Below are 57,671 nucleotides of genomic sequence, written 5' to 3' on the forward strand. Positions count from 1 at the left end.
GCAAATGGCGGGTTGGTCGGGCGTCCGTGTTGGTCGCGGGCGGGCCCCGCGCAGGTTCTACGATCAGAGGATGCTGAACAGGCTTCCTGCGGACGAACGTCGTGCCCAACTCGTCGAGTCGGCGCTGGCCATCGCGGAGCAGCGCGGCGTCGCGTCGGTCACGGTGCGTGCCGTGGCGGAGGAGGCGGGCGTCTCGCTCGGTGTGGTGCACTACTGCTTCGAGAGCAAGGAGGAGCTCCTCGCGGCGATGGGTGAGAGCCTGATTCTGCAGCTCAGCGCGTCGATGCGACTGGCGTTCGGTCAGGTGCGGCACGCGCCGGACCTGCGCGGGATCGACGGTCTGCGCGAACTCCTCCACATCGGGATCAGCGGAATGTGGCCGATCATCGAGGCCACCCCGGACCGTCAATTGCTGACGTACGAGATCACCGCGCAGGCCCTGCGGCACCGCGCGTCCGGGAGTGAGCGTGCCGGCGACATCGCCGGTCAGCAGTATCGGACCATGGACGAGGAGGCGATCGAGTTCCTCGCCGAGTGCGCCCGCATCGCCGAAGTCGGCTGGGCCACCCCGGTCGAGGCGATCGCGCGGTTCGGTCTGGCCATCCTGGACGGGCTCGTGCTGCGGTGGCTCGTGGACCGCGACAGCGAGGCGATGATCGCGGCGCTGGACGACATGGTGCACGTGATCGCGTCGAAGGCGGTCGAGCGGGCCTGAGCAGGTCCGATGTCAATCTGGACAATCGTCCAACTCGGTGGTTGACTGGCGTCGCAGACCGATGGACAAGATTGGACGAACTGTGACGCCCACGCTCGACCGTCTCATCGCCTCGACAACCGAGGTCGACCCGCCGCTGGCCGCGCTGGATCTGACCACGCTGCGCGCCAACGCCGCCGACCTGGTGCTGCGCGCGGGCGGCACGCCCGTCCGCGTCGCCAGCAAATCCGTTCGCTGCCGCGCGGTACTCCAGGTCGCACTGGGGGAGAAGCTCACCGGGGCCGGCGGGTTCCGCGGGATCATGGCGTATTCACTGCGCGAGGCGATCTGGCTCGCCCGCCGCGGCGCGGACGACATCCTCATGGGCTACCCGACGGCCGACCGCGGGGCCATCGCCGAACTCGCAGCCGACCCCGAACTGCTGAACCGGATCACGTTGATGGTCGACAGCGACGACCACCTCGACTTCGTTCTCGCCGCGGCCGGCACCACCTTCCTCCGCGCCCGGCTGTGCATCGACGTGGACGCCTCGCTGCGGCTCGGCCCCCTCCACATCGGGGTCCGCCGTTCCCCGCTCCGCGAACCGTCCGCCGTCGCCGCCTTCGCGAAGCGCGCCGCGGGGCGGGGGTTCGCCGTCGTCGGCGTCATGTTCTACGAAGCGCAGATCGCGGGTCTGCCCGATTCCAGTCCACCGATCGGCTGGATGAAGCGGGCGTCCGCGAATGAACTCGCGACCCGTCGCGGTGCCGTGGTGAACGCCGTGCAGTCGGAGGTCGGGGTGCTCGAAATCGTCAACAGCGGGGGCACCGGCTCGCTCGAGGTGAGCTCCGCGGACCAGGTAGTGACGGAGGTGACGGCCGGTTCCGGCCTGTACGTCCCGACGCTCTTCGACAGGTACCGCGCGTTCCGTCCGCACCCGTCGCTGTACTTCGCCCTGTCGGCGGTCCGGCGTCCGACTCCCGGCATCGCGACGCTGTTCGGCGGCGGCTACATCGCCTCCGGTCCCGCCGGGGGCAGTCGCGTGCCCAAGCCGGTGTGGCCCCCGCGGCTGAAGCTACTGCGCAACGAGGGCGCCGGCGAGGTCCAGACCCCGGTGACCGGAAAGGCGGCAGCGGATCTCGCCATCGGCGACCGGGTGTGGTTCCGGCACGCGAAGGCCGGCGAGCTGTGCGAGCGGTTCACCGAGGTGCACCTCGTCGAGTCGGACGGCTCCCGCACCGTGGTGCCCACCTACCGCGGCGAAGGTCAGTGCTTCGGCTGACCGGTGAGCCGCATGAAGGCGCCCAGCTCGGTCAGACCTTCCGGGGTGCTCGGCATGTACTGCGTCAACGATTCCGACCGGATGATGATCGCCGCCCACTTGCCGCGGGACACCGCCACGTTCATCCTGTTCCGCGACAGCAGGAACGACATGCCGCGCGGCACGTCCTCGATCGCCGACGCGGTCATCGACACGATGGCAACGGCAGCCTCCCGCCCCTGGAACTTGTCGACCGTGCCCACCTCGACCTTGTCGAGACCGACCGCGGCCAGATCACGTTCGATCAACCCGACCTGCGCGTTGTACGGCGCCACCACCAGGATGTCGGACTCGTCGAGTGGGCGGGTGCCCTCGAACTCGCTGGGGTCGGTCCACCCGGAACCGAGCAGCTTCGTGATCCGGTTGACCACCTCCCGCGATTCCTCCGGGGATTGGGTGGCGTTGCCCTGGTGGTCGACGAAGACGGTGTGCACACCCGGCTCCAAGCCGTCGAGTCGCCGTGCGGCACTGGCAGATTCCTGCGAACGCAGCTTGCCATCGTAGGACAGCGTCGATACGGGTGCGCACAGTTCCGGGTGCATCCGCCACGTGCGTTCGAGGAAATAGCCCCGACTCGCGGGCAGAGCCCCGTGCCCCTCGGCGAGCCACCCGAGGGCCGACGCGTCCACCGGTTCCGGATGGGTGCCCTGGCTGACCTGCGGAAGTTGCTGGGGGTCGCCGAGAAGCAGGAGGTTGCGGGCCGCGCCGCCCACCGCGATGGTGTTGGCGAGAGCGAACTGCCCGGCCTCGTCGATGACCAGCAGATCGAGGCTGCCGGGCGGAACGCGGTCGGTGTTCGCGAAATCCCAGGCGGTCCCGCCGATCACGCAGCCCGTTTCCTCGGCCTGGTCGATGAAACCGGGGTAGTCGTTGGAGCTGATGTCGGTCCACGTCGCGGCGCGATGCCGCCCGTCCTTCTTCGCGACGAGCTCGGCGGGGAGCCCGGCCTTCACGACGCCGCCGAGCATGTTCTCGATCACCGAATGCGACTGGGCGACCACGCCGATCCGCCAGTGGTGCTGCTCGACGAGCGCCTTGATCACCCGGGCCCCGGTGTACGTCTTGCCGGTGCCGGGAGGCCCCTGCACCGCGACGTACGAGTCTTCGAGGTCGAGTAGTGCCGCGGTGATCGCGCCCGCGTAGTCCGTGCCGTCGACGGGCGGGAGCGGGTTCCCGCTCCGGGTGCGCGGGTCGGACCGCCGCAGAATGTCCACCGACGCGCACAGCGGAAGCTCCGGCAGCGGGGAGCACATGTCGTCCGCGGCCACCGCAATGGACGATTCGATGCGGTCGGTCGTGATCGGGGGACCGGGGGTGATCGCCGTCGGAAGTTGCACGTACTCCTCGCCGTTCAGGAGTTCCTCGACGATCACCACGTCGCGGCGCCTGCCGTCCTTCCCGACGTCGAGCACGTTGACCGTGCACGTTCCCCGCTGCTGCGGATTGTCGCCCGCGACCGCCTCGGGTGCGGGAGTGTCGTACAGCGCGTACATCGTGGTCTTGGGCCCCACCGTGCTCCCGGTCCCGAAACGGCCGGTGAGCTGCAGGCGCCGGCGCAGCTTGCGCTGCCGCGGACTGCTCTTGTGCCAGTTCTCCTCGACGACCGCGGACGACACCACCAGAACGTCCCGGATGTCCGACAGTTCGTCGTGCGGCACGACCAGCCGGTCGAAGTGCGCCCACCAGAACGGTTTCCGCTCGCGGCGGTGGTAGCCGACCGCAGCAGCCATGAGCGCGGCCGCCTGCTGGTCGTGCCCCCGATGCTCGCTCGGTCCGTGCCCGGCGAACTCGCGCAACGCCGCCTCCGCGGGGGTGCAGTCCTCGGTCACCGGGGTGGGCCCGTCGCCGGGCGGCCGGAGAGCCACGCCGTGCGTCTCCGCCTGCCCGATCAGCCAGTCGCGCAGCCGCAGCGTGGAATCGCAGTCGTACTCGTTGTAGTCGGCGATGCCCTGCAGCAGCGCGCGTGCCTCGTCCTCCCGGCCGTTGTCGCGGTGATCGCAGTAGTCGGCGTACGCGACCACCGACGCGGCGGCATTGGTGACGTCGCCGTCGCGCGGCTGCTCCGGCATGTACAGCGGTTCGAGTTTCTTGATGCTGTAGGACCGTTCACCGATGCGCAGGCACCCGCGCACCACCGGATACAGGTCGACGAGGACGTTGTCGCGCAGCAGGGTGTCGACGGTCTCCTCGCCGACGCCGTGCCGTCCCGCCAGCCGCAGCAGCGCCGACTTCTCGTACGCGGCGTAGTGGTAGATGTGCATGTTCGGGTACTGCTGACGGCGCGCGGTGACGTAGTCGAGGAAGTCGACGAGTGCCTGCCGCTCCTCGGCGCGGTCGTGTGCCCAGAACGGCCGGAACACGGCGGCGTCGGCGGGACCCTCGACCACACCGAAGAGGTATTCGAGACCCCAGTCCGTGGATCCGTTCTCGGCCCAGAGCGGGTCTCCCTCGAAGTCGAAGAAGATGTCGCCGTCGTCCGGTTCGGGTAGCCCGCCCAGAGCCTGCGGGGCGTACACCTGGAACTCGGGGGTCCCCGAGGACTCCTGCCGCAACTGCAGGGCCGCCTGCGCGCGCAGCGATTCGAGGGTGCGCTCGGAGAGGCCCTCGACGCTGCCCGCGTACGCGGCGAGGGCGTCGAGTGTGCCGATCCCGGCCGCGATCAGCCGGCTCCGCTGCGTCGTGCGCATTCCGGCCACCAGCAGGAGGTCGCGGTGCTGCTCCACCTCCGGGGTGCACGTGTCGCACCGGCCGCACGCCGTGTACCGGGGGTCGCCCCACTCCGCGAGCGACTGCTCGTCGCGGTGCTCGTCGAGAATTCGTTCGAGCGAGGACCGTCGCGCGGAGTACACGGGAACGATGTCGCCGAGCGAGTGCGCCGAGTCGCTGTCGTCGCCGAGCAGCAGGTGGACGTCGGGGGACGTCGGGATCCCGTTGTCGGCCAGCGCTTCCGCGTACGCGGCGAGCTGCAGCAGGGCCGACACTTTCGCGTGTCGTGACAGTTTGGTGTCGTAGACGGCATACGTGTCGCCGTCGCGGACGAGGAAATCGCAGAAACCCAGGAAGCGGCCGTCGAAGAACGTCCCCTGGTACACGACGTCGGCGCCGCCGCGGATCGCCTCCACGGTGGCCAGGTTCGCGTCGAACAGACCCCGCGCGGTGTATTCGGGACGGTCCATCGTGACCACCCCGTCGCCGTACTCGGCGCGGAACTGCTCGAGCCGGCGATGTTCGTGCGCATCGCCGAGGCTCGACGTCCGTCGCAGCATCGGATCGTCGTCGACGGATGGGGCGGCGGAACCGGCGCCGGCGAGCCCGAGCGTGGCGTCCAACCGGCGCAGCAACGCGAACTCGCAGGTGGCGGCCGCGGAGAGGTCGCTGGCGCTGTAGACGATGGTGTCGTCGAGGAGGAACACAGCTACGTCCCCAGTTCTGCCGGTGAGTTCACCCGGCCGATTGTGCCATCGGGGTGCGACAGGCCCAGAATGGCAGCCATGCCCTTCTTCGACGGCCACTCCGGACGAGTCCACTACCGGCACTGGAGCGCGGTGGGAGGACCCGTCGCCCAGTTGGTGTTTCTCCACGGCATGGGGCAGCACACGGGTCACTACCACCGGTTCGCGCGCGGACTGACGCCTGCCGGAATCGGGGTGTGGGGAATCGACCAGGCCGGTCACGGATTGTCCGAAGGCGACCATCCGGGATCGGTGGCGGACCTGGCGGAGGACGCCGCGCTTCTCACCGGCCTCGCCGGCAGGCACGCGCCGGATGTTCCGCTCGTGCTCATGGGGCATTCGCTCGGTGCCGCGGTCTCGATGGAACTTCTCGCGTCCGGTGACTCCGGTTTCCGGGGCGCGATTCTGTGCGGGACACCGAAGACCGCCGCCGTGCAGCAGACGGCGGACGCGCTCGGGTCACTCGGGATACCGCTGCTCGCGGTGCACGGCGTGGACGACCGCATCGCACCGATCGACCCCGTCCGGGACTGGGCGGCGGGGATCGCATGCCTCGAATTCCGGGAGTTCGACGACGCCGGCCACGACCTGCTTCACGAGAAGGTCCACACATCCGTGACCGCGGTGGTCCGCGACTTCATCCTCGGCGCTGCGCACCCGTGAGTGCGCGAGGAGTCTCTGCACTCCTCGAGCACTCACGGGCGGCGGAGCCGCCTACGCGTAGATGGCCTCGATGGCCGCGCCGTGCTCCTTGTGGATGACGTTCCGCTTGAGCTTCAGCGTGGGCGTGAGCTCACCGGTCTCCTGCGTGAAGTCGACCTCGAGGATGCGGTACTTCTTGATCCGCTCCGGGTTGGACACCTTCTTGTTGCCCTCGGCCACGGCCTCGTCGATCTCGGCGACCAGGTCGGGGTTCTTCACCAGTTCGGACACCAGGGTGTCGGCGGCCAGCCCGTGGCGTTCCTTCCAGCCCGGGAGGGTTTCGGAATCGAGGGTGATCAGCGCGCCGATGAACGGCTTGCCGTCGCCGACGACGAGGCACTGGCTGATCAGCGGGTGCGCGCGGAGCGCGTCCTCGAGGACCGCGGGCGCGACGTTCTTGCCGCCCGCGGTGACGATGATTTCCTTCTTACGGCCGGTGATCGAGATGTAGCCCTCTTCGTCGATCGAGCCGAGGTCGCCGGTGTGGAACCAGCCGTCCCGGATCGAATCCGCGGTGGCCTGCTCGTTGTGCCAGTACCCGCCGAAGACGACGGGACCCTTCAGGAGCAGTTCGCCGTCCTCGCCGATCTTCGCGGCGTGACCGTCGATCGGCTTGCCGACGGTGCCGACCTTCTGCGCGCGGGTGGTGTTCACGGAGATGGCGGCGCTCGTCTCCGTGAGGCCGTAGCCCTCGTACACGGGGACGCCGATGCCGCGGAAGAAGTGACCGAGGCGTGCACCGAGCGCGGCGCCACCGGAGACGGCGCGGTCGCACTCGCCGCCGAGGGCGGTGCGCAGCTTCGAGTAGACGAGCTTGTCGAACAGGGCGTGCTTGAGCTTGAGACCGAGCCCGGCGCCGCCGTTGTCCTGCGCCTCGCTGTACGCGATGGCGGTGGCGGACGCCTTCTCGAAGATGCTGCCCTTGCCGCCGTCGTACGCCTTCTGCTTGGCGGAGTTGTAGACCTTCTCGAACACGCGCGGCACCGACAGGATGAAGTGCGGCTTGAACGCGGCGAACTGGTCGAGCAGCGTGGTGAGGTCGGCGGTGTGCGCGACCGTGACCTTGGCGTCGAACGCACCGAAGGAGATGGCGCGAGCGAAGACGTGCGCGAGGGGCAGGAACATCAGGGTGCGCCTGCCGGCGTACATTGCGTCGCTGAGCGCCAGCTTCACGGCCGCGGACTCCGCGTAGAAGTTGGAGTGGGTCAACTGCACGCCCTTGGGGCGGCCCGTGGTGCCCGACGTGTAGATGAGGGTCGCGGGGGAGGACGCGCGCACCTGGTGACGACGCTCGTGCAACTGCTCGTCGGTGACGCCTTCGCCGCGCTTCGACAGCTCGTCGATCGCGCCGCCCTCGATCTGCAGGACCTCACGCAGGTCCGGCGCTGCGTCGGTGACGACCTTCAGCGCGTCGGCCTGCTTGGCATTCTCGACGACCAGCAGCGATGTGCCGGAGTCTTCGAGGATCCACTTCGCCTGATCGGGTGCGGACGTTTCGTAGATGGCGACGGTGCACCCGCCTGCCGTCCAGATCGCGTAGTCGATGACGACCCACTCGTACCGGGTCGCCGACAGGATCGCGACGCGGTCGCCGAGCTCGACGCCGGAAGCGATGAGGCCCTTCGCGACGGCGGACACCTGCTCCGCGAACTCGGCGGCGGTGACGTCTACCCACCCGCCGTTGCCGGGGCGCTTGAACGGAACGAACTTCGGGTCTTCCTCGGCATGACGGAAGACCGTGTCCGCCATGGAGGCGTCCTCCGGAATTGAGAACGACTGCGGTACCGAGAATTCACGCACTATGACCCCTCCACTGAAACGACATGACGGATGTGCATTCGATCACATTTGTCCCAGTTTCGCACCAGGGTCGATGTCCGTTATGTGTATTTCTTACCTGGACCAGCGGAGATAAGTGTAACTCGGCGTAAACTGATAACTCAGGCGGCCTCTTCGAGACGCCGCGAGTTCGCCGACAGCCAGCGCCGGATCGCATAGTTCAACTGGTCCGGATCGACACCGAGTTCGGTCGCCGTCGCCTCGAGGATCTCCTCGGCCAGGCCGTCGTCGGTGGCTTCCGAAATTCCGAGCGCGCCGCTGATGAACACGTCCGCCACCCGATTCGGCCGGACACCCGGGATCCCGGCGAGCATCAGGAAGTGCGCCCACGTGACGTCGCTGCTCTCCCCGCACACCTCGATCCACGCGTCGTGGATCTGCTCCAGGGCGGCTTCGTCCCGGGCGGCTTCGAGGAGGTCGTCGATGCTGTTGATCCGGAGCTGGTGTAGTCGCTCCGCCGCCAGCTGGATGTGACGCGCCTCGATCGGCACACCGGTCGCGGAGTACCGCCGTTTGTACGAGCCGACCTTGCCCGCCCACTGATCCGAGCTGCCCGCCTCCTCGAACGTGCGGAGAAGGTCGCGGGCGCCGTCGGTGAGGGGCTGATCGGGGTGCGCCCGCCGGTACGCCAGGTAGCGGTCGACGACGGCGACCTCGCTGTGCCCGGCGCTCGACTGCACCGATTCGATGATGCAGAGGGCGAGGCTGTGCCGGTAGGCATCGGAGGTGATCCAGCCGGACGGGTCGCCCAATCGGTCGCGGCAGGCGGTGACGACGGTTTCGACGGTATCGGCAGAGACGGTCACGAGATCCTCCAAAGGCAGTCTGTTCTGTGCTCTGTCCGGTGTATCGACAGGGCCTCCGGGAACGTTGCACTGGAGCTGAGGATTCCTCGAGAACCACCGTCAGTGGTGGGCCAGCAGGTCTGTGACCTCGGTGTCCGAGAGTTGATGGAAATCGTCGTACGCGTTGCCGACGCCGCCGAGATCGGCCGGAACGTACGGGCAGACCACCTCGTCGGCGGTCACGCGCAGACGTCCGACGGCCTCGGGCGCCGCCACCGGGACCGCGACGATCACGCGCGCCGCGCCCAGTTTCCTCACCGATTGGCAGGCCACCGCCGCGGTCGCGCCCGTGGCCATGCCGTCGTCGACGAGGACGGCCGTGCGGCCCTTCAGCGACGCTCGCGGCTTGCCGCCGCGCAGCACCCGCGCCCGCCGTTCGAGTTCGCGGCGCTCCTTCGCCTCGACCATGGCGAGTGCGGTCTTGCTGATCCGGGCGATGCGGAGGACGTCGTCGTTGATTACCCGGGATTCGCCCTCACCGATGGCACCCATGGCGAGTTCCGGCTGCCACGGGACACCCAGTTTGCGGACGAGGACCACGTCGAGGGGCGCCGACAGGGCGGCAGCGATTTCGAACGCGACGGGGACGCCGCCGCGCGGCAGACCGAGCACCACCAGATCGGTCCCGCGCAGGTGCTCCAGTGCGGCGGCCAGTCTGCGGCCGGCGTCGGCGCGACTGGTGTACAACATCGAACGCTCCGTGATCGGGGAGAACTGTTCGTCTCCGACGCTACTCCCGATCCCGCCGTTCAGATCTCGCTGACGGTGAATCGGCGCAGCGCGAGGGCGGGGTTTTTCTCCCGCACCTCGGTGATCCGTTCCGCGCTGACCTCCGCGACCGCGGTGCCCACCCGCTCACCGAGTGACGCGAGGGTCACGCCCATCGGATCGACGATCATGCTGTTCCCGGCCCCGGTGCGCGCGCTCTGGTCGGCGGCGACGACGTACACGGTGTTCTCGATGGCGCGCGCCCGCACGAGGGTGGACCAGTGGTCCTCCTTCAACGGCCCGGGCACCCACTGCGCGGGCAGCAGCAGCACGTCGGCGCCCGCGTCGACGATGCGGCGGGTGACCTCGGGGAACCGGAGGTCGTAGCAGGTCTGCATGCCGAACGTGAGGCCGTCGACGGCGAACGTCTCCGGGGCGCCGATCTCCCCGGCGCGGATGACGTCGGATTCCTTGTAGCCGAACGCGTCGTACAGGTGGAGTTTGCGGTAGGTGGCGACGATGTCGCCGCCCGGTCCGAGCGCGACGAGGGTGTTGGAGATGTGATCGTCCCCGGGCAACTGCTCGTTGACCCCGGCAATCAGGTGGACGTCGAGTTCCTTCGCGGTCGCGGCCAGCCCGCTGACGAACTTGCCGTCCAGGCCCTCGGCCGACTCGACGATCCGCTCGTCGGTTCTCGGCGCCGTGAACATCGCGTACTCCGGCGCCACCACCACCTTCGCGCCGCGGCCCGCGGCCTCGGCGGCGAGCGTGCGGAGGGTGCGCAGGTTCTCGTGCTTGTCCTGACTGGGAGCGAACTGAATGACAGCGACATCGACCATGCCGTCCACGCTAGGCGACGAGGTGCGGCAGGTGTCTCCCGTCCCGGTCGCCGCGTATTTCCGCGGCGTGGCGATGCACTGTGGACTCGTGCACTAAACTGCTGGTCAATGAGTGATATCGAGCGTGACCCCGAACCCCCCACTTTTGCCGACCTCGACATCGATGATCGGGTCTTGAAGGCACTGTCCGATGTGGGCTACGAGTCGCCCTCGCCGATCCAGGCAGCCACCATTCCGCCCCTCCTCGCCGGCCACGACGTCGTCGGCCTGGCGCAGACCGGCACCGGCAAGACCGCTGCGTTCGCGGTACCGATCCTCTCGAAGATCGACCTGACGCAGAAGTCGCCGCAGGCGTTGGTCCTCGCTCCGACGAGGGAACTGGCGCTGCAGGTCGCGGAGGCGTTCGGCAAGTACTCCGCCCATATTCCGGGCCTGCACGTGCTGCCCATCTACGGTGGTCAGAGTTACGGCGTCCAGTTGTCGGGGCTGCGGCGCGGCGCACACGTCGTGGTGGGCACGCCCGGTCGAGTGATCGACCACCTGGAGAAGGGCACGCTCGACCTGTCCAAGCTCTCGTACCTCGTCCTGGACGAGGCCGACGAGATGCTGAAGATGGGTTTCCAGGAGGACGTCGAGCGCATCCTCGCCGACACTCCGGAGTACAAGCAGGTGGCGCTGTTCTCGGCGACGATGCCGGGGGCCATCCGCAAGATCTCGAAGCAGTACATGCACGATCCCGTCGAGATCACGATGAAGTCGAAGACGTCGACGGCCTCCAACATCTCGCAGCGGTACGTCCAGGTGGCGCACCAGCGCAAGCTCGACGCCCTGACGCGTGTCCTCGAGGTCGAGGACTTCGAGGCGATGATCATCTTCGTGCGCACCAAGCAGGCCACCGAAGACCTCGCGGAACGACTGCGCTCGCGCGGATTCTCCGCGTCGGCGATCAACGGCGACATCGTGCAGGCGCAGCGTGAGCGGACCATCGGCCAGCTCAAGAGCGGCGCCCTCGACATCCTCGTGGCCACCGATGTGGCCGCGCGTGGCCTGGACGTGGACCGCATCTCCCACGTCGTCAACTACGACATCCCGCACGACACGGAGTCGTACGTCCACCGGATCGGCCGTACCGGTCGCGCCGGGCGCGCCGGCGAGGCGTTGCTGTTCGTGGCACCGCGCGAGCGGCACCTGCTCAAGGCCATCGAGAAGGCGACCCGTCAGCCGCTGGCCGAGATGCAGCTGCCCAGCGTCGACGACGTCAACGCGCAGCGTGTGTCCAAGTTCGGCGACTCGATCACCGAGAGCCTCACGTCCGACAATCTGGCGTTGTTCCGCAAGATGATCGAGGACTACGAGCAGGAACACGACGTGCCGCTCGCCGACATCGCCGCCGCGCTCGCGGTGCAGTCGCGCGACGGTGAGGCGTTCCTCATGGCGCCCGAACCGCCGCCCGCGCCCCGCCGTGAGCGCGAGCCCCGCGAACGTCCGGCGCGCCGGTTCGACGACGGCCCCCCGACGCGGTCGCGTGGACCGGAGGGCCAGGAGCTCGCGACGTACCGCATCGCGGTCGGCAAGCGGCACCGTGTGGTGCCGGGTGCGATCGTCGGTGCCATCGCGAACGAGGGTGGGCTGCGGCGCAGCGACTTCGGGCACATCAGCATCCGCCCGGACCACAGCCTGGTGGAGTTGCCCGCCGACCTGTCCAGCGAGACCCTCGAGGCTTTGCGTCGTACCCGGATCTCCGGAGTGCTGATTCAGCTGCAGCCCGATTCGGGTCCGCCGTCGGGCCGACCGCGCGGTGGCCGCGACGATCGGGCAGGCGGAAAGTTCCAGCGCGACCGGGACAGCCGGAAAAGGCCGCGCGAGTAGTTCTCACGCGGCCCTCCCGAAGGGGATCCCCGGCGGTTACGCCGGGGGAGCGGGAGCCGGGGCGGGCTGTGCCGCCTCGGCGGGCAGCGGGCCCTCCTCTGGAACGAAGAACGAACCGACGGTCGGCAGCACGTAGCAGGTCGCGTTGGTGTAGCCGACGGTGCCGAAGATCGATGCCACGACGGTGCCCGGCCCCGTCGCCACGATTTTGTTCAGCGCCGGGTAGCCGCCTTCGGTGACGCCGTCGAGGGGCAGGATTCCGCTGGCGCCGGTCTTGGTGTTGATCCACGCGACGTTGAGTCCCGAGGACTTCACCACACCGGGGTACGCGGAGAGGGCCTGGAAGCTGATCTCGTTGGCCTTCACCTCGGCGGTGGGCCCGGTGGTGCCCGACGCCAGCGTCAGCGTGACCGGTGCGACGGTGCCGCAACCCACGGTCGGTGCGGTGTAGAGGAACGGGGTGTACGCGCCCGCGACGTCATGCAGCACCGTCGACGTGGCCAGCGCCTCGACTGCGGCCTTCGCCTCGGGCTTGTCGGCCTGGGTGCGCAGTTCGGCGAGGCCGGGGACGTCCGGGGTGGCCGGTTCGGCCGCTGCCGTGCCCGACAGGCCGAAAGTCGCCGCGATACCGACCGTTGCCGCCGCGATCGTGCGTCGCATCACGCTCATACCGTCCACCTGAACTCCTCGTTGTCTCGTCCGGGCGGCTCTGCAGCGCCGCCCGAGCGGAGAATTTACCCGAGAGAGCGGAAACAGTCAGGACCAGCTGCCGCCGCCGGCCAGCGTATCGGCGCGCGCGCCGTCGAGGGATTGCCGGATGATGTCGGCGTGACCGGCGTGCCGGGCGAGTTCCTCGATCTGGTGCAGCAGCATGTACCGGACCGTGAAGACGACTCCCGACGCCATCCACTGCGCCACGTCGGCGGGCAGGTCGACGTCGCGATCAAGATCGGTTTCGGCGGCGACCGCGGCCTCGGTAGCGCGCTGTGCGTCGTCGAAGCGGGCGAGCAGGGCGTCGACGGTCTCGTCCTCGGTGACGTTCCATGCGGCCATCCACGCTGCCACCGGGTCGTCGCCGACATCGCGCGGAGCCCCGGTGATGCGGGAGGTCATCGCCTCTTCGCCGTCGATCACGTGCTTGAGGAGGGACGCCAGGCTCATCTCGCTGGCGCTGGGCACACTGCGGGCCTGCTCCTCCGTCAGCCCGGACATCGCGTTGCGGAAGGCGGTGCGCTGGCTGTCCAGCATGAGGAGAAGGAGTCCGCGCTCGTCGGAGATGGGGTTCTGGGTGCTGGGTGTCTCGGTCATGAGTTCAGTGTGGCGCGAATAGCGGACACCTACTGTCCTCGATCGACACTCTGCGCGCGTCCCCAGCGGTTCGGGCAGGACCGACCTACGATCGAGGCACGTGTCCGGGGAACGCCCCTGTTCCTGTGATCGAGTCGCGAACCGAGGTGCTTATGGCCCTGGAAGATTCGTCGTCGGCCTTCGCCGACCCGTCCCGGGAGGGCGCGGCCTCACCGGAGCACGACCTCGAAGGCCACATCATCGAGGCCCGGTCCGAAGACTTCTTCCACGCCAGAGAACTGCAAGTGGACAACGAGTGGTTCAAGACCGCGGTGTTCTACGAGGTGCTGGTCCGCGCGTTCTTCGATTCCTCCGGCGACGGAACGGGCGATCTCCAGGGGCTGACGTCCAAGCTCGACTACCTGTCCTGGCTCGGCGTCGACTGCCTGTGGCTGCCGCCGTTCTACGACTCACCGCTACGCGACGGCGGTTACGACATTCGCGACTTCCGCGCCGTGCTCCCGGAGTTCGGGACGGTCGAGGATTTCGTCCAGCTCTTCGATCAGGCGCACCGCCGCGGGATCAGAGTCATCACGGACCTGGTGATGAACCACACGTCCGACACGCACGCATGGTTCCAGGAGTCGCGCACCGACCCCGAGGGCCCGTACGGCGACTTCTACGTGTGGTCGGACCGTGACGAAGGGTATCCGGACGCGCGCATCATCTTCGTCGACACCGAGACGTCCAATTGGACGTGGGATCCGGTGCGCAAGCAGTACTACTGGCATCGCTTCTTTTCCCATCAGCCGGACCTGAACTACGACAATCCCGACGTCCAGGACGCGATGATCGACGTGCTGCGATTCTGGCTGGACCTCGGAATCGACGGCTTCCGGCTGGACGCCGTGCCCTATCTGTTCGAGCGGGAGGGCACCAACTGCGAGAACCTGCCCGAGACGCATGCGTTTCTCAAGAAGTGCCGGGCGGTCATGGACGCCGAGTACCCGGGGCGGGCGCTTCTCGCCGAAGCCAACCAGTGGCCGTCGGACGTCGTGGAGTACTTCGGGGAGCCGGACGTGGGCGACGAGTGCCACATGGCGTTCCACTTCCCGTTGATGCCCCGCATCTTCATGGCCGTGCGCCGGCAGAACCGGTTCCCGATCTCCGAGATCCTCGCGCAGACCCCGCCGATTCCGAGTTCGTGCCAATGGGGAATCTTCCTCCGGAACCACGACGAGCTGACCCTCGAAATGGTGTCGGACGAGGAGCGTGACTACATGTATTCCGAATACGCGCAAGATCCGCGGATGAAGGCGAACATCGGCATCCGGCGACGTCTCGCGCCGTTGCTCGAGAACGACCGCAACCAGCTCGAGCTGTTCACCGCGCTGCTGCTGAGCCTGCCGGGTTCGCCCGTCCTCTACTACGGCGACGAGATCGGCATGGGCGACAACATCTGGCTCGGCGATCGGGACTCGGTGCGGACTCCCATGCAGTGGACGCCCGACCGCAACGCCGGATTCTCCCGTGCCGACCCGGCTCGAATGTATTTGCCGGTCATCATGGATCCCACGTACGGCTACCAGTCGGTGAACGTCGAGGCGCAGATGAACTCGACCAACTCGTTGCTGCACTGGACCCGCCGCCTGATCCAGGTTCGCAAACAGCATCCGGCGTTCGGAACGGCGTCGTTCACCGAACTCGGCAGCGCGAACCCGGCCGTCCTGTCGTATGTGCGGGAGACGCCGCCGAGTCGGGACCGCCCGTACAGCGACGTCATTCTGTGCGTCAACAACCTGTCCAGGTTCCCGCAGGCGGTGATCCTGGACCTCACCCAGTTCGCCGGCCGAATCCCCGTGGAGCTCACCGGTTCCGTTCCCTTCCCCGCGATCGGGGACGACGGATACATGATCACCCTTCCCGGTCACGGATTCTTCTGGTTTGCGCTGCAACCGGATCCGAAGTCCGGCGGCGCGGTGAGCGGACACCCGGTCAGCAGCGAAGCGGAACAGGCGGTGCAGCAGTGAACGAACCCACCAGTGAACGCATTCCCGACGAGTCCCTCGAGCGGCAACTCGTCCGGTGGTTGCCGGACCGGCGGTGGTTCGCCGCCAAGGGCACCACCATCGCGGCGGTGCGGATCCTGCTGCGCCACGAACTGACATCGGCGTTCGGGTTCTCCGCCGAGCATCTCCTGGTGTCGGTGGAGTTCGAGGCGGGGCCGCCGCAGGTGTACCAGATACCGCTGGGGTTCCGCAGTCATCTGCCCGAGGACCTCGAGCCGTGGGCGCTGCCGGATGGCGATGGGAACGTCATGATCGCGTACGACGGCCTGCACGATGCCGAGATCATCACCCTGTACGCCGACCTGCTGTCGGAAGCGGAGGGATCCGGGCCGGTGCAGTTGAAAACGGTGCCGGGCACGGTGATCGAACCGGGGCTCCGTGGGCGGACACTCGGCGCGGAGCAGTCGAACACGTCGGTGGTGCTGGGGGAGAAGCTCCTGATGAAGATCTTCCGTCTGGTCACGCCGGGCGTGAACCCGGACGTCGAACTCCACCTCGCGCTCGCCGAAGCGGGCAGCGAATACGTGGCGACGCTGCGAGCGTGGATGGAGACGGACGTGGCCGGGATTCTGACGACCCTCGCGATGGTCCAGGATTTCGAGGCCAACTCGGCGGACGGGTGGAGCATGGCGCTCGGCAGCGTCCGCGACCTCCTGATCGAAGCGGATCTCCACGCCGCGGAGTTGGGGACGGACTTCGCCGGTGAGTCCTACCGGATGGGCGCCGCCGTCGCCGAGGTGCACGCCACCCTGGCGCGTGCGCTCGGTGCGGAGGAACGACAGGTGGCGTCGACGACCGTGGAGGCGATGACGCGCAGGCTGGACGCCGCCACCTCGATCGTTCCCGAACTGGGGGAGGTGGCGGCGGCGGTGCGGGGCAAGTTCGCCGAGGCGGAAGCTCTGGGCGCTACCACCGTCCAGCGGATTCACGGCGACCTCCACCTCGGTCAGGTGCTGCGGACACCGGAGCGGTGGCTGCTCATCGACTTCGAGGGGGAGCCCGCCAAGACGCTCGACGAGCGCCGGGAACGGGACAGCCCGTTGCGGGATGTCGCGGGAATGCTGCGGTCCTTCGACTACGCCGCTCACCACCTGCTGGCAGATTCGGTGCCGATGGGAGCGATGGGGGCGGCGTCGCAGCGGGACTTCCGCGCGAGGGAGTGGGCGCAGCGCAACGCCGACGCCTTCTGCGAGGGCTATTCCTCTGTGTCGGGCACCGACCCGCGTGAGGCGGCGGCGTTGCTGCGGGCCTACGAACTCGACAAGGCGGTGTACGAGACCGTGTACGAGGCGAGGAACCGTCCCAATTGGATCGGCCTGCCCCTCTCCGCCATTCGTAGACTCACCTCAGCACCTCGGTGAGCGTCGGGGACGACACCGTGCCCGGGTCGAACTGAGTGCGGTACAGCTCCTCGTATCGGCCGCCCGCGGCGAGCAGCTCGGAGTGGGTGCCGCGTTCGACGATGCGCCCGGCCTCGACCACGAGGATCAGATCAGCCGCGCGGACGGTCGACAGCCGGTGCGCGATCACCACCGCGGTCCGTCCGGCGAGGGCCTCGCCCAGCGCCTCCTGGACGGCGGCCTCGGACGTGGAGTCGAGGTGCGCCGTCGCCTCGTCGAGGATGACCACCCGCGGATGCGCGAGCAGCAGGCGCGCGATGGTCAGCCGCTGGCGTTCGCCTCCCGACAGCCGGTAGCCGCGTTCGCCGACCACCGTGTCGAGGCCGTCGGGCAGGGCCGCGACGAGGTCGGTGAGCCGCGCCCGTTCGAGCACCTCCGCGAGTTCGGCCGGCGTGGCACCCGGCCGGGCGAGCAGGAGATTGGCCCGCACGCTGTCGTGGAAGAGGTGCCCGTCCTGAGTCACCATGCCGACGGTGGCCCGCACGGAGTCGGCGGTCAGGTCGCGCACGTCCACCCCGCCGAGTTTCACCGAGCCCGCGTCCGCGTCGTAGAGCCGGGGAACCAGTTGGGCGATGGTGGACTTGCCGGCTCCGGACGATCCCACCAGCGCGACCATCTGCCCGGGTTCGGCGCGGAACGACAGCCGGTGCAGCACCTCGACGCCGCCGCGGGTGTCGAGGGTCGCGACCTCCTCGAGCGATGCCAGCGACACCTTGTCGGCCGAGGGATACGCGAATTCCACGGAGTCGAACTCCACCGACACCGGGCCGTCGGGCACCGCGACCGCGTCGGGCTTCTCCGCGATCAACGGCTTCAGGTCGAGGACCTCGAAGACGCGCTCGAAGCTCACCAGCGCGCTCATCACGTCCATGCGTGCGCTGGCCAGTGCGGTGAGGGGCGAGTACAACCGGGTCAGCAGCATCGCCATCGCGACGACGGCTCCCGCGTCGAGTTGTCCGCGCAGCGCGTAGAACCCGCCCAGTCCGTAGACGAGCGCCAGCGCGAGAGCGGACACGAGCGTGAGCGCGGTGACGAACACCGACTGCAGCATCGCCGTGCGGACACCGATGTTCCGTACCCGCCGGGCACGGACCGCGAACTCGGCGGACTCCTCCGACGGACGACCGAACAGCTTCACGAGGGTGGCACCCGGCGCCGAGAACCGCTCCGTCATCTGAGTGCTCATCACCGAATTGTGGTTGGCTGCCTCACGATTGAGTTGAGCCAGCCGCGCGCCCATCCTGCGGGCGGGCAGGACGAAGATCGGCAACAGCAGCAGTGCGCACAGCGTGATCTGCCAGGAGATCCCGATCATCACGATGAGCGTGATGCCGAGCGTGACGAGGTTGGACACCACGCCCGACAGCGTGTCGCTGAACGCGCGCTGCGCACCGATCACGTCGTTGTTGAGGCGGCTGACCAGCGCGCCGGTGCGAGTGCGGGTGAAGAAGGCGATCGGCATCCGCTGCACGTGGTCGAACACGGCGGTCCGCAGGTCGAGGATCAGGTTCTCGCCGATGCTCGCGGACAGCCACCGCGTCCACAGGGCGAGAGCGGATTCGAGTACGGCGATGACCGCGATGAGCGCCGCGAGGCGCACGATCACGGACACCGCGTCGCCGCCGACAATGGCGTTGACGACCCGGCCCGCCAGCACCGGGGTGGCCACCGCCAGCGCGGCCGTGACGACGCTGAGCAGTAGATACCACCCGAGGCTGCGACGGTGGGGCAGAGCGAACCGGGCTATCCGCCGCAGCGTCGTGCGGGAGAAGGGTCGACGATCCTCTTGGGCGTGCATCGCGTTGTACATCGCGTTCCACGCCGTGACTTCCATGCTCATGCCAGCGGCCTCCTGTCGCTATCCCCCCACGGTAGAGCCGGGGTATGACACGACGGTAGAACCTCAACGTTACTCGAGGTCAAGCGGCGAGCGCGGAAGCGCTACTTCGCGACGTCCACGACCACCCGCGTCGGGTCGGACAGCGTCGACACCGTGAAGGGCCGGCCCGGTTGCGTCACGCCGATGAACGACTGCGTGACGCCTTCGAACACGAGCGCGCCGTTGACCTCCGTCACCGTGCCGCCGGGAACGCCGGGCACCGGGTTGGGGCCCGAGTATCCCTCCACATCACTGTCGAACGGGTACGCCGAGCCGTCGATCTGCACCTGCAGGATGCCGTTGCCCGACACCGGAATCGTCTTGCCGCTTCCGTCCTGCACCGCCCCGTCCACATACGCGACCCGCCAGCCCGGTGTGCCCTTGCCGCCGAGTTCGTACACCACACGGTCGAATCCCTCGTGCTCGCCGACGCGGACGTCGGTGACCGTGAGCTTCGCTGACCCGGACGCCGCGGACGATTTCGGCGACGCATCGGTCGGGATCGGCGCCGACTCGGATTCGAGGGCGCTGCTGGTGGTGGCGGCCGCGGCCGGTGACGTCGCCGCCACACTGCTGGGGGAGTTCGACTCCGAGCATCCGGTGAGCGTCAGGGCCAGGGCGCAGGCGGCGAACGCGGCGAAGGGACCGATCCGGTGGTTGATCATGATCCGATCGTAAGCCGGGGCCGATCAGAGAAGGGGAAGCCCCTGGCGTGGCGTCGCGATCGCGTCCAGATACAGCCAATTGCCGTTCTCACGGACGAATCGGCTGTTCTCGTGCAGCGATTCGCGGCGGCCGTCCAGCACGTAGTGCGCGCGGAACTCTACGGTGCCGGTGGTGTCGAGCAGTCCACCGCCGCTCGTGCCCAGGATGTCGAGGCGGGTCCAGCGTTGCTCCGGATCGAGGTCCAGGGTCCCGGGCCGGGTGCTCGGATGCCACGTCACGAGGAGGTAGTCGGCATCCAGGACGGCGAACGCGCTGAACCGCGATCGCATGAGGCGCTCGGCCGTGGGCGCCGTGGTCTCGCCGCGGTGATACCTCCCGCAGCACTCGTCGTACGGTTCACCGAGCAGGCAGGGGCATCGAACGGTCACCGTCCCAGTATGGACGGCGGTCACACGAGCTTGTGGGTGCGGTCCTTCCAGTACGGCGCGCGCAGTTCCCGCTTGAGGATCTTGCCGGTGGGGTTGCGGGGGAGCAGGTCGACGACGTCGACCGTCGTCGGGCACTTGAACTTCGCCAGACGCTGGCGGGTGTAATGGATCAGCTCGTCCGGTTCGATACTGGTTCCGGTCACCGGCACGACGACGGCCTTGACCGTCTCACCCCAGTGGTCGTCGGGCACGCCGATCACCGCCACCTCCGCCACCGCCGGGTGTTCGACGAGCACCCGTTCGATCTCGGGGGAGTACACGTTCTCACCACCGGTGATGATCATGTCCTTCAGCCGGTCCTCGATGAACACGAAACCGTCGGCGTCCGCCCGCCCCATGTCGCCGCTGCGCAACCACCCGTCGGCGGTGATCGCCTCCGCGGTCGCCTCGGGCTTGCCGAGATAGCCCGGCGTGCGTTGTTCCGAACGCCACCACAGTTCCCCGGTCTCGCCGGAGGCGACGTCCTCGGCGGTGGCCGGGTCCACGATGCGCATCTCCACACCGGGAATGGGCTGTCCTGCCGACGCCATCCTCGCCTCCTGTGCCGCATCGCGATGCACCTCGGGCAGCAGAGCGGTGACGACACCCGCGCACTCGGTCATTCCGTAGACCTGGACGAACTCCGCCTCCGGCCAGGCGGCGAGCGCGCTGCGCAGCAACGGCAGCGGCATCGGCGCCGCGCCGTACGTGATGCGATGCAGCGCACCGAACGCGGCCACGGCCTGCTCGCCTGCGGCGAGCACTCCGGCGATCACGGGCGGCACCAGGAACGCGATGTTTGCACCCGCAGCGAGCGCGCCGAACAGGGACGGGGCGTCGGCCTCCCGGGTGAAGTGGCACCGGGCGCCGGCGTGCACGCCCATGATCGCGTAACAACTTCCGCCGACGTGGAACAGCGGCATGGCGACGAGCAGGCAGTCGTCGTGCCGCGCGGGCAGGATCTCGAGCACCGCGGCGCTGTGGGCGATCAGATTGCGGTGGGTCAGCTGAACGCCCTTCGGCCTGCCGGTGGTTCCCGAGCTGTACAGGATCAGCGCGGTGGCATCCGCTCCCACCTCCGGCCTCGACGACAGCACCGACGCCTCGGCCAGCCACGGCTCGAACTCGTCGTGCTCCCCGCCGACGGTGATGATCTGCTCGATGCCGGTCAACCGGTCGCGCAGTGCCATGACCTGTTGGAGGAACTCGTTGCCCACGAACAGGATCCGCGCCCCGGAATCGTTGATCACGTAGTCGAGTTCCTCGCCGGCCAGCCGCCAGTTCGGAACCGCGGCGGCCGCGCCGAGGAGCGACGCGGCGTAGGTGACCTCGAGGCAGGACAGATGGTTCTTGTCGACGAACGCGACCGTGTCACCGGCCCGGATTCCGCCCTCCGCCAAGGCTCCCGCGATGTGCAGGATCCGGTCGTGCCAACCGGACCACGTGTATTCGGTGCCCTGGAACTGCACGGCGACGTCGTCCGGTCGGACCTGCGCCCAGTGCGCGAGGCGGTCGAAGATGATCTCGTTGTCGGCGTCCGACATGCGCCCACCTCTCGTCTGTGACGTCAGTCACATCAGGCTAGTAGCCGGTGATCCGATCAGTGACGTTTTGCCTCACGCGGCCGAACTGCTTCGGCTCTGTGCGTCCGCGCGTCGCAGCGCGGCGGTGCCGAGGGCGCCGACCACGATCAGGGTGATGCCCAGCCAGTCGGGGTCGTTGTCGGTGACGAGCATCGCGATCCCCACGCCGATCACGAACGGCGGCAGGAAGTCGAACAGTTTGACGAGGGGTGGTGCCACCTCTTCCGGTTCCCCGGGCTCCCGCGGCGCCTGCGCGCTCGCCACGTCCGGATACCACTCGGTGAAGGACAGCGCGAACAGCAACGCCCCGATCGGGATGATCCAGCCCGTCCAGAAATTGTCCGGCTGGTCGAGGACGAGGTCGCCATACAGTCCGGCCGCCGCCGACACCGTGAAGGACAGCCCCCACACCAGCGTGATGAGCTGGTTGACCTTGAGGAACAGCGGCGAGTTCCAATACTCCTCGGGTGTGGTCTCTTTCGCGTACGGCAGGGTGAACGGATTGCGCAGTAGCAGCGAGCCGAACGCGAACGCGACCAGCGCCAGGCTCGACATCTCGCCCGACCACTTCTCCAGCCAGGTGATCAGGTCGTCGGACGCGAACAGTCCGATCGCGGCGAGGCACCCGAAGTAGAGGATGTCGAACACTTCGAGGGGTTTGAGGGTTCCGCCGCGGCGGTGGCTGAGGAACAGGAACAGGATCGACAACCCGAGTGCGGTGGCGACCGATTCCTCGAACCGCCCGGGGCCGGACAGCAGCGACATCACGATCCACGGCGCCAGGCCGGCGAACGGTGATTGCAGGAACGCGTCGAGGAACCGCGATCCGGCCCGAGGTTTGGGGGATTCGATGGCCATGAGGCTCTCCTTCGCACCGGCGATACCGGAATTCTCCCAGGTCGGTACTTCCGTTGTGGGCGTTTCCGCGGGGGTCTCCGTGTCCGAGATCACGGCCGCGGCGACCGAAGATCAGGGTGGTCCCTGATGGCGGGCCGCAGCGGGTGTCGACAAGATGGAGGAGTGCGCCGCGCGTGCACCGTCCCGGCCCGTCACCACGGGGCCGGACCGCCACAAGAGGAATACGAAAGGCGATCATGAGCACGCATGCCCCCGCTGTCGCTGCCCGTGCTGTCGAGCTGTCCAAGACGTACGGCACCGGCGACACCCAGGTCCACGCGCTCAGCGCGGTATCCGCGGAGTTCGCCCGTGGTGAGTTCACCGCGATCATGGGACCGTCCGGTTCCGGTAAGTCGACGCTGATGCACTGCCTGGCCGGTCTCGACGCGGCCAGTTCGGGTTCGGTCCTCATCGGCGACACCGAGTTGACGACGCTGACGGACAAGCAGATGACGCAGCTGCGACGCGACCGGATCGGCTTCGTGTTCCAGGCATTCAACCTGGTGCCGACGCTGACGGCACTGGAGAACATCACCCTTCCGCTGGACATCGCGGGCCGCAAGCCGGACGCCGCATGGCTCGAGAACGTGCTCACCAAGCTCGGACTGCAGGACCGTCTCGAGCACCGCCCGGGCGAGTTGTCCGGTGGTCAGCAGCAGCGCGTCGCGTGCGCGCGCGCGTTGGCCGGGCAGCCGGAGATCATCTTCGGCGACGAGCCCACCGGCAACCTCGACTCCAAGTCCTCTGGTGAGGTGCTGTCGATCCTGCGGGCCGCGGTGGACGAGTTCCACCAGACCGTCGTCATCGTCACGCACGATCCCCGGGCGGCGGCCTACGCCGACCGGGTGGTCTTCCTCGCCGACGGCAAGATCGTCGACGAACTGCGTGACCCGACGGCCGATTCGGTCCTCGACACCATGAAGCGACTCGACGAGCCCGCTCACGCCCTCGCGTCCGACGCGGCGGTCTGACCGCATGGCGTCCACATCCAGCGCCCCGATGCGCAAGGTGTCGCTGCGCAACCTGGCGGCACACAAGGTCCGGCTGGCGCTGACGGTGCTGTCCGTGGTGCTCGGAACCGCGTTCGTCGCCGGCTCCTTCGTCTTCACCGACACACTCCAGAAGACGTTCGACTCGATCTTCGAGAACACCGCGCAAGGGGTCGACGTCCGGGTGTCGAGCGAGGAGCGCAACTCCAGCGGAGTGCCCCTCGCCGACCTCGACACCCTCACCGCGCTGGACGGAGTGCGCGCGGTGGCACCTGCCGTCAGCGGGCAGATCGTCCTCATCGACTCCGACGGCGCCGCCGTCCAGACGGGTGGTGCGCCGAGCATCGGCGAGTCGTACCTGCCGCCGGGCCAGGCGCTCGGTGAGCCCGACGAGTACGTGCAGGGCGGCCCGCCGGCTCAGGTCGGCCAGATGGCCGTCAACGCCAGCGCCGCCGAACGCGCGCAACTGGCGGTCGGCGACACCACCAAGGTTCTCGTGCCCGCTCGCGGCATGGTCGACGTCACCGTCTCCGGCATCTACGACACCGGCAACGAGACCGGTGGATTCATCGGCGCGACGTTCGTCGACTCGCAGGCCCGCGAACTGTTCACCGACGGCAAACACGTCGAGTACATCGACGTCGCCGGGACGGGCGTGTCCCAGACCGAACTGCGCGACGAGATCGCCGCGGCCCTTCCCGACGCGAAGGTCCAGACCGGCGACGAGGTGCGCGAGGAGACCAAGGCGCAGGTGACCGAGGCGCTGAGCTTCATCAACTACTTCCTCCTCGCATTCGGTGCGATCGCCCTGCTCGTCGGCACGTTCATCATCTACAACACGTTCTCGATGATCGTGGCCCAGCGTCTGCGCGAACTGGCGCTGCTCCGCGCGATCGGCGCCAGCCGCAAGCAGGTGGGTCGTTCCGTGGTCTTCGAGGCCCTCGTGGTCGGCGTGATCGGCAGCGCGATCGGGATCGCCGCCGGCGTCGGCCTGGCCTACGGTCTGCGGGCACTGCTGAACGCGTTCGACGTCGGTCTGCCCGAAGGTCCCCTGCAGGTGGGGCCGCGCACGATTCTCATCGCCCTCGTGGTCGGGGTGCTCGTGACGACCGTCAGCGCGTACGCACCCGCCCGGCGCGCGTCCAAGGTGCCGCCGGTCGCGGCGATGCGGGAGGAATTCGCGTCCACCGGTGACTCACTGCACGCGCGCACCATCGCCGGTGCCGTCCTCGGTGTCCTCGGTGTCGTGGGACTCGTGATCGGTTCGCGGGGCACGGGTGGTGGCGCGGCCGCCGTCGTCGGTGCCGGAGCGCTGGGTCTGATCCTCGCCGTGCTGTTCGCCGCCCCGGCGTTGTCCCGCCCGATCGTCGGGGCCCTCGGAGCGGTGCTGGCCAAGCCGTTCGGCCCGGTCGGGCGCCTGGCACGCACCAACGCCGTGCGGAATCCGCGCCGCACGGCCGCCACCGCGTTCGCGCTGACACTGGGTCTGATGCTCGTGTCCGTCATCGGCGTGTTCGGCGCGTCCGCGAAGGCCAGCGTCAACCAGCTCGTCGACTCGGGGGTGTCCGCCGACTACGTACTCACCGGACCCAACCAGATCGGTGTGCCCAGCGGCGCGGCGAGGGCCGTGCGCAACCTCGACGACGTCCAGAGTGCCGCCGCCCTGCATCCGGTGTCCGTGAAGGTCGACGACGAGCAGGAGCAGGGCGCGTCGCTGGACGGCCCGCTCGAGGGCGTCCTCGACTATAAGCTCGTCGAGGGCGGCGCCGATCTGACGGGCAACCACCTCGTCGTGTCCCAGACGACGGCCGCGCAGAAGGGCTGGACGCTGGGGACGACCGTCCCGATGACGAGCGCCGACGGGAAGGTCGTCGACGCCGAGGTGACAGGCGTCTTCGAGGACAACCAGCTGGTCGGCGACTGGCTCGTCTCGGACGACGTGTACCGCCAGGTGATGCCCGCCGCGACGATTCCCGATCTGGCTGTCCTCATCGACGCGAAACCGGGTGCGGATCTGACGCAGCTGCGCGCCGACCTCGAATCCGCGACCAAACAGTTCGTCGTGGTTCAGGTGCAGGACCGGGAACAGTTCAAGGGAACCCAGGGGCAGCAGATCGACACTCTTCTCGCGATCCTCTACGGACTCCTCGCACTCGCCGTCGTGATCGCGATCCTCGGCATCATCAACACGCTCGCGCTGTCGGTGGTCGAGCGCAGGCGGGAGATCGGCATGCTCCGCGCGGTCGGAATGCAGCGGTCGCAGATGCGTCGCACGATCTACCTGGAGTCGATGCTCATCGCGGTGTTCGGTGCGGCCGTCGGCGTGCTGCTCGGCATCGCATTCGGGTGGGGCTTCGTGAGCACCCTGAAGGACCAGGGTCTCGACCAGGTGACGGTGCCGTGGGGACAGGTGATCGCGATGCTCCTCGGATCCGGTGTGGTCGGTGTGCTCGCAGCGCTGTGGCCGGCGAGCCGCGCCGCCCGCACCCGGCCCCTCGAGGCCATCGCCGACCTCTGACCCGTGAGTACTTGTCAACCGCCCGCGGTTGACAAGTACTCACGGGCGCGGAGCGCGTTTGATATGACTTGTGCCAGAGATGTGATGGCGGTCATGTTCGTCGCAGGGGCAGATTGGGCGGGTACGGGAACAGTGCAGAGAATTGTGATCGTGGGAGCGGGCCTGGCAGGTCTGCGCACCGCCGAGGAGCTCCGGCGGGCCGGATACGTGGGTGACCTGGTTCTTCTCGGCGGTGAACCGCACCTTCCCTACGACCGTCCACCGCTGTCGAAGGAAGTGATGCGCGGGGAGACGAGCGACACCACGCTCAAGCCGCGTGAGTTCTTCGACGAGAAGAACATCCAGTTGCGTCTGGGTGTCGAGGCGGTCGCGGTGGACACCGGATCCCGCATCCTGAGACTCGCCGACGGCAGCGAACTCGGCTACGACGAACTGGTGATCGCCACCGGCCTCGTGCCGCGGCGGATACCGGGTCTCCCGGACCTCGCGGGCGTCCACGTTCTCCGATCCATCGACGAGAGCCTGGCGTTGCGCGCGGACCTCGCCGAGGGCAAGCGCGCCCTGATCGTCGGGGCGGGGTTCATCGGCTGCGAGCTGGCGGCGAGCATGCGGGCCGGTGGTCTCGACGTGGTGCTGGTGGAGCCGCAGCCGACGCCGCTCGCGTCCGTGCTCGGCGAGAAGATCGGCGGACTCGTCGCCCGGCTGCACACCGGCGAGGGGGTCGACCTGCGGGCCGGTGTCGGGCTCACGTCGCTGGTGGGCACCGACCGGGTCACCGGAGCCGTCCTCGGCGACGGAACCGAGGTGGAGGTCGACGTCGTGGCGATCGGTGTCGGCTCGGTGCCGGTCACCGCGTGGCTCGACGGCTCCGGCGTCGAACTGGACAACGGTGTGGTGTGCGACGGCGTCGGACGCACGGCGGTCCCGCACGTGTGGGCGGTCGGCGACGTGGCCGCGTGGCAGCTGCGGGTGGGCGGTCGCAAACGCGTCGAGCACTGGAGCAATGCCGGTGAGCAGGCCAAGATCCTCGCCGGGGCGTTGACCGGGACCGGCGACGAGAACGCCGCCGCTCAGGTGCCGTACTTCTGGAGCGACCAGTACGACATCAAGATCCAGGCACTGGGCACGGTGGCGGCCACCGACGAGGTGCACGTGATCAAGGACGACGGCCGCAAGTTCCTCGCCTACTACGAGCGGGACGGCATCCTGGCCGGTGTCGTCGGCGGTGGAATGGCGGGGGGCGTCATGAAGATGCGGGGCAAGATCGCGGCGGGAACTCCGATCGGCGAGGTCCTCGAGGCCGCGTCGGCGTAGGCGGCCGGGCGGGGGCGCGATAGATTCTCCGGGTGATTGTTGCGCTCATCGACTCGGGTCTCGGCATGCTGCCGACGTCGGCGTGGCTGCGCAAGTTGCGACCCGACCTGGATCTGATCCTCGCTCTGGATCCGGACGGGGCTCCGTGGGGTCCCAAGCCGGAGCAGTGGGTGATCGACCGCGTTCTCGCGACCGCGCAGCGCTGCCTCGACCGCGGAGCCGAGGTGATCGTGCTGCCGTGCAACACGGCGAGCGTCACCGCGCTCGACCACGTCCGGGAGTTCGTCGGACCGGCAGTTCCTGTCGTCGGCACGGTTCCGGCGATCAAACCGGCGGCTGCCGCGTGTGAGTCGGTGGCCGTCTGGGCGACCGCGGCAACGACGGCGAGCCGGTATCAGGCGGATCTGATCGCGAAGTTCGGGAACGGCAGTTCCGTCGTGGGTGTCGCGTGCCACGGCCTCGCCGAGGCGATCGACCGCGGCGAGCGGGACGCGGCCTTCGCTGCGATCGCCTCGGCCGTGGAGCGCACACCCGACGATGTGGGCGGGGTGGTGCTGGGCTGCACCCACTATCCGTTGATGGCCGACGAGATCGCGGCGCAGCTCCCCGCCGGGGTGCGGTTGTTCGACAGCGCCGAGGCGGTGGCGACGCAGACTCTCCGTCGCATCGATGCGTTGAACCGCCCGAGCGCGGGGGAGGGCACCGTCGAGGTCTTCCTCAGCGGCAGGCCCGGGCGGCTGCCCGCGAGCGCCGAGGCGTTCCCCGCCGGTCAGCTGTTGGCGGCGGGGCGTTCTCAGCCGAGCTGAACCATCCCGGCGGCCACGACGCGTGCGACGTTGCCGAGTTCCTCGCCGTGCCGTCGCGGCAGGTCGTCGAGGTCGTGGAGGCGGTCGTTGCCGGCCACGGAGAACATCGCGGCCACCCACGCCGTCGCGCAGGCCCGGAGAGTTCCGGGTTGCACGGGGTAGGGCGAACTGGCCTGCAGGAGACGCTCGGTGATGTCGCTGAGGTAGTCGCGGAACCGTCGCAGGTGCGCACGGACGTCCGGGTGGGTCTCGGCCTCGCGCCAGATGATCACGCGCATCACCGATGAGTGGTGGTCGCGCAGATTCAGCGCGTTGTCGAGGTTGACGAGGCTGGCGGCGGGGTCACCCGGGGTCACCAGGGGGCCCACGTCGCCGAAGGGTTCGGTCGGCAGCCTTTCGGACAGCAGCGCCAGAAGGATGTCGGTCTTGGAGGGGAAGTAGTAGAACACCAGTCCTTTCGGGACGTGCGCGGCAGCGGCGATCGATGCGGTGGACGTGGCATCGAATCCGTGTACGGCGATGAGGGATTCGGCAGCGTCGAGAATCAGTTCCCGGGCGTCGCCGTCGATCTTCGCGCTGCGCCGCCGCCGGCCTTTCCGCGGTTGGGGGCCACCGGGCTTACCGAGATGGGGTGTTGGCATGGGCCTTTCCGGACGTGAACGGCGGGGCACAGGCCGTAAGCCTGTGCCCCGCCCCAATCGATGTTCTCGGTGCTGTGGTCGACGGATCAGTGATGTGTCGCCAGCCCTCCGTGTCCGTGCATCCGGGAACTCATCATCGGCAACCCGGTGACAGCCACGACGACTGCCAGGACACCGACGACCCATGCGGTCCACGACGCGCCCGTGAATGCGTCGAAGTTCATCACCCACGGGGAGAGGAACAACAGCACTCCGAAGACGGCCATCGCGTACTCGGCCACAGTCATCTCCGGGCGGCTCATATGGACGAGACCGGAGAGGGCCACGAGTACACCGAGCACGATGAGTGACCACATCGCGGCGTTGTTGGTGTCGAGCCACAACGGCGAGAGCGCCGCGAAGGCTCCGATCACGATCGCCACCACATCTTGCATACGACTCCACGATCTCATGTCCAGCCTCCTCGAAAATGGATTGTGTCCACCTCGAGTACACGCCTGATTGACCGACCGATCAATACCTGGATCATTGCAGTCGGATAACGCAAACCGCAGGTCAGAGTATGTTTCGTGATCTTCGCCCCCACTGTCGCGGCGACTGTCGGTCACCTGTGGGACAGTGCCTTCGTGACTTCCACCGCGGACGACGTGAAGCGCGCACTCGACGAGTTGTCGGACGAGGCCGACGCCGTCAATCTGGCACGGTTCTTCAAGACCGGTCCGGGGGAATACGGGGAGGGCGACGTCTTCATCGGTGTGCGGGTTCCCGGGACGCGCAGCGTGGTTCGTGCTCACGCCGATCTGGACCTTCCGGAGGTGACGGTGCTCCTCGACAGTCCGGTGCACGAGCATCGACTGGCGGGGCTGCTGGTGCTCGCGACGCAGTTCGACCGGGCGGCGAAGGCAGGCGACGACGCCCTGCGCGAGAAGATCGCGTCCTTCTACCTCGACCTGGTGCTGCGGGGGCGGGTGAACAACTGGGATCTGGTGGATTCGTCCGCCGACCGGATCCTGGGCGCGTGGCTGTACGACCGGCCGCGGGACCCGGTGTTCGCGCTGGCCGCGGACGACGACCTCTGGCGGCGCCGCGTGGCGCTGCTCAGTACGTTCGGTTTCATCCGCCGGGGTGACGCCTCCACGACGCTGGAGGTCGCAGAGCGTGTTCTCGGTGATCGCCGCGACCTCACGCAGAAGGCGACGGGCTGGATGCTGCGCGAGGTCGGTAAGCGGGTCGACCGCGACCTGCTCACCGGTTTCCTCGACCGACACGCCGCGGCGATGGGCCGCACCGCGCTGACGTACGCGTGCGAGCATCTGACCGCCGAGGAGCGCGCGGGCTACCGCGCGATGCGGTGACGGGATACCCGCTACATTCGGTGGCATGACTGCTCCCGCGCCCACTCGCCGCCGCCGACGTGCCGGGGTGATTCTCGGCGCCGTCGTCGCTGCGATGGTCGTCGTCGCGGGAGGCGTGTTGTGGCTGGCGCCGGACCGCTACCTGCCCTGGGACACCGCGGAATTCCCGGCCGTCGACACGACCGCGTTGTCGCCGCAGCAGGCACGGATCGTCGGGTTGCTCGAGGCCGAACACGACAGGCAGCGGCCGGGCACGTTCTACTCCGAAGGGGTCGAAGAGCCCTGGTGCGCGGACTTCGTCAGCTGGATCATGCGGGAAGCCGGCCGGCCACTGTCGAATCCGAATTCCGGGCACTGGCGGATTCCCGGGGTCTACACGTTGCAGGAGTACTACGAATCGCAGTCGCGGTTCGAGGAGGTCGGTGGCGGATATCGCCCGACCGTCGGGGACGTGGTGCTCTACGACAACAGCAGCTGGGTCGGCCAGCACACCAACGTCGTCGTCGCCGTCGACGGGGACACCGCTACGACGGTCGGCGGCAACGAGTTCGGCCGTATCCGCGTCCACACAGTGGACTGGACGAGCGACTCCGCCGTCGTCGGCTTCGGCCGGCTCGGGTGAGCGGAGTCAGAATTCGATCTTGAGGTGATCGGTGACCGGACGGGCCTGGCAGCCCAGGATGTAACCGCTCTCGATGTCCTCGGGGTCGAGGATTTCGCTGTTCTCCATCTCGACCTTGCCTTCGAGCACGGTGCACGCACAGGACCCGCACTCGCCCTCCTGGCAGGAGTAGGGGACGTCGATTCCCTTGGCCAGCATGATGTCGACGAGGGTCTGTTTGCGGGGCCAGCTGAGGTTGTGGATCTCGCCGTCGAGCTCGACTTCCACGGTGGCGGCGTCGGCGGCCTCGTCCTCGGTGACCTCCACGACGTCGGCGTCACGGAACGGGTCGCCGGCCAGCGAGTTGAACACTTCGGCGTGCACCTGGCTGCGCGGCATCCCGGCGTCGGCGAGGGCCTTGTGGATGGTGTCCATGAACGGCGCCGGTCCGCACATGAACGCTTCGTGCCCGAGGTAGGGCGCGACGGCGGAGGCGAGCTGATCGACGCTCGGCAGTCCCTGGACCGTCTCCAGCCAGTGGATGGACACGAGCCGTGACGGGTACCGGCTCGCGAGTGTGCGGAGTTCCTCGGCGAAGATGACCGACTTCTCGTCGCGGTTGGCGTAGAAGAGAACGACCTTGCCGGAACCCTCGGTGAGCGCGGACTTGAGGATCGAGATCACCGGGGTGATGCCGCTGCCTGCCGCGAACAGCAGGAAGTCGTGGTCCAGTGACTTGGGGGTGAACACACCCGACGGGGGGAGGACCTCGAGGGTGTCGCCGACGGCGACGTTGTCGCAGAGCCAGTTGGACCCGTAGCCCTCGGCGGTCCGCTTGACGGTCACCTTGGGGGCGTCGTCGGTGAACGGTGAGCTGGCCAGCGAGTAGCACCGGGCGACCGATCCCGTGCGGTCGCTGGGGATGCGCAGGGTGAGGAACTGGCCCGGCTTGTAGGCGAACTTGTCGGCGAGGTCTGCCGGAACGTCGAAGACCAGTGACAGGGAGTCGGGGGTTTCCTCGACCACGCCCGACACGGTGAGCACCACCGATCGTGAGCTGTGCGGCACCTCGACAGTCGTCATCGTGTGTGCAGTCCTTCCGTACTCCGCAGCGCCGGAACGCTCGCTTGCCTGCTCCAAATATAGAACAGGTTCTAGTTTTTGCCTAGCGGGTGGACTCCGCATGAAGGGGACAGCCTATCGAGTGCCGCCCCCTCCGGCTCGGCCCGGCCGTACCTGCCCGTTCGGGCAGTTTGTGCGCCGCGGTCGGACGGTTCGGCCCCGCAGGCCTGTAACCGGGGCCCGAACTAGGTCACAGTGGGTTCCAGGTGAGACGCCGATCACATCAATTGCGTCCCCTTCCACAACGCTTCAGATCCGACATCGACTAATCGAGGAGACGGCCATGGCCATCGAGCTCAACCAGATCTGGGACTTCCCCATCAAGGAATTCCACCCGTTCCCGCGGGCACTGATGGGAGTGGGCGCCCACGACATCATCGGCGTCGAGGCGAAGAACCTCGGATTCAAGCGGACCCTGCTCATGACCACGGGCCTGCGCGGCTCGGGCATCATCGAGGAACTGGTCGGCAAGATCGAGTACCAGGGCGTCGAGGTCGTGCTCTACGACAAGGTCGAGTCCAACCCCAAGGACTACAACGTCATGGAGGCAGCCGCGCTCTACCAGAAGGAGAAGTGCGACTCGATCATCTCCGTCGGCGGCGGCTCGAGCCACGACGCAGCCAAGGGCGCCCGTGTGGTGGTCGCGCACGACGGCCGCAACATCAACGAGTTCGAGGGATTCGCGAAGTCCACCAACAAGGAGAACCCGCCCCACATCGCCGTATCCACCACGGCCGGTACGGGTTCGGAGACGTCGTGGGCGTACGTCATCACCGACACGTCGGACATGAACAACCCGCACAAGTGGGTGGGATTCGACGAGGCGACCATCGTGACCCTCGCCATCGACGACCCGCTGCTGTACTACACCTGCCCCCAGCACTTCACGGCGTACTGCGGATTCGACGTCCTCGCGCACGGCAGTGAGCCGTACGTGTCGCGTCTCGACTTCGCGCCGTCGCTCGGCAACGCGCTGTACTCGGTGGAACTGGTCGCGAAGAACCTGCGGGAGGCCGTGTTCGAGCCGCGCAACCTGAAGGCCCGCGAGGGAATGATGAACGCGCAGTACATCGCCGGCCAGGCATTCAACTCCGGTGGCCTCGGCATCGTGCACTCCATCTCGCACGCGGTCAGCGCATTCTTCGACAGCCACCACGGCCTGAACAACGCCATCGCCCTGCCCCGCGTCTGGGAGTACAACCTGCCGTCGCGGTACGAGCGCTACGCCCAGCTGGCCGGAGCGCTGGGGGTCGACACCCGCAACCTCACCACGGTGCAGGCCGCGGACGCGGCGGTCGAGGCGGCCATCCGCCTGGCGAAGGACGTCGGCATTCCGGACAACTTCGGTCAGGTGCGCACCGACTCGTACGACAAGAACCAGATGAACACCAAGAAGTACGAGGGTCGCGGTGACACCATCCGGGGCGACGAGAAGACCGTGCGGGCCATCTCCGAGCACATCCAGGGCGACTGGTGCACACCGGGCAACCCGCGCGAGGTGACGGTCGAGTCGATGCTCCCCGTGGTCGATCACGCGATCAACAGCGCGTACTGACCGACCCACCGAAACTCGCGTCCGGGGCGGGAGCCACACCCCAGCCCGGCCCCGCTCCGGATGCGTTCCCACCACCACACCGCTGACGAAGGACGGACGCCCCGATCATGACTGCACCGCACACAGCCCCCGAACCGGTGGACATCCGCTTCGCCGACGGCGCGGAACTGAAGGAAGCGTTGCGCGAGGTCGACTACATCGCCGACGACGAGTTCGCGGTGGTCGTCCACCTGGCGACCGCCCTCGAACGTCCGCTGTTGCTGGAGGGGCCTGCCGGTGTCGGCAAGACGGAGCTGGCGAAGTCGCTGGCCGAGGCCTCGGGGCGGAAGCTCGTTCGGCTGCAGTGCTACGAAGGTCTCGACGACAACCGGGCCCTGTACGAGTGGGACTACGCGAAACAGCTTCTGCACGTGCAGATGTTGCGCGACCGCATCGGCGAGAAGATGGCCGCGTTCGACGACGTCGCCGAGGCGTCGCAGTTCCTGGCTGCGCAGGATTTCGGGTTGTACTCCGAGAAGTTCCTGTCGGTCCGTCCGCTGCTCGAGGCGATCCTGTCGCCGGAACCGGTGGTGCTGCTCGTCGACGAGGTGGACCGCACCGAGGAGTCGATGGAGGCGTTGCTCCTCGAAGTTCTCGCGGAGGGGCAGGTCACCATCCCCGAAGTGGGGACGTTCACCGCGCGGTCGGCGCCGTGGGTGATCTTGACGTCCAACGACACTCGCGAACTGTCACCCGCACTCAAGCGTCGGTGCCTGCACTACCACCTCGGCTACCCGACACCGCAGCGTGAGCGCGACATCGTGACGGCCAAGGCCCCCGAGGTCGAGGAGGCCGTCGCGGCGGACGTGGTGGATCTGGCTCGCACGTTGCGGCAGTTGCCGCTCCGCAAGAGTCCGTCCATCGCGGAGGTCATCGACGCGGCCCGTGCGGCGGTGGTCCTGAAATCGACGGGGGTGGCCGTGAGTTCGCAGGCCGCGGTCCGCGACATCCTGCTCACCGCCCTGCTCAAATACACCAGCGACGTCGAACTGGTCCGCACCCGGCTCTCCGGCGAACAGCCGTTCCCGGCGGACGACGGCGGAACCGCTCCGGCCGGGCCTGTGGAGCGGGTGACGGTCGCATCGCGGCCGGCCAACACCACCACCGCGGTGTTCCGCGGGCACGGCGGTCGCGACCGCGGCGGCATCGGCGCGGGTCGGCAGGGCAGGCGCTGACGATGCTCCGCCGGCAGCCCGACCCCTCCCCGTCCCTTCCCGCGCAACTCCTCGACGTGCTCGCGGCGACCTTCGGAAAGATGTTGCGCCGCTACGGCGTCGCCGCGTCCCCGGCCGAGGTCATCGAGGTCCGCCGGGTGTTCGGCTTGATCGGCGGCCGCGACCTGCCCACGCTGAGGGCGTCGCTGCGTGCGGTGTGCGCGAAGTACACGTACGAGCAGGCGGGTTTCGACCGCGCCTTCGACGTGTTCTTCGCATCGGTCGCCGTCGCGGCACCCGACGACGCGCGTGCACCGTCCCGGACCGAGTTCGCGGAGGGCCTGCCCACCGCGCTGGAGGTCGCGGACAACGCGGAGACGGCGCGGTACGCCGAATACAACGAGCGTGCCGCCGAAGTGGGCGACCACTTCGACACCCCCGAGGCGCAGAAGGGTTTCAACCCCCACAAGGACGACGACGATGTCAGCATGACGTCGAGCGACGCGGATCTGTCCGTCGATTCGGAAGCCGAATCCGGACGACGCGGTGTCACCTACACGGTGGAGGTCGAGCGGGCGGCGAGCACCGCCGTCGGTGACCTGGCGTCGTCGACGAGCGGTGCCGTCGTCGGATCGTTGTCCTGGGACGACCCGGAATCGATCCTCGCGTGGCTCGACGCCTACGACCCGAGCACGGTCTACGCCGATTCCGATGGGGCCGAACCACTCACCGCGGCCCAGTTGAACCGGCTGGCGGAGGCGGTCGAGGCCTTCGTCGGCGCGCTGGCGGACGCCCGGGACCTGACCGCCGGACCCGAAAAAGGACCGAAGACCACGAGCGGCACGGTGGCGGCCACGACCCGCGCCGAAGTGAATCAGGCGTGCTACGAGGTGCTTCGGCGGATGCGCGGGCCTTCGCGCCCCCGGCCGCGCGAACTCGCGCGGGGCCGGCTGGACATGCGACGGACCGTGCGCGCGAGCCTTCGGACCGAGGGCATACCCTTCCACCTCATGGTGAAGGCGCCCCGCCCGGACCGGGCGCGGGTGCTGATCCTCGCGGACGTGTCGCTGTCGGTACGACCCGTCACCGCCTTCACCCTCCGGCTGGCGCAGGCCATGCACCGTCGAGCGAGCCGCTGCCAGGTCCTGGCGTTCGTGGACCGGCCCGTCGACGTCACGGACACCCTCCTCGCCGGGACCGACGACGACGCGCTCGCGTCGGTGCTCGCCGACCCGCGCATCGACCTGGAGGCGAGCAGCGACTACGGCCGGGTGTTCGCCGGCGTGCTGACCGAGTTCGGCACCGATGTGAACTCCCGGACCTCGGTGGTCGTCGTCGGCGACGGGCGGTGCAACGGCTTGCCCCCGGGTGTCGACGAGTTCGCCGAACTGCGTCGCAAGGTGCACCGGCTGGCGTGGATCACCCCGGAACCCGAGCGGTACTGGAACCAGGCGTCCTGCGCGATGCCGGAGTACGCGGACATCTGCGACCGTGTCGTCGTCGCGCGGGACGCCGCGCAGCTGATGTCCCGCGCCGCCGAACTGGGGCACGCGTTGCGGTGAGATCCCTGCTACCTACCCGATCGGGTAGGTACCGCACCTGTCCTTCGGCGGGTGTGGGGGCTCGTCCCGGACCGTAGGGTCTAGATCAGAGTCTTGTAATCTGGATCACATGCACGCAGGTGTCGGGAGGAGTGTCGACTTGTCCGTGTCCTATCCGTCCACCCGCACCACCGCCCCGGGCAGGCTGGTGAAATTCCATGCACCCGAGATCGTGTTCGGTATCGGGTCCATGGTCGAGGCCGCGCACGCGGTACTCCGCCTCGGCGGATCGAGGCCGATGCTCGTCACCGATCCGGGTCTGATCGACGCCGGCTGGGCGGCCGAACTTCAGGATCAGCTGCGCGAGCAGGGCCTCACCCCCGTCGTGTGGAGCGCGTTGACGCCCAACCCCAAGGACCACGAGATCGCGGCCGGGCACGACGCGTACCGCGAGGGCGAGTGCGATGTCCTCGTCGCCCTGGGCGGAGGCTCCGTCATCGACGCGACGAAGGGCATCGCGGTGCTCGCCGCGAACGGGGGCAACATCCTCGACTACGAGGGAGTCGACCAGGCGACCAGTCCGATCCCGCCGCTGGTGATGGTGCCGTCCACGTCGGGGACGGGCGCCGACGTGTCGCAGTTCTGCATCGTCACGGACACGCGGCGGGGCACCAAGATCACCATCATCGGCCGCGCGCTCGTGCCGGACGTGACCGTGATCGATCCCCGGCTGCTGACCACCATGCCGGACTGGCTCAATGCCGCGACCGGCCTGGACGCCCTCACTCACGGCATCGAGGCGTTCGTGTCGCTGGCGCACAACCCGCTCACCGACCACCATGCGCTCCGCGCGGTCGGGCTGGTCACCGACACCCTGGTCCGCACCATCGAGGAGCCGATGGAGATGGAGTCGCGCGCCGTCATGGCGCAGGCGAGTCTCGAAGCCGGCCTCGCGTTCACCAATGCGATCCTCGGTGCCGCGCATGCGATGAGCCATCAGGTCGGGGGACTGCTCGACCTGCCGCACGGTGTCATCAACGGCATCCTTCTCCCGCACGTCATCCGATTCAACGCCACCGACGACGCCACCCCGTTCGTCGCCATCGCCGCGGCGCTCGGTCTCGAGGAGCGTCGCGGAACACCCGAGGAGGCCGCTCTCGCGGTCGCGGACCGGGTGGAACGCCTCGCCCGCGAGGTCGGAGTGCCGAAAGGTCTGGGGCAGCTGGGAGTTCGCGAAGCCGACCTGACACGCCTGGCCGAGTTCGCGCTCCGCGACGCCTGCATGTCCACCAACCCGCGCACGGCCACCCAGGAGCAGATGGTGGCGCTGTTCCGGACTGCGCTGTGAGCGCATGAACGCCCCGGACCTGTCGACGCTCACCGGACTGCGGTCCGGCAAGCCGACGTTCTACCCCCAATATCGCGGCGCCGCAGAACGTCTCGAACGTGTCGTCCACGCGTTGGAACTCATTTCGCGGGCCCTCGTCCGCACCGTGGAGGGCCCCGAAACCCTCATCTGCGCGGTCGCCGAGGCGGCCCGGGCGCATCTGGACGCGCGATGGATCGCGTTCGCCCTCGCCGACGGCATGCTGCCCGACGCCGGCCCGCGCCGCCTGGTCCTGGGGCCGGACGCGACGCCGTTCCTCGTCGACAACGTCGAGGGCCCGCCGCTGCCGGACGAGGTCGTGACGTGTCTGGCCGACATCCGGTCCGCGCGCACCGGGGGCGCCCCCGTCATCGACGCGCACCACGCTTTCGTGCCGATCGTCCTCGAAGGTGGCGTCGTGGGGGCCTTCGCGGCCTGGACGGCCGAGCACCGCACACTCGACACCACCGACGGCGCGGTCCTCAGCATCCTCGCGAGTCAGACCGCCGTGGCCCTGCAGAATTCGGCGCTCTACCAGCGGGGCCAGCTGCTGCTCGAGCGGGCCGAGCACGCGTACTCGGAGGCGCGTCGTAACGCCTCCGATCTCGCGGTGCGCAACGCCGAACTCGAATCCACCCAGCGTCAACTCGGGGCGGCGCACCGGCACCAGGTGCTCGACGAGGAACGGCACCGGATCGCCCGCGAACTCCACGACAGTGTCACGCAGGCGGTGCTGTCGGCGGGCATGCAGATCGAGGTGTGCCGGAGCGGTGTCCCGGATGACGAGCGCAGCGAGAGGCTCGACCTTGCCAAGGAGTTGACGCGCCGCGCCGTGGAGCAGTTGCGCTCGGCCATCTACGCGCTCAACCACTCCGGGGGTTCCGACCGGACGTCCCTGCCCGAGATGCTCGAACAACTCGGGGTCGTGCACATGCCCGACGAGCTCGCGGTCACCGTACGCGTCGGCGGCACCCCCGCCGAGCTGTCCAGCGACCGGGAACACGCGCTGCTGAGGATCGCCGGCGAGGCGCTGTTCAACGCGGCCGTCCACGCCCACGCGACGCGCGCCGTCCTCCGACTCACGTATTCGGCCGATTCGGTGCTGCTCTCCGTCGCCGACGACGGAGACGGAGACCCCAAGCGGATGCGACTGATGCTGCGGATGGCGGCGAACAACGACCTCGACGGGCACCACCGCGGGTTGGCGAACATGCAGGCCCGGGCAGCCGAATTGGGCGGCACCCTCGAAGTGGCGCGGGCCAGGATCGGCGGAGTCCGGGTTGCTGCCCGGATCCCGTTACATTCCGACAGTGAGGTGGACCGATGACCATACGAACCGCGGTGCGTGACCAGACCGGGTCCGCTCGCCCCACCTCGGTGGTGAAGCTCGTGCTCGTCGACGACCACGCGATTCTCCGTCAGGGACTGCGATCGGTCCTCGAACGGGAGCCGGATCTCGAGGTCGTCGGGGAGGCGTCCTCCATGCAGGAGGCGCTGGCCGTCGTCGGAGACGTCGCGCCGGACGTCGTGCTGATGGACCTGAAGCTGTCGGCCGCCTCCGATTACGAGGGGCTGGCACTGTGCGCCCAGCTGTCCGCCGCGGACGGCACGATGGGGCTGCTCGTGCTCACGACGTTCCTCGACGAGCAACTCGTCGTCCGCGCCATCCACGCCGGCGCCCGCGGATACGTGGTCAAGGACGTCGACACCACCGAACTGGTACGCGCCATCCGCGCGGTGTCCCGCGGCGAGAGCGCATTCGATTCACGCAGCGCGTCGGCGGTGATCCGCTCGCTCAACGGGCAGACGACGCCGCGGGACGGGCTCACCGAGCGTGAACTCGAGGTCCTGCAGCTCCTCGCCAAGGGTCTGTCGAATGCGAAAATCGGCGAGCGGCTGTTCATCTCGGCTACGACGGTGAAATTTCACGTCAGCAACATCATGCGCAAACTCGACGTCGGCCGCCGTGCGGAGGCCGTGTACGAGGCGGGCAAACTCGGTCTGATCTGATCCGGCCCCGTCGCGGCGGTGGCAGCGGAACCCGTCGTGACCACCCGCGAACCGGCGTAGCGTCCCCATCATGGCTGCGATCTCGGTGGAGAATCTCGTCAAGACGTTCGGGCCGACCCGCGCACTCGACGGCCTCGACCTCGAGGTGGGGACGGGGGAGGTGCACGGATTCCTCGGCCCCAACGGGTCCGGCAAGTCGACAACCATCCGGGTGCTGCTCGGCCTGCTGCGCGCGGACTCGGGCAATGCCACTCTCCTGGGCGGCGACCCGTGGCGCGACTCCGTGTCGTTGCACCGGCGGCTCGCCTACGTTCCCGGTGACGTGAACCTGTGGCCCAACCTCACCGGCGGAGAGGCGATCGACCTCCTCGCGGGGTTGCGCGGCGGGCTGGACGAGCCGCGGCGCGCGGAACTCCTCGAGCGATTCGAACTCGATCCGACGAAGAAGGCGCGCACGTACTCGAAGGGCAACCGGCAGAAGGTCGCGCTGGTGGCCGCGTTCGCATCGGACGTCGAACTGTACGTGCTCGACGAACCCACGTCGGGGCTGGATCCGTTGATGGAGTCGGTGTTCCAGGACTGCGTCGAGGAAATGTCCGACGCGGGGAAGACGGTCCTGCTGTCGAGTCACATCCTCGCGGAGGTCGAGGCGCTGTGCGATCGGGTGAGCATCATCCGCGAGGGCCGAACCGTGGAGACCGGCACCCTCGCGGAACTGCGTCACCTCACGCGCACGTCGATCACCGCCGACACGCAGCGGCCGGTGACCGGGCTCGAGGCCGTCGACGGGGTGTACGACGTGCGAGTCGACGGCCTGCACACCCGGTGCGAGGTGGACACCAGCGCGATCGACGGGGTGCTGCGCCACCTGCTGACGTTCGGGATCACGTCGCTGACGTCGACACCACCGACGCTGGAAGAGTTGTTCCTCCGGCACTACGGGGACGAACTGGCCAGAGAGGGCGAGAACCATCGGCGGGCCGAGTCGGGGACGCGGACGCCGTGAGCACGGTGACGGCGCCGGCGCCGGCGAGCCGCGGCCAGTTTGCAGGAACCGCCCGGCTCGTGCGGCTCGCCCTGCGCCGCGACCGCATCCAGTTGCCGGTGTGGCTAGTCGCTCTCGCAGCGCTGCAGGCGTTCTCGGCGTCGAGCGTGCTCGGCCTGTATCCCACGGAGCCCGACCTGCGCAGTTTCGCGATGGCCACTGCGGCGTCGCCGGTCGCGCTGGCCACCAACGGTCTCGTGTCGGGGTACAGCGCCGGCGCCGTGCTCGCCTGTCAGATCGTCATGCCTCTGTCGCTGGCCGCCGGCCTGATGACCACCCTGCTGGTCGTGCGGCACACCCGCCAGAACGAGGAGACCGGCCGCGCCGAACTCGTCGAGGCCGCCGTGGTGGGCCGGAAGGCACTGCTCACCGCGGCCCTGGCGGTGGCGGTCGGTGCGAACCTCGCTCTCGGACTGCTCAACGTCGTCGTGCTGGTGGCGGCGGGTCTGCCACTGGACGGGTCGGTGGCGCTCGGCGCGGCCGTCGCCGGTGCAGGTATCGCGTTCGCGGCGATCGCCGCGGTGACGGCGCAGGTGACGGACAGTGCCCGCACCGCCAACGGACTGGCCGGGGCCGCCCTGGGCGTGGCATTCCTGTTGCGTGCGGTGGGAGACATGACGGGCACGGTGACGAACAACGGCACGCGGGTGGTGAGCGGCTGGCCGACGTGGGTGTCGCCGATCGGCTGGGCCGAGCAGGTCCGTCCGTACGACGACAACGCCTGGTGGGTTCTGGCGCTGCCCGCCGTGTTCGCACTCGCGGTCGGCTCGGTCGCCTTCGCCCTCACCGAGCACCGCGATATCGGCTCGGGGCTCGTGCCGACCCGACCGGGCCCCGCCCGTGCCTCCCGGTCGCTGCCGACGGCGGTCGGATCGGCGTGGCGGATACAACGGACGATCCTGTTCTGGTGGGCATTCGGAATCGCCGTCCTCGCCGTGGTGTACGGCGCGATCGCAGACCAGATCGACGACTTCCTCGGCGAGGGCGAGCAGGTGGCCGACATGATGGAACAGCTCGGCGGCGGCACGACGAACATGGTCGACGCCTACTTCGCCGCCATCTTCGGCATGATGGCGATCGCGGTCGCAGGCTACGCCGTGCAGGCATTGCTGCGGATGCGCGGTGAGGAGTCGGCCGGGCGACTCGAACCCGTTCTCGCGACAGCGGTCTCGCGTCCGCGGTGGATGCTGGCGCACGTCGGCCTGGTCGCCGTCGGCATCGTGGTCCTGCAGACGCTGACCGGGGCGGCGACCGGGCTCGCGTACGGTCTGGTGACCGAGGACGCGCCGGGGAAGGTCGTGCACCTCACGGGGGCCGCCCTCGTCTTCGTACCGGCGATCGGGGTGGTCGCGGCATTGGCGGTGTTGGCGTTCGGCGGCGTCCCGGCCTGGTCGGCCGGGCTCTCCTGGGGTGCGCTCGCGGTCTGCCTGATCTTCGGTTTCCTCGGATCACTGCTCGGGCTGCCTCAGGCGGTCCGCGATCTGTCGCCGTTCACACACGTCCCGCCTGTTCCCGCCGTGGACGTGACGGCCACTCCGCTGGCCTGGCTCGCGGTGATCGCCGTCGTCGTCGGTGCCATCGGAGTGGTGCTATTCCGTCGGCGCGACCTCACGAATTCGTAGCGGCAGAGGGCGGCTGGGTCGGCGGTCGGCGCCGAAGGTCGGTGTCCAGCATGCGGATCAACTCACCGACCCGTCCACCGCCACCCGGTGCCGGTGGAAAGCGTTCGAGCACGTCGACGACGACCGGTGTCGCACGAAGCACCGCTCGCTCGACGTGCCCGGCACCGACGGTCCGATCGTCACCGGCGACGAGTTCGGCGGCTCTGGCCGCGTGGGCGCCTGCTCCGAGAATATGTTTGACCTGGGTGGCCTTGGCCAACGGATGCAGATAGGCGGCGCCTGCCGCAGACATCGCTGCCCACGCTGCCTCGCGCGCAGCCGCAGTGTTCGTTCCCTTGGCTGCCGCGAGGGCGGCCCACGCTGTGTCGCGCAGAGACTTCCCGCGTTCTCCACCCCGCGCGAATTCCCACGCAGCTGTGATCGCGTCTCGGGGCCGCGAGTCGTGCGGCTGATCGTCCTCGAATATCTCGAGGACCACCTCCGCACACCGCGCAGCAAACGCGGAGACCTCACGAAGTTCCTGCTTGCTCAGAACGATCTCGTTCGCTTCCCCCGCCATGGCTACATTTTCGACCATCGGGGCCGGGGCGGGGCCGTGCCGCGCGTTCACGCTGTGCCTTCCCCGAACAGGGCCCGCACGCCGGCGACGTCGTACTCGGCTACCGACGCCGACAGCATGTCCGCGCCTTGCTCGTCGCTCGGGCCGCTGCCGCGGAAAGTGTCGACCGCCGCTTGCGACTCCCAGCGCTCGAAGACGTTGATGCGACCGGGGTCGACCAGGTCGGCGGAGATGGCGAAGTCGAGGCAGCCTGCTGCGCCGCGTGCCTGTTCGACGACCCTCACGCAGCCTGCGAGATAGGACTCGCGCTGCTGCGGTGCGACGGTGATGTGTCCTGCGACGATGACCATGGGTTCGCTCCTCTTCCAAACGTCCTCGTGTCGAGCCGGTCGGGTGTACTTCGGGCCGGGACTGTCTTCGCCACAGCACCTCTCCTCCAGTACAGACAGCATGCGCGCGCGAAACTCATCGCGGTCGTCGTCTCCCCACCACAGCAGATGTGACATGTCGGCCGCGTGGGGGCGATTACCATGCCGGGCATGGGGTGGACTGACGATCTTCGTGGCCGGTTGGACGAACTACCCGACGAGTACCGGGCCGCTCTGCGCGGCAGTCTGGACGACGTGCAGGCGCGCCTGCGTCTGGTGCGCTCGAAGACGACGCTGCTCGGATTGGTCAAAGACCGAACGCTGTGACGCATCCCGGCGGACAATGGCCGGTCTGGCGCTCGACGACACGGTCGACGGCCGGGGCGAGCGCACCGTATGGGCCCTGTACCTGCAGGTACTGCGTGAACTCGCTCAGCACGCCGGTCACGCCGACATACTGCGCGAGCAGATCCTCGCCGACCACATTCCGTGATCGCTGGCGGTCCGTGTGCCCTACTGGGGGCGGATCGGATTGCAGCCGACGCTGACGTAGGTGACGATCCCCTCCTGCAGGCCGCACGTAGTGAAGGCGCCCGTCGAGACGCCGACCTCCCACCACGGGGCGCCGATTCCGCCGACGCACGATCCGGTCGACGGTGTCCCCGTCGGCACCCACAGGCCATCGCGGCGATAGCCCTGAATCCACGGAATGTGCGAGACACCCCCGGGTCCCGGAATCGCTCGCGGCGTCAGGCCGAAGCACTCGACGGTCCCGATGTGGACCGCAGTCATACCATCGGGCACGCCCTGCGCCGTGCAGTGCGAGGTGCCCGATGTAGGCGTGGTGCCGGTGTGACAGTCGGCCGAAGGTTCGGCCTGCGCGGGAGCGGCGGCAACCGCGACCACCGCGGCGGCAAGGGCGGACGACGCGGCCGCTCCGGCAAGGAACCTGCGGATCCTGTGGGTCATCGGATACTCCTTCGGGTCCGGCGGCCCGCTCCTGACGATCGGGTCCGCATGGTGCTTCTGTCGCTGCGTCATCGGATTTCGTTAGCTGAACCGTCGTGGCGCCGACCGTGAGCGCCGGACCGAGGCGAGAGGGACCGAGGTTTTGGAGGACCCACCGGAGGACGCGTATGGGCGGGTGACGAATCCGGAGCGGTTCGCCTCGCTGATCCCGGCCGCCGAGGCCCTGATCGTTCGATGTCGTTGTTGACGTCCTTCCCGGGCCCGGCGCTGCCGCGTGACCCGCGCGCGGTTGCGGTACCGGGAGGTGGTCGAACGCCCATTTGTTCGACGGCCCTGTCGGAAACCTTCTATTGCTGTGGTCGCGTTCGGTTGATAGAATCGAACAAAGTTTCGAACGACCTTGGGGGAGGTTGGTTGTGGGGGCTCCGATTGCAGCGGATCTGGATGAGTTGCGTGCGTTCACGGCGCGGCTGCGGTGTGTCGAGGTGGGTAGGGGTGCGGGGTTGGGGATCGAGTGGCTCGATGCGATCGAGACGTTGAAGTCGGTCGGATGTGCGGTGCAGGCGGTGATCACCGACGACGTCGTCACGTCTATCCGCGCGGACCGCAGGGCTCGGGGGTTGCCGCGGGTGGAGTGGGACCGCGGCATCGCATCGCAGATTGCGTTGGCCCGCAGGGAATCCCCGAACCGTGGCGGTCGGCATCTGGGGTTCGCGCGGGCTCTGGTGCACGAGATGCCGCACACCCTGGCGATGTTGCGGTCGGGCCGGTTGAACGAATGGCGCGCCACGTTGTTGGTGCGGGAAACAGCGTGCCTGTCAGCCACGGATCGGGCGATCGTGGACCGCCGGTTGTGCTCGGACCCGGCCACTCTCGACGGGGTCGGCGACCGGGGTCTGATCGCGCGGGCGAAGGCGTTGGCGGTGGAACTCGATGCCGCGGCGGTGGTGGCCCGGCATCGCACGGCGGTGTCCGAGCGTCGGGTCACGACACGGCCGGCGCCGGATTCGATGGCGTATCTGAGTGTGTTGATGCCGGTCGAGCAGGCGGTGTGTTTGCAGGCCACGTTGGGTCGGGATGCGGACAGTCTGATCGCGACCGGGAACAGCGGCGGTCGCACCCGCAATCAGCTGATGGTGGACCTGTTGTTCGACCGCGGAACCGGCCGGACCGCTGCGAGTGGTGTTCCCGTCGCGGTGAATCTGGTGCTCTCGGACGAGACCTTGCTGGCCGGCGGGCACGAGGCCGCGCAGCTGCAGGGATTCGGGCCGGTGCCGGCGGGGATTGCCCGGCAACTGGTGGCAGATGCGGTGGGGTCGGGTATCGAGGCCACCTTACGAAGGATTTACACCTGCCCGCAGTCGGGGGCGTTGACGGCGATGGAGTCGCAGTCGCGCACGTTCCCGAAGGGCCTGCGACAGCTGATCGACCTGCGGGACGGGACGTGCCGCACCCCGTGGTGCGATGCGCCGATCCGGCATCACGACCACATCCGCTCACGCCGAGAATCCGGTGCCACGACGGCGGACAACGGGTCCGGGCTTTGCGAGGCGTGCAATTATGCGAAGGAAGGCGACGGATGGTCCGCCCGCCCCGTACACAACCCCGGCGGCACCCACCTCATCGACCTGGGCACTCCGACCGGGCACCACTACAGATCAACCGCGCCGCCGCTCCCGACCCCGGCGCATCTGTGGGCGTCATGAGGTGGTCAGCAGTCGATGACGAGCCATCCGCCGTGGTGTTCGAACACCACGAAGGGGCGTCCCGTCGATTCACCGAGCTTCGTGAGCGACGGGGTGTCGAAGGTGCGGATGTGTCCATGGCAGGCCGTTGCCTCGTCCTCGTAGGGGACGGCGACGACAACCCTGTCGCGGGCAACGCGGAGGGCCTCGGATATCACTGCAGCCCCGATGTTTTCGTCCACGTGTTCGAGGAGGTGGATGGCGGTGACGGTGTCGGCGCTGTTGTCGGGAACCGGTACGTGCGCGGCGTCGCACACGAGGGTGCGCAGATCGAGTCCGAGTTCCGGTGCCACGGCGTCGAGGAGGGTCATGGTGCCGGGCAGGATGTCGGTTGCCGTGACGGACCGACCGGCGCGGGCGAGTCGGAGCGGAAGGAATCCGAAGCACGACCCGAGGTCGAGAACCGAACCGCGGACCAGTTGTTCCGCCTTCTCGTGGATCGGTGCGAAGTCGGCGGTGCCGTCCAGCAATTCGTTCAGGGAGTTGCGGTAGTAGACGGTCCACGCTTCGAGCGCACCGTCGACGGTGGAGCGGACCAGTCCGACCATGGTCGATTCGAATTCGTCCTGACCGAAGTCGGCGTCCTCGATGGACGCGGTGACCGAGGCGACGAGTCGTTCGCTCAGATCTTCGGGTGTCAGGGCGTGCGTCACCCGCAGCTGGTCGCCGTCACGGGTAAGTGTGAGCGGCCCGGCCGCGACCCGCTCGACCGTGACGTGACCATGTGACCACAGCCCGGATTCGCACGGTGCGAGGGAGTCGAAAGGGGGCGTGTCGAGAGTGGAAGTCATTCGAGGCAACCTTGCCGAGAGGTGATGGCGGGAGTGAGTCAGGTTCGGGTGTCGGGCTCACCGAGGGAACTCAGCCCATCGTAGAGCGATTGCATTCCGCTGGCGAGTAGTTCGTTCAGTTCGAGCGAATCGTCGTCGAGCCACTGCTCGTACGCCGACATCGCAACGCCGAGTAGGAGATAGCCGACGGTCCGGGGTACGTGGTCGGTCGGTGAGGTTCCGAGCCGGCTCGCGACGTACTCGGCTATGACGTTGCGCCACCCTTCGTACATCACCACCGAGTACGCCTGCAGGGCGGGGACTCGCAGGATCAGCCCCATGCGTTTGCGGTGGTTGATTTCCTCGCTCGCGGGAAACGCGTTGAATTGCAGGAGTGCTGCGGTGAGCCCGTCGACGATCGGGATGTCGTCGGGTTGCGCTGCGAGTTGGGCGCGCATTTCGGCGAGGTGTGCGTCGAAGTCTCCCCACGGGATCGCGTTCTTGGACGGGAAGTAGCGGAAGAGGGTGCGCCGGGCGATTCCGGATGCTTCGGCGACTTCGTCGACGCTGGTGGCGTCGAACCCCTGTTCCGTGAACAGTTCGATCCCGACGGTGCTGATCCGATCCTGCGTTGTGGACGGGCGTCGTCCTATCCGACTGGATGGTTTTCGACGACTTCTCAATTTTCGTCCCCTCCCGATCTGTCATTCTGCACTCGATGCCATTACAGTGGTGAGGCGAGTCACAGGGACGGTCTCCTATGACGGGGAACATCCCTCCGGCTCGCGCCGTATCACCGAACAGTAGGAGGAAATCGTGTCGGATCGCGACAACAACGTGCTGGAAAACGACTTGGTCGAGGAATCCCTGGTGGAAGAGGTCTCGATCGACGGCATGTGCGGCGTGTACTGATCATGTCCGCTCCAGCTTCTGCTTCAGTGGCCGGCAACGCCGGTATCGATCTCGATGTGGGCTGGAAGCTTCATCCGCAGGTGGCGCTGCGTCCCGAACCTTTCGGGGCGCTGCTCTACCACTTCGGGACGCGCAAGCTGTCGTTCCTGAAGAACCGCACGATCGTCGCGGTGGTCGAAGCCCTTCCCTCACACGCCGACGCCCGGTCCGCACTGCGGGCGCAGGGTATCGGGGACGACACTGCCGCGCAGTATGCGCGAGCGCTCGGCACGTTGGCCGAGTCGCACATGATCGTCCCCGCCTGACCAGCTCTCTCCACCCGTACCAGAGGACACAGCCCATGACCTCCATGCTCGAAAGGCCTTCCGCTCCGGTCGGCCGCCTCGTCGACCAGTTCGAACTCGGTCTCGACGCCCCGATCTGCCTCACCTGGGAGTTGACCTACGCGTGCAACCTGTCGTGTGTGCACTGTCTGTCCTCCTCCGGCCGACGTGACCCGCGGGAGTTGAGCACCGAGCAGTGCAAGTCGATCATCGACGAACTGCAGCGTATGCAGGTCTTCTACGTGAACATCGGCGGCGGTGAGCCGACGGTTCGCTCGGACTTCTGGGAGCTGGTCGACTATGCGACGGCTCACCAGGTGGGGGTGAAGTTCTCCACGAACGGGGTGAAGATCGACAAGAAGGTCGCCGCCCGGCTCGCGGCCAGCGACTACGTCGACGTGCAGATCTCCCTCGACGGTGCGACGGCCGAGGTCAACGACGCCGTTCGTGGTCCGGGTTCGTTCGCGATGGCGGTGCGGGCACTCGAGAATCTGTCCGAGGCGGGTTTCACGGACGCCAAGATCTCCGTGGTGGTCACCCGGCACAACGTGTCCCAGCTCGACGACTTCAAGGCCCTCGCCGACAAGTACGGCGCCACCCTGCGCATCACCCGGCTGCGACCGTCGGGGCGCGGCGCGGACGTGTGGGACGAACTGCATCCCACGCAGGCGCAGCAGCGCGAGCTGTACAACTGGCTGGTCGCCAACGGTGAGGGCGTGCTCACCGGCGACTCCTTCTTCCACCTGTCCGCGTACGGCGATGCGTTGCCCGGTCTGAACCTGTGCGGCGCCGGACGGGTGGTGTGCCTGATCGACCCGATCGGCGACGTCTACGCCTGCCCGTTCGCGATCCACGAGCAGTTCCTCGCGGGAAACATCGTGGCGGACGGCGGTTTCCAGCAGGTGTGGCAGACGTCGGAGCTGTTTAAGGAGCTGCGGTCCCCGCAGACCGGCGGCGCGTGCAGCAAGTGCAACCACTACGACTCCTGCCGCGGCGGATGCATGGCCGCGAAGTTCTTCACCGGGCTGCCGATGGACGGCCCGGACCCCGAATGTGTGATCGGCAACGGCGAATTGGCGTTGGCTGCCGCGGGGGAGATCCCGAAATCCAGTGTCGACCATTCCCGCACCGGCCAGCGCCGGACTCCGCGGGCGCCGGTTCCGTTGACGCTGATGGTGCGTCCGCCGGCCAAGATTTGTGACGAGAACCCGCTTGCGGGCATGGACCAGACGTAAGTCGTCTGCCAGGTACGAGAGGTATTGCCATGGGTAAGAATCCGTTCTTCGAGACGGTGGCCGAGGCTCAGCGTCGCGCGAAGAAGCGCCTGCCGAAGTCGGTGTATGCAGCGTTGATCGCCGGTTCCGAGCGGGGCGTGACGGTCGACGACAACATCGCGGCCTTCGCCGAGTTGGGGTTCGCCCCCCACGTCGTCGGTTTGTCCGACAAGCGTGAGCTGTCGACGACCGTGATGGGTCAGCCGATTTCGCTGCCCGTCGTGATCTCCCCGACCGGTGTGCAGGCGGTGCACCCCGACGGCGAGGTCGCGGTCGCGCGTGCGGCGGCGGCACGGGGAACGGCGATCGGTCTGAGTTCGTTCGCGAGCAAGTCGATCGAGGAGGTCACGGCGGCCAATCCTCAGACGTTCTTCCAGATGTACTGGGTCGGCACCCGGGACGTGTTGATCCAGCGGATGGAACGCGCCCGCGCCGCGGGGGCGACCGGCCTGATCATCACCACCGACTGGTCGTTCTCGTACGGACGCGACTGGGGTAGCCCGGCCATCCCCGAGAAGATGGACCTCAAGGCGATGCTCCAGTTCGCCCCCGAGGGCATTACTCGTCCGAAGTGGTTGTACGAGTTCGCGAAGACTCGCAAGATCCCGGATCTGACCACCCCGAACCTGGCGCAGCCCGGTCAGGAACCGCCCACGTTCTTCGGCGCCTACGGCGAGTGGATGCAGACGCCGTTGCCGACGTGGGACGACATCGCGTGGCTGCGCGAGCAGTGGGGCGGGCCGTTCATGCTCAAGGGCGTCATGCGGGTCGACGACGCGAAGCGCGCCGTCGACGCCGGCGTCACCGCGATCTCCGTGTCGAATCACGGCGGCAACAACCTCGACGGCACCCCGGCGCCGATCCGCGCGCTGCCCGCCATCGCGGAGGCCGTCGGCGACCAGGTCGAGGTGCTTCTCGACGGTGGTATCCGCCGCGGTAGCGACGTCGTGAAGGCCGTCGCGCTCGGTGCGAGGGCGGTCATGATCGGCCGCGCGTACCTGTGGGGCCTCTCGGCGAACGGTCAGGCCGGCGTCGAGAACGTTCTCGACGTCCTCCGCGGAGGTATCGACTCGGCGTTGCTCGGGCTGGGTCATTCGTCCATCCACGACCTGACGCCGTCCGACGTCGTGATCCCGCCCGGATTCGCCCGTGTGCTCGGCGCCGAATCCTGACCGACGAACGGCGTAGATGTCTGCGCAACTGACGGACCCGATCACCCTGGCCGGACGCCACGCCCCGGCCAGGGTGCTTCTGGGTCCGCACCCCACCAATCTCGGTGCGGGAAGAACGCTTTCCCCGCGGCACGTCGCGTACTACGAACGTCGGGCGCGTGGTGGCGCCGGGATCGTCGTCACCGAGGTTGCGTCGGTTCATGCCTCCGACTGGCCGTACGAGCGGGCTCCGCTGGCGTCCGACTGCGTCGGCGGCTGGCGGGACGTCGTCGCGGCGTGCCGTCCGCACGGCACGCTGGTGCTGGCCGGGCTGGGGCACACCGGACTGCAGGGGTCGAGTGCGTACTCGCAGGCGGTGCTGTGGGGACCGTCGGGCATTGCCGACGTGATCTCCCGTGAGATGCCGATGCAGATGGAGCAGGCGGAGATCGACGGCCTCGTCGAGGGTTTCCGTGCCGCGGCCGCCGCGGCCGTGTCCGCGGACGTGGACGGTGTCGAGCTCGACGCCGGACCGAGAGGGCTACTGCGGCAGTTCCATTCGAACCTCACCAATGTTCGCGCAGACGAGTACGGCGCCGACCCGCTGCGCCTCACCCGGGAGGTCCTCGCCGCCGTCCGCGACGAGCTGGGCCCCGACCGGGTCCTGTCCCTGCGCCTGAGCTGCGACGAGGCGACGTCCTGGGCGGGGATCACGCCGTCGATCGCCGCCGGACACGCACGGGAACTTGCCGAGGCACTCGACCTGCTCGTGGTGGTCCGGGGCGGGCCGATGACACCGAACGCGTACCGCCCCGACTTCCACCAGTTACCCGCGTTCAACACCGAACTCTGCCGGAACATCCGCTCGGCCGTCGCAGGCATGGTCCCGGTCGTTCTCCAGGGCAGCGTCGTCGATCCGGCCGATGCCCGGCGGGCGCTCGACGAGGGTGTCGCCGACGTCATCGAGATGACGCGCGCCCAGATCGCCGACCCCGACCTCGTCGTCAAGATCCGGCGCCGTGCGGCGCCGCGGCCCTGCGTCCTGTGCAATCAGACGTGCCAGGTGCTCGACCCCCGTAATCCGGTCGTGACCTGCGTCGGTAATCCGACGGCGGGACACGAGACCGTCGATCCCGTCGAGGGCATCGCCGAGGTGGCCACCGGCGCGGTGCTGGTGGTCGGGGGCGGCCCGGCCGGTCTCGAGGCGGCGCGAGTGCTGGCCCTGCGCGGTCACCGCGTCACCGTGGCGGACGCGTCGGCCCGGGTCGGCGGGATGGTGCGGGCAGCCGTAGGTGCGCCGCACCTCAGAGCGCTCACCGACTGGCTCGAGAACGAATGCCGCAGCCTCGGGGTCGAATTCCGTCTCGGCGCCACTGTCTCGGACGCCGACATCGACGCCGCGGAACGGGAGGGCGCGACGGTGGTCCTCGCAACCGGCAGCAGGCCCCGCCCGCTGCCGTTCCCCGTCGAGGGGAGCGTCCGGTGCGTCGGCGCCGCGGATCTGCTCGACGGCGGCGCGCCGGCGGAAGGGCCCCACGTCGTCTTCGACCCGGTCGGCGGACCGGTCGGCGTGGCGGTCGCCGAATGGCTCGCGGCGCAGGGACGCGACGTGAGCATGGTGACCCAGGATTCCGTGGCCGGTTCGCGACTGGGCATGACCGGGGATCTCGCCGATGCCAACTCCCGGTTGCAACGAGCCGGGGTGACGCGCCACCTCGACAGTCGCATCGTGTCGATCGGCGACGACGGCATGCGGATCCGCAACCGGTACACCGCCGAAGAGCCGGTGGTGCCGTGCACCGTGCTGATCGACTGCTCGCATCGCCTCCCCGAGGACACCCTCGGCTCGTCGCGTCCGGATGCGGTGCGGGTCGGCGACTGCGTGGCTCCCCGGACACTGCTCGAGGCGTTCCGTGAGGGTCGCACCGCGGCGCTGACCGTGTCCGCACACAGGCAGAACGAGTTCGACCACCATCCGTTCACCCTCGTCAACGAGAGATAGGACATTTCATGGGACAGTTCGACGACAAGGTCGCGTTCATCACCGGGGCTGCCCGTGGGCAGGGGCGGACGCACGCGGTGCGATTGGCGCGCGAAGGTGCGGCGATCATCGCCTTGGACATCTGCGGGCCGGTGTCGGAGTACAACAGCTACGAGCCGGCGACGCCGGACGACCTGGCCGAGACGGTGCGGCTCGTGGAATCCGAGGGCGGAAAGATTCTCGCCGAGCAGGCGGACGTGCGTGACAGTGCGCAACTGAAGTCTGTGGTGGACCGGGGAGTCGAACAGTTCGGCCGGCTCGACATCGTGATCGCGAACGCCGGGATCTGCAATTGGAATCGCTTCTGGGAGATGCCCGACGAGCAGTGGGAGACGCTGATCGACGTGAACCTCACCGGGGCGTGGAAGACGCTGAAGGCTGCGGTGCCTGCGCTGATCGAGGGAGGTCGCGGGGGTTCGATCATCGTGATCAGCTCCGTTGCGGGCATCAAGCCGTTGCCGGGGCAGGCGAATTACGCCGCCTCCAAGTTCGGGCTCGTCGGACTGACCCAGACCGCGGCAAAGGAACTGGGTGAATACGGGATTCGGGTCAACTCCGTTCACCCGTACGGGGTGAAGACTCCGATGGGCACCGATCCGGGCAGCCTCGTGATACTCGAGAAGCACCCGCACTACCTGTCGAGCTTCGGCACCATCCTCACCGAGCATCCGCTGGCCGACACCGACGACATCACCGATGCGGTGCTGTGGCTGGCCGGTGACGGTTCGCGGAGGGTCACGGGCAGTCAGGTCGCCGTCGACATGGGCAACACCAAGGTGTGAGCACCTCCGCGTACCGCCACCTGTTCACCCGATTGCGCGTGGGGCCGCTGACTCTGCGCAATCGGGTGGTCTTCTCCGCGCACCTCACGGGGTACGCCGTCGACGGCCTGCCCACCGCGCAGCACGCCGCCTACTATGCGGCGCGCGCGAAGGGCGGTGCGGGCCTGATCATCTCCGAGGAGCACGCGACCCATCCGGGGGACTGGCCGTACGAGAAGGTGATCGCCGGCTACCGGCCGGAGGTCGTCCCTGGGTACCGGCGGATCACCGACGCGGTCCACCAGCACGGTGTCCCGATCCTGGCTCAGGTCAACCACAACGGCGGCCAGGGGTCGAGCATGTACTCGCGGCGGCCGCTGTGGGCGCCGAGCGCCGTCCCCGATCCACTGTTCCGCGAAGTTCCCAAGGAGGTCGATCAGCGGGAGATCCGGACCCTCGTCGACGGGTACGCGCGCGTGGCCGAGCACTGTGTCCGAGGCGGATTCGACGGGATCGAACTGCAGTGTTCCCATTCGTCGCTGGTGCGGAGCTTCCTCGCCCCTGCTACGAATCAGCGCACGGACCGTTACGGGGGATCGTTGGAGAATCGGGCCCGGTTCCTCCTCGAGGTCGTCGAGGCCGTGCGTGCCGCGATCGGTCCGGATCGCGCACTCGGGGTGAGGCTCGCGGGGGAGGATCTGTTCGATGGTGGAGTCCGCCTCGACGAGGCGGTGGCGGTGGCCGCTCTGGTGGAGGCGGACGGCCGTGTCGACTACATCAACACGTCCATCGGGATGGCCACCGAGACGCTCCACATGATCGAGGCCTCCATGGCCGTCCCTCGCGGGTACGCGCTGTTCGTCCCGAACGCCATCCGGCAACGGGTCGGTCTTCCCGTGGTCGGCGTCGGCCGATTCTCCGATCCGCACCACGCCGACCAGGCTTTGGACGAGGGGCACTGCGACCTGATCGGGGTGGTGCGCGGCCAGATCGCAGACCCGGACTTCGCGGCGAAGGCCCTGGCAGGCGAAGAAGAAAACATCCGAACGTGCCTGGCGTGCAATCAGGAATGCATCGGACGTATGGGGCTGGGCCGGTGGCTCGGGTGCGTCGTCAACCCGCGCGCGGGCAGGGAATCGGTCCTGCTGCCCGCACCGACCGTTCCCGGCAGACGGGTCTTCGTGGTCGGCGGTGGCCCGGCCGGGCTCAAGGCCGCGGCGACCGCGGCGCAGCGGGGGCACGACGTGACGCTGTTCGAACGCGCGACGGTTCTCGGCGGCCAGATCCGGACGGCTGCCGTCGTCCCGGGCCGCCGCGAGTTCCTCGACCTCGTCGTCGATCTGGAATCGGAATGCGCTCGGCGCGGTGTGGACGTGCGGAGCGGCACCGACGCGACCGCCGGGGCACTGGTGCAGGGACGTCCCGACGTGGTGGTGCTCGCGACCGGGGCGCGTCCGCGCCGACCGCGCTGGGCGGGCGCGTCGGACCGGGTGGTGGACGTGCGGGACGTGTTGGAGGGCCGCGCGCGTCCGGCCGGGACGGTGCTGGTGGTCGACGAATTGGGATTCCATCAGGGCACGTCCGTCGCGGAGTTCGTCGCCGACGCCGGGTGTGCCGTCACGATCTGCACACCGGGGATGATCGTCGGCCAGGATCTCGGCATCACGCTGGACCTCGAGGGATGGAACCGGCGGGCGCACGGCAAGGGCATCACGCAGGTGACGGACGTGGTGCCGACCGGGTGCGAAGCCGCAGACGGTGGGCGGCTCGCGGTCACGCTCCTGCACCACCCGACCGGTGAGTTGCGACAGCTCACCGTCGACTGGGTGGTGTCCTCGGCGCATCAGCAGCCGGAGGACGATCTGTGGAAAGAGCTGGCCGACAGCGGTATCGAGGTTCATCGCGTCGGCGACGCCCTGGCTCCGCGGCGCGCGCATTCCGCCGTCATCGAGGGGGAGCGGGTCGCGCTCGCGCTATAGCGCGCGCAGCGGCCGGTGTCGAGTCGCCTAGCATCGGTGGATGCCCCATTCCGGACACCTCGACGACGCGGTGTGGCCCGAACTCGTGTCCCGCGTGTCGACGGTCGTGGTCCCGGTCGGCTCTCTCGAGCAGCACGGACCGCATCTGCCGCTCGACACCGACACCGCCATCGCCGACGCCGTGTCCCGCGCGCTGCCGCACGTACTGGTGGCACCCCCGATTGCCTACGGCGCCAGCGGCGAGCACGAGGGGTTTCCCGGGACGGTCTCGCTCGGGGCGGAAGCGCTCGAAAGTGTGCTCGTCGAGTACGGCAGGTCCGCGTGCCGGTGGGCGGACCGTGTGCTGTTCGTCAATGGGCACGGCGGAAACGGGCCCGCGCTGGTCAAGGCTGTCGCCTTGCTTCGGTACGAGGCCCGCGATGTGGCGTGGGTGCCGTGTGCGGTACCCGGGGCGGACGCCCATGCCGGGCGTACGGAAACGTCCTTGTTGCTACACCTTTCACCCGGTCGGGTGAGGTTGTCCAGGGCTGAAGCCGGTAATACGGAACCTATTGCGAGGTTGATGCCAAGACTGCGCGAAGGCGGTATGGTCGCCGTGTCGGCCAACGGCGTGCTCGGTGACCCGACGGGCGCTACGGCCGCGGAGGGGGCGCAGATCTTCGGCGTACTCGTCCACGCAGTCACCAAGGCACTGGCCCGGTGGGAACCGGGCCCCGATGGAAGGCTCCGGTCGGAACCGGGCGCCGATGGGAGGCTCCAATGACCCGCACGGGCGTCCTCGAGTTGCCGAGGGCGGATTTCCGGCATGCCGACGCGACTAATTTCCGGCATGCCCTGCCAGCGCTCTCCGATCCGCCTACGATCGACTGATGCGCCAAGCTCGACTTCCCGACGGATTCGGGATCCGAATCGACCCCAAGGTACGCGCATATTCCGGAGGTCGAGTGCTCATCGGCGGTTCGCCGACTCGGATGCTGAAGCTGGCACCCACCGCGGCGGCCATGATCGGAGACGGCTACCTCGAGGTCGTCGATCCGCAGTCCGCGGTCGTTGCACGCCGCCTCCTCGATTCGGGGGTCGCCAACCCGCGCCCCATGAGTACTCCGTCGCCCCGGGATGTCACCGTTGTCATTCCGGTGAAGAACAACGCGTCGGGGCTGCACCGGGTGCTGGCCTCGCTCCGCGGACTCGAGGTGGTCGTCGTCGACGACGGATCCGACGTCCCGATCGTCGCCCCCGTGCTGCAGAACGGGTGCGGTGGCCGCGTCACCGTTCTGCGCCACGAGACGGCCAAGGGGCCGGCCGCGGCACGGAACACCGGTCTGCGTTACGCCGCAACTCCGTTCGTGGCGTTCCTCGACTCCGACGTCCTGCCGCGCACCGGTTGGATCGAGGTCATGCTCGGCCACTTCAGCGATCCCGCGGTCGCACTCGTCGCCCCGAGGATCGTGGCGCTCGAACCCGAGGCGAGCACACTCGCGCGGTACGAGCACGCCCGCTCCTCCCTGGACCTCGGACGTAAGGAGTCCGCGGTCCAGTCCGGCGGCCCGGTGTCGTACGTCCCGAGCGCCGCGATGATCGCCCGCCGCGAGGTGCTCGACGAATTCGGCGGCTTCGACGAGTCCATGCACGTGGCGGAGGACGTCGACCTGTGCTGGCGACTCCAGGAGTCCGGCTGGCGACTGCGGTACGAGCCGGTGGCTCACGTTGCGCACGATCACCGCGTGACGTTCGGAAAGTGGTTCGACCGCAAGCTGTTCTACGGAACCGGTGCGGCGCCGCTGGCGGCAAGGCATTCGGGGATGGTTCCCCCGCTGTCGATGTCGCCGTGGACGTTCTTCGCGTGCCTCGCCGCCGCCACCTGCACCCGGCTCGGCCTGCTCGGCGCCGTCGCCACACTCGCGATGATGCTGCTGCGCCTGCGCCGCATGTTCACCGGCCTCGACCAGCCGACCCGCATCGCCGCGATACTCGCGGCCCAGGGCTTCGCCGGCGGTGCCTGGCAACTGGCGTCCGCGATGTGTCGCCACTATTGGCCGATCACTCTGCTGGCGGTGCTGCTGTCGAAACGGATTCGCCGTATCGCGCTCGCGATCGCCGTCGCCGAGGGCGTCGCCGACTGGGTGACCCACCGGGAGCCCGGAGGGCTGGGACCGGTGCGGCACACGGTGTTCAAGCGGATCGACGACGTCGCGTACGGCGCCGGGCTCTGGAAGGGCGCCATCACGGCCCGCGACCTCGACGCATTGAAGCCCCGGTTGAAGTCGTAGTGGCCGATCCGATTCGCGCCGCCGACGTCGTGGTCGTCGGCGGCGGTTCGAGTGGATGCGTCGTGGCCGCCAGGCTCAGCGAGAATCCCGGACGATCGGTCCTCCTCCTCGAGTCCGGACCCGGCTACCGAACGGTCTCCGACTGTCCCGTGCTCGACTACCGGACGCTGCCGGTCGGTCCGGGCAGCGCGTTCGCCGAGACGTACGGCGTGGAGTTGGCACGAAGCGTTCCCTCGGCCATGGTGCGGGGGCACGTCCTCGGCGGTTCCGGCGCCGTCAACGGCGCCTACTTCGTCCGTGGGACGGAAGCGGATTTCCGGCACTGGCCCGCGTCGTGGTCATACGAGAACGTGC

Annotated in this window: 54 protein-coding genes (1 of these 54 running past the window's edge); 34 read left to right on the forward strand and 20 right to left on the reverse strand. The window is 68.4% G+C overall.

What is annotated here, in order from left to right; all coding sequences use genetic code 11:
* Window positions 1-70: 70 nt before the first annotated feature.
* The gene (locus QM693_RS30000) at window positions 71-715 is read left to right on the forward strand and encodes a TetR/AcrR family transcriptional regulator (protein WP_105412733.1); all 645 of its coding nucleotides are present in this window, start codon (window positions 71-73) and stop codon (window positions 713-715) included.
* A gap of 61 nt (window positions 716-776) precedes the next feature.
* Complete coding sequence (locus QM693_RS30005; protein WP_283332916.1) at window positions 777-1,976, forward strand: amino acid deaminase/aldolase; 1,200 nt, start codon at window positions 777-779, stop codon at window positions 1,974-1,976.
* Here QM693_RS30005 and QM693_RS30010 read toward each other — a convergent pair.
* Window positions 1,961-5,428 carry a TM0106 family RecB-like putative nuclease gene (locus QM693_RS30010; protein ID WP_283354159.1) on the reverse strand — a complete coding sequence of 1,156 codons (3,468 nt, stop codon included), beginning with the start codon at window positions 5,426-5,428 and terminating at the stop codon, window positions 1,961-1,963. The two genes, QM693_RS30005 and QM693_RS30010, sit on opposite strands and share 16 nt — an antisense overlap.
* Window positions 5,429-5,506: 78 nt before the next feature.
* Between QM693_RS30010 and QM693_RS30015 the strand changes: the two genes are divergently transcribed.
* Entirely contained in the window at window positions 5,507-6,130 is a 624-nt protein-coding gene (locus tag QM693_RS30015; RefSeq protein WP_280783548.1) for an alpha/beta hydrolase, read from the forward strand.
* A gap of 51 nt (window positions 6,131-6,181) precedes the next feature.
* On the opposite strand, the gene QM693_RS30020 is transcribed toward QM693_RS30015, so the two are convergent.
* The 4 genes from QM693_RS30020 to QM693_RS30035 all read right to left on the reverse strand — a co-directional run bounded on the left by QM693_RS30020 (window position 6,182) and on the right by QM693_RS30035 (window position 10,400).
* Window positions 6,182-7,969 (reverse strand): AMP-dependent synthetase/ligase, encoded by a 1,788-nt coding sequence (locus QM693_RS30020; RefSeq protein ID WP_283354160.1) that lies wholly within the window; start codon window positions 7,967-7,969, stop codon window positions 6,182-6,184.
* A gap of 140 nt (window positions 7,970-8,109) precedes the next feature.
* Window positions 8,110-8,814 (reverse strand): DUF8548 family protein, encoded by a 705-nt coding sequence (locus tag QM693_RS30025; protein ID WP_283354161.1) that lies wholly within the window; start codon window positions 8,812-8,814, stop codon window positions 8,110-8,112.
* A 99-nt stretch (window positions 8,815-8,913) separates the two neighbouring features.
* A complete protein-coding gene (locus QM693_RS30030; RefSeq protein ID WP_105412728.1) occupies window positions 8,914-9,543 on the reverse strand; it encodes a phosphoribosyltransferase in 630 nt (209 codons plus the stop codon).
* Between the two features lie 59 nt (window positions 9,544-9,602).
* Entirely contained in the window at window positions 9,603-10,400 is a 798-nt protein-coding gene (locus QM693_RS30035) for a carbon-nitrogen hydrolase family protein (RefSeq protein ID WP_283354162.1), read from the reverse strand.
* Window positions 10,401-10,508: 108 nt separating this feature from the next.
* Here QM693_RS30035 and QM693_RS30040 point away from each other — a divergent pair, with 108 nt between their 5' ends.
* The gene (locus tag QM693_RS30040; RefSeq protein ID WP_283354163.1) at window positions 10,509-12,269 is read left to right on the forward strand and encodes a DEAD/DEAH box helicase; all 1,761 of its coding nucleotides are present in this window, start codon (window positions 10,509-10,511) and stop codon (window positions 12,267-12,269) included.
* Between the two features lie 36 nt (window positions 12,270-12,305).
* Here the strand turns inward: QM693_RS30040 and QM693_RS30045 are convergent, their stop codons facing one another.
* Window positions 12,306-12,938 (reverse strand): hypothetical protein, encoded by a 633-nt coding sequence (locus QM693_RS30045; protein ID WP_283354164.1) that lies wholly within the window; start codon window positions 12,936-12,938, stop codon window positions 12,306-12,308.
* Window positions 12,939-13,025: 87 nt separating this feature from the next.
* A complete protein-coding gene (locus tag QM693_RS30050) occupies window positions 13,026-13,577 on the reverse strand; it encodes a mycothiol transferase (protein ID WP_283354165.1) in 552 nt (183 codons plus the stop codon).
* Window positions 13,578-13,729: 152 nt separating this feature from the next.
* On the opposite strand from QM693_RS30050, the gene treS reads away from it, so the two are divergent.
* Together treS and QM693_RS30060 are read left to right on the forward strand one after the other, a co-directional pair.
* Window positions 13,730-15,586 (forward strand): maltose alpha-D-glucosyltransferase, encoded by a 1,857-nt coding sequence (gene treS, locus QM693_RS30055; RefSeq protein ID WP_283332923.1) that lies wholly within the window; start codon window positions 13,730-13,732, stop codon window positions 15,584-15,586.
* Complete coding sequence (locus tag QM693_RS30060) at window positions 15,583-16,986, forward strand: maltokinase N-terminal cap-like domain-containing protein (RefSeq protein WP_283354166.1); 1,404 nt, start codon at window positions 15,583-15,585, stop codon at window positions 16,984-16,986. The genes treS and QM693_RS30060 overlap by 4 nt, the downstream gene beginning before the upstream one ends.
* Here QM693_RS30060 and QM693_RS30065 read toward each other — a convergent pair.
* The 5 genes from QM693_RS30065 to QM693_RS30085 form a co-directional block, all read right to left on the reverse strand.
* Complete coding sequence (locus tag QM693_RS30065) at window positions 16,967-18,865, reverse strand: ABC transporter ATP-binding protein (protein ID WP_283332925.1); 1,899 nt, start codon at window positions 18,863-18,865, stop codon at window positions 16,967-16,969. The two genes, QM693_RS30060 and QM693_RS30065, sit on opposite strands and share 20 nt — an antisense overlap.
* A 101-nt stretch (window positions 18,866-18,966) precedes the next feature.
* Entirely contained in the window at window positions 18,967-19,569 is a 603-nt protein-coding gene (locus QM693_RS30070; RefSeq protein WP_283354167.1) for an AMIN-like domain-containing (lipo)protein, read from the reverse strand.
* 24 nt (window positions 19,570-19,593) lie between these two features.
* Window positions 19,594-20,022 carry a YchJ family protein gene (locus QM693_RS30075; RefSeq protein WP_283332926.1) on the reverse strand — a complete coding sequence of 143 codons (429 nt, stop codon included), beginning with the start codon at window positions 20,020-20,022 and terminating at the stop codon, window positions 19,594-19,596.
* Complete coding sequence (locus tag QM693_RS30080) at window positions 20,019-21,581, reverse strand: long-chain-fatty-acid--CoA ligase (RefSeq protein WP_283332927.1); 1,563 nt, start codon at window positions 21,579-21,581, stop codon at window positions 20,019-20,021. Before QM693_RS30080 ends, QM693_RS30075 begins: the two co-directional genes overlap by 4 nt.
* A 72-nt stretch (window positions 21,582-21,653) precedes the next feature.
* Entirely contained in the window at window positions 21,654-22,571 is a 918-nt protein-coding gene (locus QM693_RS30085) for a DUF3159 domain-containing protein (protein WP_349307527.1), read from the reverse strand.
* A 143-nt stretch (window positions 22,572-22,714) separates the two neighbouring features.
* Between QM693_RS30085 and QM693_RS30090 the strand changes: the two genes are divergently transcribed.
* From QM693_RS30090 to QM693_RS30105, 4 genes are all read left to right on the forward strand, one after another.
* Window positions 22,715-23,488 carry an ABC transporter ATP-binding protein gene (locus QM693_RS30090; protein ID WP_005239421.1) on the forward strand — a complete coding sequence of 258 codons (774 nt, stop codon included), beginning with the start codon at window positions 22,715-22,717 and terminating at the stop codon, window positions 23,486-23,488.
* Between the two features lie 4 nt (window positions 23,489-23,492).
* On the forward strand, window positions 23,493-26,024 hold the full coding sequence (locus tag QM693_RS30095; protein WP_283354169.1) for an ABC transporter permease: 2,532 nt from the start codon (window positions 23,493-23,495) through the stop codon (window positions 26,022-26,024).
* Window positions 26,025-26,108: 84 nt separating this feature from the next.
* Entirely contained in the window at window positions 26,109-27,338 is a 1,230-nt protein-coding gene (locus QM693_RS30100) for an NAD(P)/FAD-dependent oxidoreductase (RefSeq protein WP_283333055.1), read from the forward strand.
* 32 nt (window positions 27,339-27,370) lie between these two features.
* A complete protein-coding gene (locus QM693_RS30105) occupies window positions 27,371-28,144 on the forward strand; it encodes a glutamate racemase (protein ID WP_283332930.1) in 774 nt (257 codons plus the stop codon).
* On the opposite strand, the gene QM693_RS30110 is transcribed toward QM693_RS30105, so the two are convergent.
* Together QM693_RS30110 and QM693_RS30115 are read right to left on the reverse strand one after the other, a co-directional pair.
* Window positions 28,132-28,785 carry a TetR/AcrR family transcriptional regulator gene (locus QM693_RS30110; RefSeq protein WP_283332931.1) on the reverse strand — a complete coding sequence of 218 codons (654 nt, stop codon included), beginning with the start codon at window positions 28,783-28,785 and terminating at the stop codon, window positions 28,132-28,134. The two genes, QM693_RS30105 and QM693_RS30110, sit on opposite strands and share 13 nt — an antisense overlap.
* 86 nt (window positions 28,786-28,871) lie before the next feature.
* A complete protein-coding gene (locus tag QM693_RS30115) occupies window positions 28,872-29,237 on the reverse strand; it encodes an SPW repeat domain-containing protein (protein WP_025432213.1) in 366 nt (121 codons plus the stop codon).
* A 174-nt stretch (window positions 29,238-29,411) separates the two neighbouring features.
* On the opposite strand from QM693_RS30115, the gene QM693_RS30120 reads away from it, so the two are divergent.
* Entirely contained in the window at window positions 29,412-30,140 is a 729-nt protein-coding gene (locus QM693_RS30120; protein ID WP_280783569.1) for a DNA alkylation repair protein, read from the forward strand.
* 25 nt (window positions 30,141-30,165) lie between these two features.
* Window positions 30,166-30,762, forward strand: coding sequence for a CHAP domain-containing protein (locus QM693_RS30125; protein WP_283354170.1), 597 nt, complete (start codon window positions 30,166-30,168; stop codon window positions 30,760-30,762).
* Between the two features lie 6 nt (window positions 30,763-30,768).
* On the opposite strand, the gene QM693_RS30130 is transcribed toward QM693_RS30125, so the two are convergent.
* Entirely contained in the window at window positions 30,769-31,824 is a 1,056-nt protein-coding gene (locus QM693_RS30130) for a ferredoxin--NADP reductase (RefSeq protein ID WP_283332933.1), read from the reverse strand.
* A 322-nt stretch (window positions 31,825-32,146) separates the two neighbouring features.
* Between QM693_RS30130 and mdo the strand changes: the two genes are divergently transcribed.
* From mdo to QM693_RS30170, 8 genes are all read left to right on the forward strand, one after another.
* Window positions 32,147-33,418: an NDMA-dependent methanol dehydrogenase gene (mdo, locus tag QM693_RS30135; protein WP_005239439.1), complete on the forward strand. Its 1,272-nt coding sequence runs from the start codon at window positions 32,147-32,149 to the stop codon at window positions 33,416-33,418.
* A 107-nt stretch (window positions 33,419-33,525) separates the two neighbouring features.
* Window positions 33,526-34,632, forward strand: coding sequence for a MadB family AAA-type ATPase (locus QM693_RS30140; protein WP_283354171.1), 1,107 nt, complete (start codon window positions 33,526-33,528; stop codon window positions 34,630-34,632).
* 2 nt (window positions 34,633-34,634) lie between these two features.
* Window positions 34,635-36,173 (forward strand): MadC family VWA domain-containing protein, encoded by a 1,539-nt coding sequence (madC, locus tag QM693_RS30145; protein WP_283354172.1) that lies wholly within the window; start codon window positions 34,635-34,637, stop codon window positions 36,171-36,173.
* Between the two features lie 139 nt (window positions 36,174-36,312).
* The gene (locus QM693_RS30150; RefSeq protein WP_317569181.1) at window positions 36,313-37,500 is read left to right on the forward strand and encodes an iron-containing alcohol dehydrogenase; all 1,188 of its coding nucleotides are present in this window, start codon (window positions 36,313-36,315) and stop codon (window positions 37,498-37,500) included.
* A 4-nt stretch (window positions 37,501-37,504) separates the two neighbouring features.
* Entirely contained in the window at window positions 37,505-38,845 is a 1,341-nt protein-coding gene (locus QM693_RS30155; RefSeq protein ID WP_280783575.1) for a MadS family sensor histidine kinase, read from the forward strand.
* Window positions 38,842-39,528, forward strand: coding sequence for a MadR family response regulator transcription factor (locus QM693_RS30160; protein ID WP_105412707.1), 687 nt, complete (start codon window positions 38,842-38,844; stop codon window positions 39,526-39,528). Before QM693_RS30155 ends, QM693_RS30160 begins: the two co-directional genes overlap by 4 nt.
* 70 nt (window positions 39,529-39,598) lie before the next feature.
* Complete coding sequence (locus tag QM693_RS30165; protein ID WP_280783576.1) at window positions 39,599-40,534, forward strand: ABC transporter ATP-binding protein; 936 nt, start codon at window positions 39,599-39,601, stop codon at window positions 40,532-40,534.
* A complete protein-coding gene (locus QM693_RS30170; RefSeq protein WP_283354173.1) occupies window positions 40,531-42,195 on the forward strand; it encodes an ABC transporter permease in 1,665 nt (554 codons plus the stop codon). The genes QM693_RS30165 and QM693_RS30170 overlap by 4 nt, the downstream gene beginning before the upstream one ends.
* Here the strand turns inward: QM693_RS30170 and QM693_RS30175 are convergent.
* Window positions 42,182-42,754, reverse strand: coding sequence for a putative immunity protein (locus QM693_RS30175; protein ID WP_283354174.1), 573 nt, complete (start codon window positions 42,752-42,754; stop codon window positions 42,182-42,184). The genes QM693_RS30170 and QM693_RS30175 overlap by 14 nt on opposite strands.
* A 47-nt stretch (window positions 42,755-42,801) precedes the next feature.
* Window positions 42,802-43,104: a putative quinol monooxygenase gene (locus QM693_RS30180; protein WP_283354175.1), complete on the reverse strand. Its 303-nt coding sequence runs from the start codon at window positions 43,102-43,104 to the stop codon at window positions 42,802-42,804.
* Between the two features lie 189 nt (window positions 43,105-43,293).
* Here QM693_RS30180 and QM693_RS30185 point away from each other — a divergent pair, with 189 nt between their 5' ends.
* The gene (locus tag QM693_RS30185; protein WP_283332939.1) at window positions 43,294-43,449 is read left to right on the forward strand and encodes a DinB family protein; all 156 of its coding nucleotides are present in this window, start codon (window positions 43,294-43,296) and stop codon (window positions 43,447-43,449) included.
* A gap of 16 nt (window positions 43,450-43,465) precedes the next feature.
* Window positions 43,466-43,615, forward strand: a complete 150-nt coding sequence (locus QM693_RS30190; RefSeq protein WP_283354176.1) for a mycothiol transferase — start codon at window positions 43,466-43,468, stop codon at window positions 43,613-43,615.
* A 20-nt stretch (window positions 43,616-43,635) separates the two neighbouring features.
* Here QM693_RS30190 and QM693_RS30195 read toward each other — a convergent pair whose 3' ends face one another.
* The gene (locus QM693_RS30195; protein ID WP_283332941.1) at window positions 43,636-44,091 is read right to left on the reverse strand and encodes a hypothetical protein; all 456 of its coding nucleotides are present in this window, start codon (window positions 44,089-44,091) and stop codon (window positions 43,636-43,638) included.
* 142 nt (window positions 44,092-44,233) lie between these two features.
* Between QM693_RS30195 and QM693_RS37945 the strand changes: the two genes are divergently transcribed.
* Window positions 44,234-44,338, forward strand: coding sequence for a DUF6226 family protein (locus QM693_RS37945; RefSeq protein ID WP_477954066.1), 105 nt, complete (start codon window positions 44,234-44,236; stop codon window positions 44,336-44,338).
* Window positions 44,339-44,507: 169 nt separating this feature from the next.
* Window positions 44,508-45,797 carry an HNH endonuclease gene (locus tag QM693_RS30200; RefSeq protein WP_283354177.1) on the forward strand — a complete coding sequence of 430 codons (1,290 nt, stop codon included), beginning with the start codon at window positions 44,508-44,510 and terminating at the stop codon, window positions 45,795-45,797.
* A 5-nt stretch (window positions 45,798-45,802) separates the two neighbouring features.
* Here the strand turns inward: QM693_RS30200 and mftM are convergent, their stop codons facing one another.
* Window positions 45,803-46,627 carry a mycofactocin oligosaccharide methyltransferase MftM gene (mftM, locus tag QM693_RS30205; protein ID WP_283354178.1) on the reverse strand — a complete coding sequence of 275 codons (825 nt, stop codon included), beginning with the start codon at window positions 46,625-46,627 and terminating at the stop codon, window positions 45,803-45,805.
* Window positions 46,628-46,665: 38 nt separating this feature from the next.
* Entirely contained in the window at window positions 46,666-47,289 is a 624-nt protein-coding gene (gene mftR / locus QM693_RS30210) for a mycofactocin system transcriptional regulator MftR (protein WP_005239471.1), read from the reverse strand.
* 133 nt (window positions 47,290-47,422) lie between these two features.
* On the opposite strand from mftR, the gene mftA reads away from it, so the two are divergent.
* The 10 genes from mftA to mftG all read left to right on the forward strand — a co-directional run.
* Complete coding sequence (gene mftA / locus QM693_RS30215; protein ID WP_005573048.1) at window positions 47,423-47,518, forward strand: mycofactocin precursor MftA; 96 nt, start codon at window positions 47,423-47,425, stop codon at window positions 47,516-47,518.
* 2 nt (window positions 47,519-47,520) lie between these two features.
* Entirely contained in the window at window positions 47,521-47,823 is a 303-nt protein-coding gene (mftB, locus tag QM693_RS30220) for a mycofactocin biosynthesis chaperone MftB (RefSeq protein ID WP_080578158.1), read from the forward strand.
* 35 nt (window positions 47,824-47,858) lie between these two features.
* Window positions 47,859-49,076 carry a mycofactocin radical SAM maturase gene (mftC, locus tag QM693_RS30225; RefSeq protein ID WP_283332944.1) on the forward strand — a complete coding sequence of 406 codons (1,218 nt, stop codon included), beginning with the start codon at window positions 47,859-47,861 and terminating at the stop codon, window positions 49,074-49,076.
* Window positions 49,077-49,105: 29 nt separating this feature from the next.
* The gene (mftD, locus tag QM693_RS30230; RefSeq protein ID WP_280783586.1) at window positions 49,106-50,287 is read left to right on the forward strand and encodes a pre-mycofactocin synthase MftD; all 1,182 of its coding nucleotides are present in this window, start codon (window positions 49,106-49,108) and stop codon (window positions 50,285-50,287) included.
* 16 nt (window positions 50,288-50,303) lie between these two features.
* Window positions 50,304-52,268 (forward strand): mycofactocin system FadH/OYE family oxidoreductase 1, encoded by a 1,965-nt coding sequence (locus tag QM693_RS30235; protein ID WP_283354179.1) that lies wholly within the window; start codon window positions 50,304-50,306, stop codon window positions 52,266-52,268.
* Window positions 52,269-52,276: 8 nt separating this feature from the next.
* A complete protein-coding gene (locus QM693_RS30240) occupies window positions 52,277-53,089 on the forward strand; it encodes a mycofactocin-coupled SDR family oxidoreductase (protein ID WP_283332946.1) in 813 nt (270 codons plus the stop codon).
* Complete coding sequence (locus tag QM693_RS30245; protein WP_283354180.1) at window positions 53,086-55,047, forward strand: mycofactocin system FadH/OYE family oxidoreductase 2; 1,962 nt, start codon at window positions 53,086-53,088, stop codon at window positions 55,045-55,047. Before QM693_RS30240 ends, QM693_RS30245 begins: the two co-directional genes overlap by 4 nt.
* Window positions 55,048-55,087: 40 nt before the next feature.
* Entirely contained in the window at window positions 55,088-55,810 is a 723-nt protein-coding gene (gene mftE / locus QM693_RS30250; protein WP_283354181.1) for a mycofactocin biosynthesis peptidyl-dipeptidase MftE, read from the forward strand.
* Between the two features lie 106 nt (window positions 55,811-55,916).
* Window positions 55,917-57,317, forward strand: coding sequence for a mycofactocin biosynthesis glycosyltransferase MftF (mftF, locus tag QM693_RS30255; protein ID WP_283332949.1), 1,401 nt, complete (start codon window positions 55,917-55,919; stop codon window positions 57,315-57,317).
* Window positions 57,317-57,671 carry the start of a mycofactocin dehydrogenase MftG gene (mftG, locus tag QM693_RS30260; RefSeq protein WP_283354182.1) on the forward strand. The gene runs 1,118 nt beyond the window's last position, so only the first 355 of its 1,473 coding nucleotides appear in the window; the start codon lies at window positions 57,317-57,319; its stop codon lies beyond the right edge, outside the window. Before mftF ends, mftG begins: the two co-directional genes overlap by 1 nt.

The sequence above is a fragment of the Rhodococcus sp. IEGM 1305 genome (assembly GCF_030058635.1).
GTDB classification, from domain to species: Bacteria; Actinomycetota; Actinomycetes; order Mycobacteriales; family Mycobacteriaceae; genus Rhodococcus_F; species Rhodococcus_F opacus_D.

Bases quoted from the DNA above. Each gene is read 5' to 3' on its own strand.
- QM693_RS30035 (WP_283354162.1), bottom strand. From the start codon at position 10,400: ATGGTCGATGTCGCTGTCATTCAGTTCGCTCCCAGTCAGGACAAGCAC.
- QM693_RS30000 (WP_105412733.1), top strand. From the start codon at position 71: ATGCTGAACAGGCTTCCTGCGGACGAACGTCGTGCCCAACTCGTCGAG.
- QM693_RS30095 (WP_283354169.1), top strand. From the start codon at position 23,493: ATGGCGTCCACATCCAGCGCCCCGATGCGCAAGGTGTCGCTGCGCAAC.
- QM693_RS30050 (WP_283354165.1), bottom strand. From the start codon at position 13,577: ATGACCGAGACACCCAGCACCCAGAACCCCATCTCCGACGAGCGCGGA.
- QM693_RS30030 (WP_105412728.1), bottom strand. From the start codon at position 9,543: ATGTTGTACACCAGTCGCGCCGACGCCGGCCGCAGACTGGCCGCCGCA.
- QM693_RS30045 (WP_283354164.1), bottom strand. From the start codon at position 12,938: ATGAGCGTGATGCGACGCACGATCGCGGCGGCAACGGTCGGTATCGCG.
- QM693_RS30240 (WP_283332946.1), top strand. From the start codon at position 52,277: ATGGGACAGTTCGACGACAAGGTCGCGTTCATCACCGGGGCTGCCCGT.
- QM693_RS30115 (WP_025432213.1), bottom strand. From the start codon at position 29,237: ATGAGATCGTGGAGTCGTATGCAAGATGTGGTGGCGATCGTGATCGGA.
- QM693_RS30195 (WP_283332941.1), bottom strand. From the start codon at position 44,091: ATGACCCACAGGATCCGCAGGTTCCTTGCCGGAGCGGCCGCGTCGTCC.
- mftF (WP_283332949.1), top strand. From the start codon at position 55,917: ATGCGCCAAGCTCGACTTCCCGACGGATTCGGGATCCGAATCGACCCC.
- QM693_RS30130 (WP_283332933.1), bottom strand. From the start codon at position 31,824: ATGACGACTGTCGAGGTGCCGCACAGCTCACGATCGGTGGTGCTCACC.
- mftC (WP_283332944.1), top strand. From the start codon at position 47,859: ATGACCTCCATGCTCGAAAGGCCTTCCGCTCCGGTCGGCCGCCTCGTC.
- QM693_RS30185 (WP_283332939.1), top strand. From the start codon at position 43,294: ATGGGGTGGACTGACGATCTTCGTGGCCGGTTGGACGAACTACCCGAC.
- QM693_RS30235 (WP_283354179.1), top strand. From the start codon at position 50,304: ATGTCTGCGCAACTGACGGACCCGATCACCCTGGCCGGACGCCACGCC.
- QM693_RS30015 (WP_280783548.1), top strand. From the start codon at position 5,507: ATGCCCTTCTTCGACGGCCACTCCGGACGAGTCCACTACCGGCACTGG.
- QM693_RS30040 (WP_283354163.1), top strand. From the start codon at position 10,509: ATGAGTGATATCGAGCGTGACCCCGAACCCCCCACTTTTGCCGACCTC.
- madC (WP_283354172.1), top strand. From the start codon at position 34,635: ATGCTCCGCCGGCAGCCCGACCCCTCCCCGTCCCTTCCCGCGCAACTC.
- QM693_RS30090 (WP_005239421.1), top strand. From the start codon at position 22,715: ATGAGCACGCATGCCCCCGCTGTCGCTGCCCGTGCTGTCGAGCTGTCC.
- QM693_RS30155 (WP_280783575.1), top strand. From the start codon at position 37,505: ATGAACGCCCCGGACCTGTCGACGCTCACCGGACTGCGGTCCGGCAAG.
- QM693_RS30140 (WP_283354171.1), top strand. From the start codon at position 33,526: ATGACTGCACCGCACACAGCCCCCGAACCGGTGGACATCCGCTTCGCC.
- QM693_RS30005 (WP_283332916.1), top strand. From the start codon at position 777: ATGGACAAGATTGGACGAACTGTGACGCCCACGCTCGACCGTCTCATC.
- mftB (WP_080578158.1), top strand. From the start codon at position 47,521: ATGTCCGCTCCAGCTTCTGCTTCAGTGGCCGGCAACGCCGGTATCGAT.
- QM693_RS30065 (WP_283332925.1), bottom strand. From the start codon at position 18,865: ATGAGCATGGAAGTCACGGCGTGGAACGCGATGTACAACGCGATGCAC.
- QM693_RS30190 (WP_283354176.1), top strand. From the start codon at position 43,466: ATGGCCGGTCTGGCGCTCGACGACACGGTCGACGGCCGGGGCGAGCGC.
- QM693_RS30175 (WP_283354174.1), bottom strand. From the start codon at position 42,754: ATGGCGGGGGAAGCGAACGAGATCGTTCTGAGCAAGCAGGAACTTCGT.
- QM693_RS30180 (WP_283354175.1), bottom strand. From the start codon at position 43,104: ATGGTCATCGTCGCAGGACACATCACCGTCGCACCGCAGCAGCGCGAG.
- mftD (WP_280783586.1), top strand. From the start codon at position 49,106: ATGGGTAAGAATCCGTTCTTCGAGACGGTGGCCGAGGCTCAGCGTCGC.
- mftM (WP_283354178.1), bottom strand. From the start codon at position 46,627: ATGACTTCCACTCTCGACACGCCCCCTTTCGACTCCCTCGCACCGTGC.
- mftE (WP_283354181.1), top strand. From the start codon at position 55,088: ATGCCCCATTCCGGACACCTCGACGACGCGGTGTGGCCCGAACTCGTG.
- QM693_RS30070 (WP_283354167.1), bottom strand. From the start codon at position 19,569: ATGATCAACCACCGGATCGGTCCCTTCGCCGCGTTCGCCGCCTGCGCC.
- QM693_RS30165 (WP_280783576.1), top strand. From the start codon at position 39,599: ATGGCTGCGATCTCGGTGGAGAATCTCGTCAAGACGTTCGGGCCGACC.
- QM693_RS30110 (WP_283332931.1), bottom strand. From the start codon at position 28,785: ATGCCAACACCCCATCTCGGTAAGCCCGGTGGCCCCCAACCGCGGAAA.
- mdo (WP_005239439.1), top strand. From the start codon at position 32,147: ATGGCCATCGAGCTCAACCAGATCTGGGACTTCCCCATCAAGGAATTC.
- QM693_RS30125 (WP_283354170.1), top strand. From the start codon at position 30,166: ATGACTGCTCCCGCGCCCACTCGCCGCCGCCGACGTGCCGGGGTGATT.
- treS (WP_283332923.1), top strand. From the start codon at position 13,730: ATGGCCCTGGAAGATTCGTCGTCGGCCTTCGCCGACCCGTCCCGGGAG.
- QM693_RS30100 (WP_283333055.1), top strand. From the start codon at position 26,109: ATGGCGGTCATGTTCGTCGCAGGGGCAGATTGGGCGGGTACGGGAACA.
- QM693_RS30160 (WP_105412707.1), top strand. From the start codon at position 38,842: ATGACCATACGAACCGCGGTGCGTGACCAGACCGGGTCCGCTCGCCCC.
- QM693_RS30080 (WP_283332927.1), bottom strand. From the start codon at position 21,581: ATGTCGGACGCCGACAACGAGATCATCTTCGACCGCCTCGCGCACTGG.